We start from the raw sequence: 55,956 nt of genomic DNA, 5'->3' as shown, positions 1-55,956 counted from the left end.
CACCCGTTTCAGGACAAAGCCTTGTTACTTATACTGCCAGCGGCGATTGAAACTGGTTTGCGAACTGTCTGGGTGGGCTGCCCACGACCCGTTTGAACGCAGTATTGAAAGCATTTTCAGATTGATACCCGACGCGCTCGGCAACCTCCGCAATCGTATCGCGTGAAGTCTTGAGCTGATCGCTCGCTTTCGCCATGCGCAAGTTTGTCAGGTAGTCCATTGGAGTCTCACCCACTACGTCATGGAAGCGCCGTGCAAATACGGACCGGGACATACCAGCGTGTTCCGCTAGAGCCGTGAGCGTCCACCTACGTCCGATGTCTGCGTGGATCGCGGCCAATGCCAGAGAGAGCTGTGCATCCACCAGAGCGGCCAGCCAGCCTAAGCCACCATCCTTTGCAACGTGTTGGTGCCGCAGCGTCTGCACCAAAAGGACATGGGACAGATGCTGCGCTATCAACAACCCTCCAGGACGCGCCGCGGCGATTTCGTCCAGAATGCGTTCGACCAGGTATTGCAATTGCGCTGCGGCAGCCTGTTCGGCGGGGATCACGATGATCGGGGGCAGCATTGAGACGAAATGCGCCGGTTGGACCTGTGACACTGTAAAACGACAGCTTGCGATCGCTGCATGACCCCCACCATTCACGACAGCAGGTTGCTCGGACAGAGGCATCGAAAAGAGACGCTCTAGCGGTTCGGGCACACATGAAGGGTCCGTAGAAATCGAAAACGGTCGACCACTTGGAAGAACAAAGAAGTCGCCTTGCTCAACCAGAACCGGCGTGTCGCTTCCCTCAACCGCCACCCAACACTGCCCCGCTAGCATCGTATTGCATTTCAGCGCACCGGCCTGATCCGGAAAGGCGACTGCGGACGGGTGGCCTAGGTCGATCAGGCCTGCGAGGTGGCTCTGCGGCTTCAGGATCGAAAGAATGTCAGACAGGGGGTCCATTTGGTTTGCTCAGTTGTTCAGCTTTGATTGAGAATACCAAACCGATTGTCGCAAAGCTACAAATTGGGACGATGGCGAAGATTCTAGTGACTACCACACATTCAACGTATCAGAAACGCTCATATATTTAGTCTCATGAGATTTGGGTTGGACGACCGACCCAAGTGCAACAAAGGAGATAGCTATGCGTGTATTCGTAACCGGAGCAACAGGTTATGTCGGCCGTGCCGTCGTTCGCGAGTTGCTGGACAACACCCATTCGGTCATTGGGCTTGCACGGTCCGAAGCCTCTGTTGAAGCCCTTAAAAAGGCTGGCGCTGAACCACACCTGGGATCCCTCGAAGACTTGGCCAGTCTGCGCGTTGGGGCCGCCAAGGCCGACGCGGTAATTCACCTTGGCTTCAATCACGACTTCTCAAATTTCGCCGAAAACTGCGCCCATGATGCCGAGGTGGTGCGTGCGATAGGCGCGGAACTGGCTGGATCGGACCGGCTTTTTCTTGCGACATCCGGCACCGCAATCTTGTCACCTGGGGCGTTCTCGACCGAGACAGACCTCGCCCCCTCAGGTGAGATGGCACACCCTCGCGTGGCGACAGAACATGCAGGCGCAGAAATGGCGCGGAAAGGCGTCAAGATTGCCGCCGTGCGACTGGCACCTTCTGTTCACGGTGCCGGGGACCACGGCTTTGTGCGCATGCTGGCCGACATCGCGCTGCAGAATGGCGAGGCCGCCTATGTCGATGAAGGGCAAAACCGCTGGTGTGCCGTGCACCAGCAGGACGCCGCGCGACTATATCGCCTGGCTTTGGAGCGTAACGAGGGCGGCGTCCACTACCATGCCGTGTCCGAAGAAGCCGTGCCGTTCAAGGACATCGCCGAGGCGCTCGGCCAAAGCCTTGGTTTGTTGGTATCGCCCAAATCCGGCGAAGAGGCGCAGACCTACTTTAATTGGTTCCACTTCATGGCCGCTTCCGACACCCCGGCGTCCAGCGCATGGACCCGCAAGGTCTTGGGGTGGATCCCATCCGAGCCGTCTTTGATCGCTGACATCAAAGCAGGACTGTACCGTCCAATCGAGGCTTGAGAAGGAATGGCGTGAAACAAGAATACCTCGATTGTCCAAATCGCGGACGTTTCGCCAGATGATAGAGCACTGTTGGTATAGGAAGTCGGCTCCGTTATGCACCTCAACAAACGGCTGCTAACAAAGTCATCCGGACATTTGATCAAACAAACCAAATGTCCGGATTGTCCGCACACCCAACCCAAAGCCGGTCCAACACAAGCCCGTGGGCTTGTGTTGGACCGGCGCCTTCGGCTTGTTCCGGTCCCGTCAGCGCGTCGAAAATACGAGCGGTTGGTCGGGCGAAAGCCCCTTCACCCCGCCTGCACAGATCCCTTCGCCGCCTCTTCCGGGTTCAACCGCCATACACCCCAATTCAGTGATGCGGCAATCGTCACCCAAACCAGATACGGCACAAACAGCAACCCCGCGAGCGTATCGACCTGCCACAGGGCCAGCATCGCACTCAGCACCGTCACCCACAGCACCCCGATAATCGCCATGCCCAACCGGATATTGCGCAACCCAAAAAACACCGGCGTCCATAGTCCGTTGAACGCGATCTGCATCGCCCAGAACGCCATGGCGATCCCGTTGCCCTCAGCCATTGCCGCGCGCGCACCTGCTACGGCCATGCAGACATAAAGCACCATCCACGTCACCGGAAACACCCAGTCGGGCGGTGTCCAGCTGGGCTTCGACAGCGACCGATACCATGGGCCCGGCGGGAACAACCCACCGGTTACGCCCGCGCCAAGGCAGGCGGCGAAGAAGATGCAGAATAAAAGCCAGAACATGAGGGTCACGTAACCCGTGCGCGGGTCCCGATCAAGCTTGCCCGATCCGCCTGTCGCTTGGCTTCCAGCGCGGCCAGCGCTTCGAACAGACTGTCACTGCGGCTGGGCCGTGCCCCGGTGGCTGCGGCATCAACCAGAAACTGCACTTCGGGCAGCGGCTTGGCGTAAAGGACAGCCGATTGCGGCATGACCATGCTCGTCCCGCTCAGCGCCACCGATTGCGCCAGCCACCCCAGCTTCTGCGCCTTGCTGGTTCGTGCCCGGGCCGAGATGCTGTCATACCCCATGCCCGTCAGCCGCCCGCCGATGCCCGCATAGATGAACCGCGCCGCATAAATCCCCGGACGGCACCCGCGCGGCAGCGCGGCAATCCCCGCTTCTGACCTGTAATAGAGCCTGTTCGCCTCCATCACCAACCGCTTGACCATCGCCCGCACCGCCTTGGTCGGGCGCGGGTCGGCAAAGAAGCCCTCGGGCGTCATTCCCGCCTCCTCCAGCCACTCTGTCGGCAGGTACAAACGGCGCTCCAGCGCGTCTTCGCCCACGTCGCGGGCAATATTCGTCAGCTGCATTGCCACGCCCAGATCACAGGCCCGCGCCAGCGCATCCGCATCGCGCGCACCCATCAGCACGCACATCATCGCGCCCACCGCAGACGCCACCCGCGCCGAATAGTCTTTCACGCCGGACAGCGACGCGTAGGTCCGCGCATCCGCATCCCATGCCAAACCCTCCAAGAGGGCGTCAGGCAAGGCACGCGGCATCTCGAACTGCTCCACAACAGCGGCAAAGGCCCGGTCCGGCGCCGCGTTTTTCGGTCTTCCGGCATAAACCAGATCCAGCCGATCCCGCAGGCGCAGCACGGCCTCCACCTTCTCGGCCTTCAGGTCCACCTCGTCATCCGCCAACCGGCAGAACGCATAAAGCGCCAACGCCGGGTCGCGCACCCGCTTGGGCAACAGCTTCGATGCGGCATGAAACGACAACGACCCATGGCGGATCGCCTCGGTACAGGCCTCAAGATCACGCGGATCAATCATGTCACCGCATCCGGCACCAATTGCGCCAGAACCTCCGCCGTTGAAATCACCCCCGGCACGCCCGCACCGGGATGGGTCCCCGCCCCCACCAGATACAACCCCTCAGCCTCTTCACTCACATTGTGAGGTCGAAACCAGGCCGACTGCAGAATCCGCGGCTCAATGGAAAAACCGGACCCGTGCGGCGACAGATACCGATCACGGAAGGTCTCGGGCGTGAACACCTGTTCGGTGCTGATTTTCGACCCTAACCCAGGCAAAAGATGATCTTCCAACACGGCCAACACCTTGGCCTTATACGCCTCCGCCTCCGTCGCCCAATCCACACCGCCATGACCCAGATGCGGCACAGGGCTGAGAACGTAAAACGTATCATCCTCTTCGGGTGCAACAGATGGATCGGTAACGGACGGACGATGCACATAAAGGCTCATGTCATCCGCCAGCTTGCCCTTGATGAAAATGTCCTTCAGCAAGCCAGTATAGCGCGGCCCGTTCAGGATGGTGTGATGCCCCACATCGCCCCACTGCCCCCGCGTGCCCTTCGTCCCGAAATACCAGACAAACAGGCTCATCGAATAGCGCGTGCGCTTCAGCTTGGCGGGCGTCCACCGCTTCTTCGGCACCTGCCGCATCAACCGATCATAGGTGTGCCCGGCATCGGCATTGGACACAACCACATCGGCGCCCAATTCCAGCCCCGACTCCAACCGCACGCCCCGCACACGCCCGTCATCGACGACAATCTCGTCAACCACAGTGTCCATCAGCAGCGTACCGCCCTGATCCTCGATCACATCGGCCATCTTCCGGGCCATCCCGGCCAACCCACCCATGGCGTAATGCACGCCAAATTCCTTCTCGAGATAGCTCACCAGAATATACATGCTGGTCACATGGGTCGGGTCACCCCCGATAAAAAGCGGGTGAAAGGAAAACGCCATGCGCAGCTTTTCATTGCGGAACCGGCGCGCCGCATGGGCATAGACAGAGCGATCAGCCCGCAGCATCCCGAAGGTGGGCAACACCTTCACCAACTCCCACAGCTGGTGCATTGACCGCCGGCCCAGATCCTCGAAGCCAAACCAGTACCGCTTGGCACTGTCGCGCAGGAATGCATCAAAGCCCGCCACGTCGCGCGGCTCGATCTTCGCCACCTCTTCCCGCATGGCATCGGTGTCATGCTGGGCCACGAACTTGGTGCCATCCGGCCAGCGGATCTCATAGAATGGGTCCAAAGACCGCAGCTCCACATCATCATCAAACCGCCGACCACACGCAGCCCACAACTCGCGATAAAGCTGCGGCACGGTCACAATGGTGGGGCCCAGATCAAAGCGATGCCCGTCTTGCCAAATCGCCGATCCACGGCCCCCCGGCACATCCAGCTTGTCAACGACAGTGACGGCATAGCCCTTGGCCCCAAGGCGCATGGCCGCTGCCAACCCACCCAGACCCGCACCAATGACGATGGCGCGGTTGCCCGCACGGGTCTTCGATTCGATGGGATCAAGGCGTGTCATCTCTCCAAAACAATACGAGTGTCTAGTTTAGTTGACAATTTCTTTTCCACCGATAGGCTAAATCATGTGCCAATGGGCACGCTGCCAGTGCGAATTGATGGACCAGACAACAACCATATCCTTCTTCCGTTTTCCGCGGTGGCGCGACCGGGCATGGGCGCTGACCATGATGGGCGGCGCCCGTCTGGCCATGTCGCGCGTCCCCGATCTCGGGTTCTGGAAACTCTGCGGCTCCGGCACGGGCGAAGGGTTCACGCCTGTGCCCAACACCGCCGTCTATGCCATCCTCTGCACCTGGCCGGACGAAGACACGGCGCGACAACGCGTGGCACATACCCGCATTTTCCAACGCTACCGCGCCCGTGCCTCCGAAGATTGGACCGTCTTTCTGGCCCCCACCTCTGCCCGCGGCGCATGGAGCGGTCGAATGCCGTTTTCCCCTGTATCAGAGCCTGAAACAGGCCCACTGGCCGCCCTCACACGCGCCACGATCAAACCCGGTATCCTCACCAAATTCTGGGGCCGCGTCCCTGACATCTCGGCCATGATCGGCAGTGACCCCAACGTGGTGTTCAAGATCGGGATTGGCGAAGTCCCCATGCTCCACCAGGTCACGTTCTCCATCTGGCCCGGGCCGCAGGAAATGGCCCAATTCGCCCGCACAAACGGCCCCCACGCCGAAGCAATCCGGGCCGTCCGCGATGGCGCCTGGTTTCGCGAAGAGCTTTACGCCCGTTTCGCCATCCTTGGCGACAGCGGCACATGGGGTGGCACCAGCCCGCTCGCCCAACTGGATCTGACCGCAGCATGACGAAAACGCCCTTCCCCTTCTCCGCTATTGTCGGCCAGGACGACATGAAACGGGCCATGATCCTCACGGCCATCGACCCCGGCATTGGCGGCGTTTTGGTGTTTGGGGATCGGGGCACGGGCAAATCCACCGCTGTGCGGGCCCTCGCCGCCCTCTTGCCCCCGATCACCGCGGTGCAGGGCTGCCCGATCAACGCTGAAACGCACGCAGACTGCCCCGATTGGGCCAATGTAGAGACAAAAAGAACCCGTAAGGTCCCTACTCCGGTCATCGACCTGCCCCTCGGCGCAACCGAGGACCGCGTGGTAGGCGCACTCGACATCGAACGTGCCCTCACACGGGGCGAAAAAGCCTTTGAACCCGGCCTGCTGGCCCGTGCCAACCGCGGTTACCTCTACATTGACGAGGTCAACCTGCTCGAAGACCACATCGTTGACCTCCTGCTCGACGTCGCCCAGTCCGGCGAAAACGTGGTCGAGCGTGAGGGGCTCAGCATCCGCCACCCTGCCCGCTTTGTGCTGGTGGGTTCCGGCAACCCTGAGGAAGGCGAATTGCGGCCCCAACTGCTCGACCGTTTCGGTCTGTCGGTCGAAGTGCGCAGCCCCAATGATGTGGCCCAAAGGATCGAAGTCATCAAACGCCGCGACGCCTTTGAGTCGGACTTCGATGCTTTCATGGAGACCTACACCAAGGAAGACGCCAAGATCCGACGCAAGATCCTCGGCGCCCGCAAGCTCCTGCCGCAGATCGAAACGCCTGACGCCATCCTACACGATTGCGCAGAACTGTGCATCGCACTCGGCAGCGACGGGTTGCGCGGCGAGTTGACGCTCCTGCGCGCCGCCCGCGCCCTGGCAGCCTTCGACAAGAAAAAGGTGCTCACCCGTGACCACCTCAAGCGCATTGCGCCCGTCGCCCTGTCCCACCGGTTGCGCCGCGATCCGCTGGACGAAGCCGGCAGCACCACCCGCGTCACCCGCACGGTCGACGCTGTGCTGGCATGACGGGCGCGGCGGACGGCACGTCCGCCTTACGATTGCGCACTGCCCTTGCATCATCCCGTAGGGCGGGGTTCACCCCGCCAAACCACTTATCCCACAGCGTGCACCGCTTAACCGCATCACCCCCCACGTGTAAGGCGGACGTGTCGTCCGCCAAAGGCAGCACGCAATGACAGCGGAAAGCTGGCATAACGCGGCCCTCGCCCTGCGCCTCCTGGCCCTCGACCCCGCAGGCCTTGGCGGCGCGGTCATACGCATGCGCGCCAGCCCCGACCGCGACGCGCTACTCGCAGGCTTCACCCCTTCCCTGCCCATCCGCAAACTGCCCGTCACCATCTCAGACGAACAACTCTTTGGCGGTATCGACCTAAGCGCCACGCTATCATTTTCTCAAGTCATTGAAAATAAATCATTTTTTAGCGCGCCTTGCATAGCTCAACTCCCTATGGCCGAACGCTGCCCGCCAGCCCTCGCAGCCAAACTCTCTCAACTCACCGATCAGTCTCTAACACAGGGCTTTTTGCTCCTGGACGAAGGGATCGAACCCGACGAACGCACCCCCGATCCGCTCGCCGATCGTTGCGCCTTCCATCTCTCGCCCGAGGGGCGAAAACCAGCTGTCCCCGCGGGGACACCCCAATCTGTCCCCGCGGGGACAGCGGTAAAAACGGCAGACGCGATCTTGCAGCTCACCCTGCTCGCCACTCGCTTCGGCATCGCATCCCTCAGGGCTCCCACCCTCGCCCTGCGCACCGCGCGCGCCCACGCGCAATACATGGGCCGAGCGCACCTTACAGACGCCGACGTCGAGGTTGCCGCAACTCTCGTTTATCCGCACCGCGCAACCACGATCCCAGAGGACATGGAGGACCAGGAAAGCTCCCCTCCCCCACCTTCAAGTGATGACTGTCCCCGCGGGGACAACCAGGAAAACGACGCATTCCCGGACACAGATATGCTGGTCGAAACCATCAAATCCCTGCTCCCAGCAGACCTCCTGAACGGACTTGTCCCCGCGGGGACAAACCGCACATCCGGCGGTGCTGGCGCCGGTCAAAAACGCAGCAGCAACCGCCGCGGCCGCCCCCTACCCTCGCGCCCCGGACGGCTCGACGGCACCTCCCGCATCGACCTGGTTGCCACGCTGCGCGCCGCCGCCCCGTGGCAGCCCCTGCGCCGCCAACAGCAGCCCAACCGCTCGGGCCTCCTCATCCGCCCCTCCGACATCCGCCTAAAACGCTACGCCGAACAATCCGACCGCCTCCTGATCTTCGCGGTGGACGCGTCCGGCTCAGCCGCCGTGTCCAGACTGGGCGAGGCCAAAGGTGCCATCGAACTCCTGCTCGCCGACGCCTATGCCAGCCGCGACCACGTCGCGCTCATCTCATTCAGGGGTACCGAGGCTGAAACCCTGCTGCCCCCCACCCGTTCCCTGGTCCAGACCAAACGGCGGCTCTCTGCCCTTCCCGGCGGAGGCGGCACCCCCCTTGCCTCCGGCCTGCAACACGCCCTCCTGCTCGCGCAGCAAAGCGGTGCCAGAGGACTGACACCGACCGTCATTTTGATCACTGACGGACGCGCAAATATCGCGCTCGACGGCCAAGCAAACCGGGCGCAGGCCGCGCAAGACGCGACCACGATGGCGAGGGCCTTGCGCGGCTCGGGAACGGCTGCTTTGGTGATCGACATGTCCAACCGCCCTCAACCCGCTCTGAAGGATCTGAGCCGCACTTTGGACGCTCCCTACGTTGCCCTCCCGCGCGCTGACGCGCAGCGGCTAAGCGGCGCGGTGCAAGCGGCTTTGGACAGCTAAAACATGGACTGGGCGCAAATTCACACATGGCCCAATTCCGAACTGTCCCGGCGGGAACAAGGACCCGTGCATCGTTGGCATATCCAGGAAACAGGTGCGGGCAAAACACTGCTGATGCTGCACGGTGCCGGGGGATCGACCCACTCCTATGCCGACCTCATACCCATACTCGCACAGAGTCATCACATCGTCGCTCTGGACCTGCCAGGACAGGGATTCACCCAGCTTGGTGCACGACATCGCAGCGGACTTGAGCAGATGGCTGAAGACATTGCCAAACTGTGCGACCAAGAAGGCTGGATCCCCGATGTCATCATTGGCCATTCCGCGGGCGCAGCCGTTGCTTTGAGGCTCGCCGAAAGCGATCTGTCCCCGCGGGGACAAGCGCCCTTGGTCATTGGGATTAATGCCGCATTGGCACAGTTCACTGGTCTTGCTGGGCTTGTCTTTCCCATGATGGCCAAGGTGCTAGCAGCAGTGCCATTCACAGCATCCCTGTTTTCGGGCGCGTCCAATCGACCGGACCGGATCAAAGCGCTTATCAGTTCAACTGGTTCTCAACTGGACGCTGATGGCCTCGAGCTATATCGCCAATTGGTCGCCGACCGGAACCATGTGGATGGGACACTGTTGATGATGGCGCAATGGGCCTTGGATCCGTGTCTAGCCAGATTGCCAAACCACCCGTCGGCTGTGCACTTCATTGTCGGCGACAAGGACGCCACTGTGCCGCCCGAGGTGTCCGAAAAGGTGACATCCCGGATGCGCAACGCCACCCTGCATCGCTTTACCGAATTGGGTCATCTTGCTCATGAGGAAGATCCCGAAGGTTTTGCCCGGTTGATCAACGAAATCATCGAAAAAGAGTTGGGTTAATCGGATCTGTCCCCGCGGGGACAGTTGGCCGGCACCAACAAAAAAGCCCGCCGAATTGGCGGGCTTTCTGTTTTGTCCCCGCGGGGACAGGTGGGTTAACGCAGCGTACGCATCGTTGGGAAAACGGTTCCCTTTGTGTGTTTGTCCCCGCGGGGACAGATTACAGATCGAGCTGGTCGAGAAGGGCGCGCACTGCGGCTTCAAGCTTGCGGGGGTCGACCGATCCGAAGTCGCGGTTCATCTGCAATTCGATCTTGCCCTTGGCGCCGATGACCTTCACCGCACCCGCCTTGCGGTTCAGTTTGATCGTGGTCTTGGAGGAGGTCGAAGGTGCTGTTTGTTCGCTGACGGGCTTGGGGGCCACAACCTTGTTCAGAACGGCCAGTTCAGCAATCGCATCAGTGGGTTTCTGGTGTTCTAGTAGGACGTTCAGTTGTTGGACCGCGCGCGGTTGTTCTTCCAGCGCCTTGATCAGCTTCAGACCGAGGGCGCGGGGGATCGCTTCGGGGAACTGCAGGCGGGGTCCCAGTTTGTCCATCAAGAGACTGAAACTGCCTATGTAGTGACGTTTTTGCCGTCCCGCAGATGCAAAAAGAACGGCGATAGCATCGTTCAATTCAAGGTCCATTTGCCGGGCATAGCTGGCGGCAAGCTGGCCCATCTCGGCGAACGAAATATCTCGCCGCACCATGTTTTCGTCGACCATGCGGCGGTAGAGTTTTTCGAGTGCCTCGCCCTTGGCCACGAGGACGGCGGGGATGGAGGCGTATTTGTCGTCACCCGTTTCCTCGTAGAGAGATTTGTAGGCGCTAAGGCGGCGGAAGCCTTGGATCAGTTCGTAGCCGTCGCCGGTGTCTTCGACCTGGATCGGATTCGAGAGGCCGAGGTCGCGGATCGAGGTCTTTAACTCTTCAAGGTCTGGGTCGCGGTTTGTACTGCGGTCGCGGGTCAGTTTTTTCATCGCCACGTCCCCGAGGGGAACGCGGGCCACGATGGCTCCGTCCCTTTTTAGAGACATATATTCGTGTGCAAGGCGATCATTCTCGGCCCGGATTTCAGCCTCCGCCGTATGGCGTTCACTGAGCGCTGTAGCGTTTTCCGAGATCGCAGCGGCCATAGGGCCACGCCGCGTTTGCTCAGCGGCCGGGGCAGGGGTGTCTGGTGCAGTTTCGGGCCCGGGACCCGCGTCGGGTTCGAAGTCGATGTCGAATACGCGGCGTTTGCTCATGCCTCATCCTCCAATTGGTCCCAGGCTGTTCCCAGGTTGGTTTTGAATTCTTCATAGGCCCGGTCGAACGAGGCGCGGGCGCGGCGCCAGGTTTCGCGGGTCATATCGCGGTAGTCCATTTCGTAGATACTGCTGAGGAACCGCCCGGATTGTTCGACAGCGCGGGTCATTTCGATCGGGTGTTCGCAGACGCGATCGCCGAAGACTTTCTGGAACGCGCCCTGCATGGCACGATGGAGTTCATTGCCCGGTTCGTAGCGGGTGAGCAGGAAGCGAAGGTCAAGGAAGGTCTTGGGCAGGGTCATTGTCCCCGCGGGGACAAGGCCGTTGAAGCGGCTGAGATCTTCGAGCGCTTCGGAGAGCTGGCCGATGAAAGACGTGGTTGAGTCGTATTCCCAGTAGCCAGGGCCGGAGGGGATGTAGAGCACGTCAGCGGCAAAGACCGCGTTCATCGACTGGTAGCCGATGGCGGGCGGGCAATCGAAGAGGATGAGGTCGTAGGTGTCAGGCGCGATCTGGTCGAGGAAGCGCGAGACGGCGGCGAAGAAGGACCATTCGGGGTTGATGTGCCTGTACTGGGCGGAGGCAAATTCGACAAAGGCCGCGTTGGCGCAGCTGGGCACGATGTCGATGGTGGGCCAGTTCGTGGGCTTTATGAAATCGCTGGCGCGCAGGTCGTTGAGCCCCATGTCGGTAATGGCGGCGGGCAGTTTGCGCTGGGGCAGGGCGGTGCCTGATTCCGCGCCGCGCAGGGCGGAGTTCATACGGTCGGTCTCGTGCCCCAGATCGCGGGCCATGATGCCCCAGACGGTGTATTCCTCGGCAACGTCGCTGAGGCCCATGGAGTGGCTGAGCGTGGCTTGTGGGTCGAAGTCAACACACAGCACTCGGTAGCCGTCGAGAGCGGCGGCGTGAGCGAAGTGGAGGGCTGTTGTGGACTTGCCCGCGCCCCCTTTGAAATTGGCGATGGCGGCGCGGATCGCGCGCTTGTTCGCCGGGCGGTGGGGCATGAGCGATTTGCGGTTCACCTTGATGCGGCGGCGCAACTCGTTGATTTCTTCGAGCGTGTACCAGCGTTGGCGGCCGTCTTCTTCGACGATGCCCTGGGGCAGAGAGGGGTCAGCGCCGAGGCGACCGCGCAGGGTGGATTGGTTGGCCTTGAAGATGAGTTCCGCCACCTCCCAGCTTGAGAAGCGGCGAAGCGTTTTTTCGCTTTCGGGAGAGTAGGTTTGCTGGCGGATGAAGCCCTGCATTTTGAGGGATTGCGCCTGGAGTTGGGCGAGGTCTGTGTGCGTGAACATGCGCTGCCTGTACGTTTGTCCCCGCGGGGACAGGTGGTTTTTGGTCCCGTTGGGGACGCTAATTCTGCTCATTTCCAGATTTACGCTGATTTTGCGGAAAAAGCAAAAGGGGAATATGGTTGTCCCCGCGGGGACAGATCGGGCGTTGCGTCATGGATGCAGGGGCAATGGTTGTGATTCTGTGATGGACGCGACCGCTGTGTTGACCGACCAGATTTGGGGGGACAGTTTTTTGCTTTCCACCATCTATTGGGTGACAAAAGGGTTGGAATAGGGGACAAACAGGATGTCCCCCAATACCGTTTAAACCTGTTTTTCTTTTGAAATGGGTTTGGGTCTGACAGGTTATCCACATCTGCCCTTGACAGAATCGCAGCTTCGGACGCAAATCAGGAGCAGAGACGGAAAAGCGGCCAGAACCGCGGGGAAACCCACCGTTGGCAGGTGTTGTTCGGGGCAGTCCGGACCATTCAAAGAAAATGAGGGCAGTGATGCAAACGCTGAGGCCGGTGGGCCGGGGCGCGTCTGCGCGCAAATACGATATTCTGACAGCCTTGGGTGCCTTTGCTTTGGCGCAGGGCAAGCATGAGCAGCGGCGGGTGCTGCGCCTGATGACGCTCATCACGGCGCGCTACAATTGGGCTCGTGACGAGCTGGCCGTGGGGCAGCGCGAGATTGCGCGGCTGTGGTCTGTGGACGAGCGCACGGTGAAGCGCGAGATGGCGTTGTTGCGTGCGCGGGGCTGGTTGGTCGTGAAGCGGCAGGGTGCGCGGGGCCGTGTGTCTGAGCATGGCTTGGATCTGGAGCGCATGTTGCTGGATACGGAGGCGTATTGGGCGGCCGTGGGGCCGGATTTCGAGTTGCGTATGGGGGCTGCGGAGGAGGAGGCGCCGAAGGTGGTGTCTTTGCCGGTGAAAGGGGCCGTGGCTGCGCCGGATGTGTCGAAGGGGACGGAGTGGGCGCTGGCGCAGGCGGTGCTGCATGCGGAGGATGCCGGCGTGTACGCGTCGTGGATTGCCGGGCTGGAGCGGGTTGAGCGGGCAGGGGGGCGGTTGACCCTGCGGGCGCCGTCGCGCTTTCACGGGGCTTATGTCCAGACGCATCTGGAGCGGCGGGTTTTGGCGGCGTGTCGCGAAGTGGATGGCGATGTGAGCGAGGTGCGGATCGTTGTCTGAGTTTGTAGAGCATCTGCGTCTGATGGCGCGGTACAACGCCTGGCAGAACGGATCGCTTGTTGCGGCGGCAGATACGTTGAGTGATGTCGAACGGTGGCTGGATCGGGGGGCATTTTTCGGCTCTATTGCAGCCACTTTCAATCATGTGCTGTGGGATGATGCGCTGTGGTTGGCCCGCATTACAGGGGAGACGCGGCCGGAGTTGAGCGTGCCTGTGTCTTTGGAGGCGCCGCGGGATTGGGCGGCGTTCAAAGTGTTGCGAACCGAGCGGGATGCGGAGGTGACGGCGTGGGCCGAAGGTCTCGCATCATCCGATCTGGAGGGTGTGATTGCGTGGTATCCCGGGGGAGGGGACGTGCGCGTTGAGAAACCGGCGGCGGTGTGTTTTGCGCATCTGTTCAATCACCAGACCCATCATCGTGGGCAGATTCATGGAATGTTGACGGCGGCCGGCGCGCGTCCTGAGCCGACCGACTTGCCGATGTTGGGGTAGGGGGCGCATCAGGATGCGCCTTACGGTTAGGGGCTCTGCCCCCGGCGCTGCGCGCCTCCCCCGTCGTATTTCTGGTCAGAAGAAACTGAGTTGGGTCGGTTGCGCAAGCGGTCATTGAACCAACGATTCTCAAAAATCGTTTGACAAGGTGCTCTGAATCGCAGAGTGACTCTGCTTTACAGAGTAATTGAACCTGTGAGGTTGCGATGAAAACCCTGAACATCACGAATGGCGATGGTGCCGCGAACACCATCAAGCAAAGCATTGTGACCGGCGACGTTTTGCCGTGGCGTGATCCCATGCATCATGGTCCGTTTCCGGCAAAGCTGTCCCTCTCCGAACTGGGGAATCTCCGCGCAGAATACCTCGCTGGTCCTGATGCTGACGCAACAGATGTCAAACGCGATTTTCAACTCAGGGACCGACATCTGAACGCCGCGCCAAGCTACGACAAGGTGACGTTATGGTTCGAGCATGACCTGCTCGACCAACTTCAAATTCTGCAAATCCTCGATTGGTTCTCGCGCGCGCCTATGGACGACATCAGGCTGGACATGATCTGCATCGATCGGTTTGCCGAAAAGCCGGATTTCAAGGGGATTGGACAGCTGAATGCGGACCAGATGGCATCGCTTGTCCCGTTGCAGCAACCGGTGACCGAGACAATGCTCAAACTGGCAGCCGCGGGTTGGGCGGCATTTCGGTCCAGTGATCCAAATGACCTATTGGCGTTTCTGGACAATGATCTGCGCGAACTGTCCTTTTTAGCGGCCGCACTCCAGCGTCATTTTGAAGAATTCCCGAACGCGGTAACCGGATTGACCCGGACAGAGACGCAAGTGCTGAGTTTGATGGGCCAAAATGTCAGCAACCCAAAGAGACTGTTCTTGCAGAACATGGACATGGAAACCGCACTCTTCATCGGGGATTGGCCAACGTACCAAATCATAGGCTCCCTATGTGCGGCTGGCCTTGCGGCGTGTGAACCATCCCCGTTTCGCTTTCCTTCGTTCACATCAGAAGCGCCACCAACATTTGACGACCAGCGCGTGAGCCTCACGGAGGTGGGGCGTAGGGTTTTGAACGGAGAGGAAGATGCATTTGGTCTGATGAGGCGTGACGGCTGGCTGGGTGGCGTTGAAGTCACATCGTCTGATACAGTCTGGACCTGGAACAAGGGCGCCGCGCAATTCGCGCGCCGGACAGTCTGATGCAGTCGGTTCCACCGGCCCCCGATGCGATCTTCCATCAACCGGTCAGAACGCGGCTATGCTTACTTCTGTACGTAGGGGAACCAAGCTTTTCTCAGTTGAAGGTGTCGCTTTCCATCACGGATGGGAATCTTGATGCCCACCTGAAAAAACTTGGCGGTGCCGGGTACTTGCACAGCCGAATGGTGCTCGAGGGGCGGCCGCATACGGTCTATCGCCTCTCGGAAAGCGGAGCGGCGGCGTTTCGTAAGTACATCGATGTCATGAGGGAGATCTGCAAGTCTGCGACGCCACAGAGCTGAGCTGATGGATTTGCCGATGTTGGGCTCTGCCATCAGTTTCCGTCCAGAACACGTCCGTTGAAAGGTGGGGTGCTCACGATTCAGGTTTGCGGAGAAGCACCTGAACCGCATGCGTCTTGCCATTGAAGTTTTTGCGGTTTTTTGGGTGGTGGTCGCGCTCTTCTCAACGGTTACATCGTTCAGCGCCTGACCGCTCTTTTGAGCCCCTTATTGGATCAGGATCAATCGGACGGATGCCCCTGCCTGACGGAATGCGTTGTTCGCCTTGTTGGCTGCAATAAAGGCGATGCGGTCGGGCGTCTCACTTCGCCAAGCCTGAATTGCACGAGACGACAGCCCCTGACCAGCTTCGGCATTTGTGATCGCGTCGTACCGCTGCACCCACGGCTGAGCCAGTGCAAAGCCTTGCTCGGGTGTCATGCCGATCACCGAGATCAGGCAAACATGTTCTTTGCGACCGCCGTTTACGGGCCGCTCGCCCACTTGTACGCGCACCTGACGGCTTGGGTCGTCCAGCTCGTTGCCGTTTTCGAAGCGCTCTGCGGTTTCTGAAAATCCTGCCCGTTGCAGCGCGTCAGCTGCTCCGGTCACATTCGGGAAAGTGCGGCCACAAATGTCGACCGCCTGTGCGGCGATAGAGAGGGTGGTCTGAGCGACGGCGGTGTCACTAATCTTGCCTGCGGGTGGTGGTGTCACACAGGCCGCGAGACCTATGGCTGCTATCGCAATGATACAAAGATTTTTGCGCACGTCATTTCCTTTCGATTTCAACCAGATGGCCAGTTTCCTGAGCGCTGGATTGTCGGCGGCAAATTGTGAGCTTTTGAACCTTAGTTCAACTCTACTTAAGCGATTACCGCCCTTCTTTTTGACGTGTGCGATGTCTGCCACGCTTTCAGAACCTGTTCTGTTTCCAAGCGCGGATGACAACCGGCCCTGCGGGGGCGGTTTGTTTGGCGAAATGAAGGGGGATTAGGAGAATGCCATTTTGCCGTACTCGGGATCGCAAATGGTGCGCGGGCGCACCTTAGGTGGGTGCGACCTCCCGCAGCCATTGGAAGACCCATGTTTCCGAGAGCCGTTGTGTGTCATCGGCGACGTGGGCGGTGAGTTCGATCAGGTCGTGATCCTGCCCGTCGATGTCGATGAACAGGCGCCAGGTTGGGACCGCCGCACCTGTGACCTTGTGCAGGACCATGCCGTCGATCTCTCCGGCGGAGTGAGTGATGATCGGGGACACGTCAGCGTCTTCGGGCATGGACCCGAGCGCGCCGCCCTGAAAATCCACCACGAATTTTCGCAGGTTGGGGTTGTCCAGCGGAACGCCCGACGGGCCGCCGATGCCGGCGAGCGTGCCTTGCACCCAGGCTAGATCGCCTGAGGGGGGCAGGTCGCCCCAGTGCATGCGGTAGCTGTAGGTGCGGCTTTCCCCGGCTTGCGGTGCGGTCTTGGGCACCCAGAAGGCGACGATGTTGTCGTCGATCTCAAGCTCTGCCGGGATTTCAACGAGGCGCACGGTGCCCGGTCCCCAATCGTTCAGGGGTTCGATCATCACGGAGGGGCGGTCGTGGTAACGCGCGCCTGCGTCCTGGTAGTCCTCATAGGTGCGGTCGCGCTGGATCAGGCCGAACTGGGCCATGTTCGGTTCGTTGAAATAGGAGCTGGACACGCGGGGCGGGTTGTTGAGCGGGCGCATGATCACGTTGCCGTCCTTGCGGATGATCTTGAGCGCTTCGCTGTCGTGGACCTGGCGGCGGAAGTCGTCGAAATCCCGTTCGGAGTGTTCGGCGAAATAGAACATCGAGGTGAGGGGGCCGAGGCCGAGTTGCGGGACCGCTTCGCGGAAGAACAGCGTTGCTTCGACGTCCATGGTGGTGTCGTCGCCGGGTGTGATCGTGAACTTGTAGGCCCCGGTGACCGAGGCGCTGTCGAGGGCTGCGTAGACTGTCAGCGACGTGTCCGCTGTCTTGGGCTTTTCCAGCCAGAATTCGGAGAAGCGGGGGAACTCCTCGGGACCGTTCAGCCATGTGTTGATGGCGAGGCCGCGGGCCGAGAGGCCATAGCTGTTGCCGCGGCCCAGGGCGCGGAAATAACTGGCACCGAGAAAGGTCACCACCTCGTCAAACTTGTCGGCTGTGTTCAGCGGGTGGGTCAGCTTAAGGCCGGCGATGCCTGACAGTTCCGCGTGGTCTGGCACGCGCGTGCCCACATCGTTGCGATATTCGAAATCGTCGGTCGAGAAAATGAGCGGGCGGGCGGTGCCATCCGTGACTTCGTGGATTTGCACCGGTTCTTTGAACAGCCAGCCGGGATGGAAGGATGAGACATGGAAGGGCAGGGGGGTGTCGGACCACCGCGCGGCTTCCGGCCGGAAATAGATGTTGCGGTAATCGTCATAGGTCAGGTTCTGGAGGAAATTGTCCAACGGCGGGGGCGGCGTGTCAGGTTCTTGCGCCCGCGCCTGCATCCGGTTCTTGAGCCATTCGAAGGAAAACGCTTGCCCTGTGGCTTGACCGAGCACTGTTCGTGGCAGGGCGACGCCTGCCAGAAGCGTGGCAAGGGCGCTGCGGCGCGTCATGGGGGCTGTGAGGGCCATTGTTGTCCTCTGGTTCGGTGTTCAATGCGCAGACAGATGCAAAGTCCGTGCGGTGGCGTCCAGTCCCTTGTCGTCACTTTTGGCCAGCGGGCATTCACATCACCGCCATTGCCCAGCCCAATCGGCGGGAATGCGCCACATGTACAAAAGGCCGCCGGGGGTCCGACGGCCTTTTTTGACTGTATCAGGGTTCGGCTTAGCTGCCGCCGTCAGCCTGCAGAGAGGCGAGGTAGGCGTAGAGGTTCACGGCGTCCTCTTCCTTGCGAACCTTGTAGGTCATCTTGCTGCGACCCTTGTCGCCGGTGACCTCACGCAAGTAGGCCGTAGGGTCCTGGGCATAGGCCACGAACACTTCCTCGGTGATCACGAGGCCTTCCATCTCGGCTGCGAGCTGGTTGATGTCAGAGTAGCGGAAGCCTTCGACCATGCCGAACTGGCCGCCTGCGATCCCGTAGAGGTTCGGGCCGGTCTTGGCGTTGCGGCCTGCGAGTGTATCGCCTGCTTCGTTCTGGACGACGTGGCACGAGATGCATTGGCGGAATGCCTTTTCCCCTTCGGCGACGTCGCCGGAGGCTGCGTGGCCGTCAGCAAATGCGGGCACGGCCAGCGTGGCAGTTGTGGCTGCGATGGCAAGTGTGCGGAACATGTGAATCTCCTTCCAAAGTTCTTCGCAAGAACGTAGCGGCTTCGTGATCAAGTCAACAGTAACTTTGACTTGATCCACGGATCGGCGGGAAATGTAGGCGGGTTTTCCCCTGTCAGGCGACGGCGTGGGCAATAGCGCACTGTTTCCATAGGTCTTTTAGCGCCATGACGAGGTGTTCGATGTCCTCGGTGCTGTGCAGGGGAGAGGGGGTGAACCGCAGCCGTTCGGTGCCCTTGGGCACGGTGGGGTAATTGATCGGCTGTACGTAGATCCCGTAGCGCTGCATCAGGTAGTCCGACAGCATCCGGCATTTGACCGGGTCCTTGATCATCACCGGGATGATGTGGCTGGGGTTGTCCATATGGGGGATCCCCTCCTGGTCCAGCCGTTTGCGCAGGTAGGCGACGCGTTTGCGTTGTTCGATGCGTTCCTGGTCCGATTGCTTGAGGTGGCGGATGGACGTACGCGCCGCTGATGCGACGGCAGGCGGCAGGGCGGTTGTGAAGATGAAGCCGCTTGAGAACGAGCGGATGAAGTCGCACATCGCATCTGAGCCGGTGATGTAGCCGCCCACCACGCCGTAGGCCTTGCCAAGTGTGCCCTCGATCAGGGTGATGCGGTTGGCCAGCCCTTCCTGTTCCGAGATGCCGCCGCCGCGCGGGCCGTAGAGGCCCACGGCGTGCACTTCGTCCAGATACGTCATGGCGCCGTGCTTTTCGGCCACTTCGACGATTTCCTGCATGGGGCAGATGTCGCCGTCCATGGAGTAGACGGATTCGAAGGCGACGATCTTGGGGGCGTTGGCGGGCAGGGACGCCAGCTTGCGGTCGAGGTCTTCGGGATCGTTGTGTTTCCAGATCACCTTGTTGGCCCGTGAGTGGCGGATGCCTTCGATCATGGAGGCGTGGTTCAGTTCGTCCGACAGGATCACTGCGTCGGGCAGGCGACTGCCCAGTGTCGAGAGGGCAGCCCAATTCGACACGTAGCCCGAGGTGAACAGGAGCGCGCTTTCCTTGCCGTGCAGGTCAGCCAGTTCCGCTTCGAGCAGCTTGTGCGCGTGGTTCGTGCCCGAGATGTTGCGCGTGCCCCCTGCGCCTGCGCCGTAGAGGTCCACCGCGTCTTTCATCGCCTTGGTGACGCTTTCGTGCTGGCCCATGCCGAGGTAGTCGTTTGAACACCACACCGTCACTTCATCGGGGGCTTCAGGGTCGTGGCACTTGGCCTTGGGAAAGGCTCCGGCCTTCCGTTCCAGTTCCGCGAAAATGCGATAGTTCCCCTCGTCCTTCAGCGCGTCGATTTGGCTTTGGAACAATACATCAAAGTCCATGATGTCCCCCTTGTGGTGTCGAGTTCTTGGTTGGTTTGGGCGCAGGCAGCATCCAGCGCCAGAGCCGTTCGTCGGGGATGGGTAGGACCATCACCCAGTGTTCGAGGGCCGCGAGGGCCGTGAGTGCTGTCAGCAGGGCAAAGCCCGTGACTGCACCAGTCGTTTCGGCGGCGTAGAGCCGTTCGAGCCAGCAGGCGGCAGCGAATGTCAGGGCCGTGACCGAGATCGGGAAGAGCCAGTTCATGCCTGCCGTGCGGAAGTGGCTGGGCAGGTGGGCGAGTGCTTCGGGCAGAAAATCCACGTGGATGCGGGGCACGCCGAGAAAGAGATTCAGCTTGGCTGAGACGCGGGCGAAGAAGAGCACGGCGAAGGTGTAGAAGGCGAACGGATTGGGGGCGTGCCAGAGTACGAGGCCCATGCCGACCAGCGCCGCGGTCAACAGCATCTCGTGATAGGCGACGGTACCCCAGGCACGGATGAACCGTTCCCATTCCGCCTTGTGCGGGGGCAGTGGCATGCGGTTGGGGCCGGTGATGACGCCCGTCAGGAAGGCCAGTTCGATCCAGCCCCAGAGGGCGAGGGCCGACAGGAACGCCACATAGGTGCCCAGAATGTCCGTTTGCGTCATGGACCAGTAGGTTCCGTAAGCACCAAGGGCCACGAGGGGCAGGGCGGCGATAGTCGTGGCGCGCCGTGCCCTTTCGCCGGAACGGTCGGCGTATTTGACCGCCATCAGGATGGTGCCGGTGGAGAACCACCAGATGAACAGGGCGATGAGGGCGGCGATCCAGGGGGTCATTCACGTGCCCCCAATGTGATGAGGGCGGCGCCCGAGCCTGGGTGGGCGCACCCGGCAATAATGCGGTGTGAGGCGTCGGATTTCCGTAGAACCTGGGTTCGGTGCATGACATTGCCCATGCGCCCTCCCGGGGGGAGGGTCGGGCGCGGCCCGGCTTGAAGCCGGGCGCAACAGTTCCACCGGAACGCCGTCTTATGTCGACCGACGTGGTTCAATACGCTGGCTCCAAGCGGGTTGACGCAGGCACAACGTGCTTTTTCGCCGGGATCGTGTAGAGCGCCACGAAGGCCGCTGCGGCCCGCAGCTGTGCGCCGATCTTTTTCAGCCCCTTCGCCTCTGCCATGTCGACATTGGCCTTTTGCAGCTTCTCAAGCTGGCGCTGCCAGCGGGGGTGGTCGATGTCGAGCGTGATGGGGAAGATCTGTTCCGACAGTTTCGAGGTCTTGGTGAACACCTCGTGCGCGTACCAGTCAGGCTCGACCCCAAGGGCCTTGTGGAAGGCGGGGCGCTGGTGGTCGCGCACGTACATGGTGGCATAGACCGCTGTCAGGAAGAACTTGATCCAGTAGACATTCAGGCCGCGTGTCAGTTTCGGGTCCGTCTTCATCAGCAGGGCAAAGGCCTCGCCATGCGAAAACTCGTCATTGCACCACTCTTCGAACCACTTGAAGATCGGGTGGAAGCGGTGTTCCGGGTTGGCCTGCAGGTGCCGGAAGATCGTGATGTAACGGGCATAGCCGATCTTTTCCGACAGGTAGGTGGCGTAGTAGATGAACTTGGGCCGGAAGTAGGTGTATTTCTTCTTCTGTGTGAGGAACCCGAGGTTCACGCGCAAGCCAGCCTCACGCAGGGCATCATTGATGAAGCCCGCGTGCCGCGCCTCGTCCCGTGCCATGAGTTGGAACAGCTGGGTGATGTCCTCGTTGTTGCCGCGCCGCTTCATCTCTTTGTAGAGCACGCAGCCCGAAAACTCGGCTGTGCAGGAGCTGATCAAGAAGTCGATGAATTCCTTTTTCAGCTCCGGTTCCATCCCGTCCCAATCGACGGTGTCCCAGTCTTCGTTTTTCTTGAAGTGGCCCTTGTTCGGGTCGGATTCCATTTGCGCAATCAGCTTGTCCCAATCTTCGCGCACCGGGGACACGTCGATTGCGTCCATTTCGTCAAAGTCGGTGGTGTAGAAGCGCGGTGTCAGCAGGGTGTTCTGCATGGCCGTTTCGGTGGCGAATTCGGACGTGAATTGTTCGTCCTGCGCTTGGGCGATGGCCAGACCTTCCTCGACCGAAGTGGCGTCGGCGGTGTGTTTGCTGTGTCGAACATTCATAGCGTCACCTCTTCGGAGAAGGAGAATTCGCAGAGTTCCATGACTTCGAGATCGCCCGTCAGGCGGGTCCAGAGCCGTTCGAGGGCGGAGGCGCGGACAATCACGGCCTCGCGGTCTTCGGTGACGATTTCACCGAAAGGGGCCATGATTTCGGGGCCCTGCACTTGCACCTCGTCGCCGGGATAGATCACGGCACCGTTGTTGAACCGCACATGCGCGTGCAGGCTTTCGAATTTGTGGCTGATTTCGACTGTGCACGGGGCACGTTCAATGTCCTTTGTCAGTAGTCCCATGAGGTGGCTTCCTTTCTGGGTCAGGGTTTGCTCAGCAACCTGGCGAAGGTGCGGAGATTGTCGGCGCCAAAGCCCATCAGCTCGGCGCTCCAGTTGGTTTCGGGGTCGTAGAGGGACAGGCGGTTGCCGTCGCGCAGGCGCAGCAGCACCGGGGCGGCGGGGTCTGCACCGATCTTGCCCCGTTCGCGCGCGATCACGCGTTCGATGCCGGCGACAAAGCCGCCCTTGTCCGATGGGAAATCCGCCAGAACCGTGCCGTGTGCATCAAGCACGCGGGCGGCCCCCGACGCGTCGCCGGATAGGAAGATCGCGCGTTCCGCGATGATTTCTGTTTGCGGCGGTGTGCTTTCGAGAGGTCGGTCCGTGAGGGTGGCAATTGTGACCAGTGAAAGGACAATGAGCAGCAGGGCGAGGACCGCGCGGATCAGGATGCGCGGGACAAGTTCGTCCTCCTTGGCGTGGATGCGGGGGCTGTCGGCGTGTGACATGGCGCTTACTCCGCCGCGACGGCGCCGCCGGGGGCAACGCGCGTGACTTGGGGTGTTGTGATCCGTGCTTCGGCCGCGTCGGCGAGGATGCGGGCGACATTTTCGGCATCGGGGATGCAGCGCAGGGCGGGCTGCGTGCTGCCGAACCGCCAAGGCCGCGCATGGGGCCAGAGGACGAGGTAGCTGATTTTGGTCTGACCTGTGGTGTCGAGCGCGATGGTGCCCGTGCCGTTCTTGCGCAGATCAAGGGCGGCATTGCCCAGTTCGCGGTAGGGCAGGTTGATCGTGAGTGTCAGGGCCGCCCCGATCCGCATCGCGATCCGCGACGTGGTGATCGTATACATGGTCGCCCGCGCCTGGATCAGCGCGATGGCATAGAGCAGGCCGCAAACCACCAGCCCGAGGATCGCGACAGGCAGGGTCGCCCCGATCGCTTGTCCGATCGGCAACAGGTCGACGACCGATATGAACCGCCATGCGGCGAGGATGGCGAAGTAGCCGATGATCCAGTTCAGGTTCAGCGCCTCGCGGGCGAGCGCGAGGGTGTTGGGCCTGCCTTGCCACAGGATCTGTTCGCCCTCGGGCGGGCGTTCGGGGAGCCCTTCGATAGGCTCGACGGCGAAATCATCATGGGACATGGCGCACGTTCCCTTTCTTGGTTTCGGGGGTCTTGCATTTGAACTGGTATGCCCGGGGTTCAGCCCCGGGCCGCGCCCGACCCTCCCCCCGGGAGGGCGCATGGGTTATGTCACGCATCGAACTCGCGAACGCCTTGCAGCAGTCAGAGTGTCTAGAAATCATGTCGAGAGCGCCCACCCAGGGTCGGGCGCGTCCCTTGTCGCTTGATTGCAATCGCGCACGCGCCAGCCGCCGGGGTGCCCCGGGGCCTTGCCAGGATATGGCGCGCGCCTGTTGCATCAGAGCTTGGGCTCTTGCCGACTGCTGTCGGCATAGAGGACACCGCCGCCGTAGTAGCCGCAGATCTTTTCCTCTTCGAGCATGGTCACCTGCGTGGCGCTTGTGTGCTGTGGCACGGTGGCAAAGTGCTTGCCATAGAGCGTGCGCACGACAACCCGGTCGGATTTGATCCGCGCCAGTGTCAGCGGAACCAGACGATTGCCCGTGCCCCATTTGGCGTCCAGCGTGTATTCGAGATAGCGCACAAGCTGCTCGGGCTCGTCGATCCACATGTCGACCACCTTGCCCACAACCTCGCCGTCCCCGGACATCAGCGGCAGCCCGCGCGGGTCGCGGCCCGTGGCGAAGCGGAAGCTGTCATTGGCCGACATCGGGATGATCTTGGGGTGGCCATGGCCATCAAGCTCGGGCACGTCGCGGCGCGGGGCCCAGCTGGCCGGACCAACGCCATCGAGCATCGGATCGCCCGTGGGCTCAAGCGGGTAACCATTGCCTGGGCCGGTGCGCTTCATGGGAATGTCGGCGCGTTCGGGCGTTTGGCCCGACGGAACGGTCACGGTGCCACGCCCGTGAGGCAGTTCAAAGCTCTTGTCCTCAGGCAGGGGGAATAGGCCGGAATTGGACGAGGCGTTGCCTTCGTCGTCTTCCAGTGGATAACCCTCGCGCATGTTCTCGCGTTGGATCCAGATGATCAGCCCGGCAAAGAAGATGTAGAACAACCAGAGCGCCAGCGACGCGAGGTCGAATTCGCCAAAGAATGTTGCGGTCATGACAGATGTCCTTTCCTGGAGAAGGTCATGTGGGGAAATCCGCGAGGCCCAGGCGGCCCGCGTCCTTCCGTTCGGTGAGGGGACCCGAAGTGCGCACAAGCGGTCCCAGGATGACGAGAGTGACGAAGAGAAGGCCAATCTCTAGGTGATAGACGAAAGAGTATCCGGTGGTGGGTGTGGCGAGGCCTTCGCCCCAGGCCCCGGACATTGCGATGGCGCCGATCCAGTCGCGCAGCGTGCCGCCAAGTGCGATGGCAACGCCTGCCGCAGTAGCTTGGGCTGCGCCCCATGCGCCGAGGGCCAGGCCGCGCCCAGCGACCCCCTTGGCGGGCATGGCCATGGCGGCTGTGAGGGTTGAGACGGCAAAGAGCCCGCCACCGAAGCCGATCAGCGTGGCGCCTGCGTAAAACAGGAGGTTCGCTTGCATGGGGGCGGCGAAGATCACGAGGCTGAAGGCCCAGATGCCCGCGAGGATGCCTGCCCCGGCCAAACGGTAGGAGTTTGACCCTTTTGCAAGCCGACGACCCGCCCAGATGAAGCCCGTCAGCGCGCCTGCCGCCCAGAGCGCCGTCAGGATTGTCGTGGCCGACACCGACAGCCCGAGGATTTCGCCGCCATAGGGTTCGAGCAGCACGTCCTGCATGTTGAAAGCCATGGTGCCGACAAAGACGCAGGCCAGAAGTCGCCCGGCTTTGCCGCCGGCGGCGTAATCTGTCCACGCCTCGCGGAACAGCGGGCGTGGTGCTTCGCGCTGTGCCCGGGTCATCGGGTTCACGCTTTCCTGTTTCCAGAGAGCGATGAAGGTGAGGACGGCGCCGACGACGGCGGAGCCCTGCACCACGCGGATCAGTGTCAAGCTGCTGTAATTGTTTAGCAAACCACCGATGATCAGGGCGGAGATGCCCATGCCCACAAGGAACATGACATAAAGCATCGCCACGACACGGGGGCGGGTTTCGTCTGTCGCCCGGTCGCTGGCGAGGGCCAGTCCGGCGGTCTGGGTCATGTGGATACCAAGGCCCGTCATCAGGAAGGCGAGGCCCGCCAGCACTTCGCCCGCGAAGGGGATGTCGTGCACCGTGTCGCCCGACAGGACAAGCAGGGCAAAGGGCATGATGGCGAGGCCGCCGAACTGCCAGAGCGCGCCGAACCAGATATAGGGGATGCGTTTCCACCCGATGGCGGAGCGGTACGTGTCGGAGCGGAAGCCCAGCAGCGCCCGGAAGGGGGCCGAGAGCACGGGCAGCGCGATCATGACCGCCACGATCATGGCGGGCACCGACAATTCCACGATCATCACGCGGTTGAGTGTACCGAGCAGCATGACCGAGGCCATGCCGACCGACACCTGGAACAGCGAAAGGCGCAGAAGCTGGCCCATCGGCAGGTCATCTGACGCCGCATCGGCAAAAGGCAGTGCCTTGAGCGAGAGATGCTTGAGCGCACTCATGGCCGCAGCTCCATCGCTTCGGAGATGTAGAAGCCGCTGGTGATCCGGTCGACCGGGCGCAGCATACGGCGGACTCCCGCGGATTTGGCAGCGCTCATGAGTTTCGGATGCGCGTGCGGGATCATCAAGGGCGAGCGGTCTGAGCGAGGGAAGGCCTTGCCCGCGTACCACATCGCCATCAACGCAGGTGTGCGAGGCGCGACCGTAAAGACGATGGGCCCGCTCACGCGCGGCTCAAGTGCTGCAAGTGCCGCGCCAATGTCGGAGGCCGTGTAGTAAATCAGGCTGTCCATCGCGATGACGGCATCAAACTGGCCCAATTTCGGGTCCAGCATATCGCCGGTATGGAAGGTCACTTGGTTTTGCAGATCATGGGGCAGGCGCAGTTGGGCGATATCGATCAGTTGGGGCGAGATATCGGCGGCGACCACGGTGGCCCCGCGTTCCGCCAGTGCGATGGTTGCCACGCCGGGGCCGCATCCGGCATCCAGAATACGTGCCCCACGCAGGTCATCGGGCAGGCGGCTCAATATCAGATCCCGCATCCGATCCCGACCCGCGCGCACGGTTTCCCGAATGCGCGACACAGGCGCGTCCGAGGTCAGACGCTCCCATGTCTTGGTCGCCGTGCGGTCGAAATAGTCTTCGACCCGGGCGCGGGTTGAGCCGTAGTCCATCAATCGAATCCGAGCAGTTCAAAGATATCGCGGTCTTCCATGGGAGCGGGGGCCAGCCCCTCGGTCCCGTTCCAGAGGGTTTCGGCGAGGCGGATGTATTCGGCGCGGCAGCGCACGATGTCTTCCTCGTCGTCCATCTCGAACAGGGTCTTTTTCTTCAGGCGGCTGCGCCGAATGGCATCCACATCGGGCATATGCGCGATGCGGTTGAAGCCGACGGTGTCGCAGTAGCGGTCCACCTCGTTTGTCTCGCGCGAGCGGTTGGCGATGCAGCCTGCTAGCCGCACCTTGTAGTTTTTCGACTTCGCCTGCACCGCCGCGATGATGCGGTTCATGGCGTAGATGCTGTCGAAATCGTTGGCGGTCACGATCAGCGCCCGGTCGGCATGTTGGAGCGGGGCGGCAAAGCCACCGCAGACCACGTCACCCAGCACGTCAAAGATCACGACGTCGGTTTCTTCGAGCAGATGGTGCTGCTTCAGCAGTTTCACGGTCTGGCCGACCACATAACCGCCGCACCCGGTGCCCGCAGGCGGCCCGCCGGCCTCGACGCATTTCACGCCATTGTAGCCTTCGGTCACAAAGTCCTCGGGGCGCAGTTCTTCGGGGTGGAAGTCGACCTCTTTGAGGATGTCGATCACAGTTGGTTGCAGGTGTCCGGTCAGGGTAAAGGTGCTGTCATGCTTGGGGTCACACCCGATCTGCAGCACGCGCTTGCCCAGATTGGAAAAGGCGGCCGACAGGTTGGACGATGTGGTCGATTTGCCGATCCCGCCCTTGCCGTAGACGGAGAAGACCTTGGCTCCGGTGATCTGTGCATCGGCGTCCTGGTGCACCTGCACCGATCCTTCGCCGTCTTGGCCACGCAGGACGGGTGGGTTTCTGTCGAGTGGGCTCATGCGCCCCTCCTTTCGAATGGGGAAAGATCCCCTGCTTCATCTTGCGAAATAAACTTCCGCCGGAGGCTCCCGCGGTATGTGTCCGTGTAAAGAGTCATTCGGCTGCGATCCCTTCGAGCTTGTCCTCAAGCGCATCGGCGGCATCCTGGAGCGCGGCCAGCGTTTCGGCATCGGGTGCCCAATAATCGCGGTCGGATGCTTCCAGCAGGCGGTTTGCCATGCGGGACGAGGCGGTGGGGTTCAGATCGGCCATGCGCTGCCGCATCTCTTCGTCCAGAACGAAGGTTTCCGAGATGCGCTGGTACACCCAGTCGTCCACTTGTCCGGTGGTGGCGGACCAGCCGACGGTGTTTGTGATATGCGCCTCGATCTGCCGCACACCTTCGGCGCCGTGTTTCAGCAGCCCTTCGAAAAACTTGGGGTTCAGTGCGCGGCTGCGGGTTTCGAGCGCCACTTGATCCTTGAGCGTGCGCACGGTCGCGTTGCCGCGAGTCTGGTCGCCGATATAGACCGATGCCTCGGACCCCCGCGCGCGTTTCACCGCGCGGGCGATGCCGCCCAGAGTGTCGAAATAGTGGTCGACCGTGGTGACACCCAATTCGACGGATTCGAGGTTTTGGTAGGCGACTTCCACATCCGCGAGCGCCTTTTGCAGGAGCGCGGGGTTGGCGGCGGATTTGCCATCGACGCCGTAAGCAAAGCTTTTGCGCGTCTCATAGGCGTCGGCCAACTCGTCCTCGTCCCCGAAAGCCGAGCTGTCGACCAGTTGGTTCACGTTCGAGCCATAGGCCCCTTCGGCATTCGAGAAGACGCGCAGGGCCGCGGTGGCGAGATCCACGCCCTGCGCCTCTGCATAGGCCAGCGCGTGGGCGCGGATGTAGTTTTGCTCCAGCGGCTCGTCGGCTTTGGCGCATTTCAATGCCGCTTCGGCCAGCATGCGGGTTTGCAGGGGCAACAGGTCGCGGAAAATGCCCGACAGTGTCATGATCACGTCGATGCGGGGACGGCCGAGGTCCGTGAGTGGGATCAGGTCGGCCCCGGCAAGACGGCCAAAGCTGTCGAAGCGCGGGGTGCAGCCCATGAGGGCGAGGGCCTGCGCGATGGGGCCGCCGTCGGATTTGATGTTGTCGGACCCCCACAGCACCAGTGCGATCGAGCGGGGCAGGGTCGGGTGCGTGTCCAAGAGCAGTTGCGCCTGTTTCATCCCGTCGCGGCAGGCGAAAGCCGTGGGCATGCGGAACGGATCAAAGGCGTGGATATTGCGGCCCGTGGGCAGAATGTCGGTCGAGCGGATGAGGTCACCGCCGGGCACTGGTTTGATGTAACGCGCATCAAGCGCAGCCATCAGGGCGCTGAGTTCAGTTTCGTTCTGCAGCAGGGCGTCCACACGTGCGCGGGCATCTTCATCCGCGTGGGGCATGAGGTTGAGGTATTCCTCGCGCGCGGTATCGCTGAGCGGCTGGCCGACCACGTGCAGACCTTCGGGGATCAGCGCGTCTTCGGTTTCGAGCAGTTTCAGCCAGAGCGCTTCCGCGGGCGTGCCGCCCATGTCCACGGCCTCGGCCTGTTCAGCGATCAGCTCTTCCAACTCGGGTCGCGCGGGGTCGTCGCCTTCCATCTCGCGCCAGCGGCAGAGGCTGTCTTTCAGTTCAGCCAGCCCTTTGTAGAGACCGGATTGCGCAAGTGGTGGCGTCAAGTGCGTGATCGTCACCGCGTTGGACCGGCGTTTGGCCAGTGACGCCTCCGACGGGTTGTTGGCCGCATAGAGGTAGATGTTCGGCATCTCGCCGATCAGCCGGTCGGGCCAGTCACGTGCGCCCATGCCCGCTTGTTTGCCGGGCATGAATTCCAGCGCGCCATGCATGCCGAAATGCAGCACCGCATCGGCTTGATAGGTGTTGCGCAGCCAGAGATAGAAGGTGGTGAAGGCATGGGTCGGAGCAAAGCCTTCTTCGAACAGCAACCGCATCGGGTCGCCCTCGTAGCCAAAGGCGGGTTGGACCCCGACAAAGACGTTGCCCATCTCCTTACCCAGGACGAACACACCGCGCCCGTCGGATTGGATGCGGCCCGGGGCAGGTCCCCAGACGGCTTCTATGGCGTGAAGCGGCGGCGTGGTGCGAACGATGGTGTCGGCATCCACATGGGCGGCGACATTCGCCTCCTGACCGTACTGCGCGGCGTTGCCTTGCAAGACTTGGGCGCGCAAGGCGTCCACGCTTTTTGGCAGATCGACCGTGTAGCCGCGCGCTTGCATGGCTTTCAACGTGTTGAAAAGGCTTTCGAAAACAGAAAGATACGCAGCTGTTCCCACGGCACCCGCATTGGGTGGGAAACCAAAGAGGACGACGGCGACCTTCTTCTCGGCATTCTTTTTTCGACGCAGGCGACCGAGGCGCAGGGTTTTTTCGGCCAGGCTGTCGATGCGTTCGACGCAAGGCACCATCGCCTTCGGTTCGCCTGCCTGACAGGTATGGGTGCAGCCATTGCACCCTTCGGGGCCAAGCCGCCCGCCAAAGACGGTGGGGCAAGTGGCCCCGTCCAACTCGGGGAGAGCCACGAGCATTGTTGTTTCGATGGGGCCGAGACCGCCCGTGCTGCCTGCCCACTGGCCGAGCGTCTGAAATTCCAACGCGTGGGCGGCAAGGTATGGGACATCCAATTCGGACAACACGTCGATGGCTGCCTCATTGTCGTTGTAGGCGGGGCCGCCCACCAGCGAAAAACCGGTCAGGGAGACAAGCGCGTCCACCTGACCTTTGAAATAGACGTCGATGGCAGAGCGGGCGTCCAGCCCTCCGGCAAAGGCGGGCAGAACGCGCATGCCTCGGGCCTCAAACGCGCGAATGACGCCGTCGTAATGTGCCGTGTCGCCCGCCAGTACGTAGGAGCGGAGCATGACGATGCCCACGGTCATCTCCGCCCCTTTGGGACCGGGGATATCAGCGGCATCAGTGGTGATGCGCTGCGGCAGATCGGGGTGATAGAGGCCTGTGTCGGGGTAGTCGATGGGCAGGGCCGCTTCGGGCCCGTTCGCCCAATCGGCAGAGGTCGCGTAGCGGTTCAGCAGGAACTGGATCATCGCCCGCACATTGTCGTCGGAGCCACCGAGCCAGTACTGCATGACCAAGAACCAGGCGCGCAGGTCCTGCGCCTTGCCGGGGATGAATTTGAGGATCTTGGGCAGGCGGCGCAGCATCTGCATCTTCTTCGCGCCGTCCTCGGTCGAGGGTTTGGAGGAGCCACGCAACCGCTTCATCAACTTGCCCATGGTCGAGGGCGGGGCCTGCATGTCGAGCGTGCCCATGCGGGTCAACTTGACCACTTCGGCATCGGCTATGACCCCGACCATCGCGTCACAGGTGTCTCGGCGCGCTTTCAGCGCAGGCAGGATTCGGGCCACATGTTCTTCGAGGAACAGGAGGTTCGAGATGATGATGTCGCCATTCATCACGGCCTCTTCGGCGGCTTCGAAGGCCTCGGGAGATTCGCCCCATTCGGCGGCGGCATGTATTTGCAGATCAAGGCCCGGGTAGTCCGACACCAGTGCATCCATGGCCCTTCGGGCCGGGCCGGCGGCATGGCTGTCCAACGTGATGATCACCACGCGGTAGCCGGGCATGCGCCCGTTTATGTGCGTATCATCGCGCATAATGGGCCTTTGCTTCATAGAGTGTGTCGACGGAGATTTCAGCGACACCACGTTCGTTGGCGAATATCTCGGTGTTGCGGCGGGCCTTGCCGCGTACGAAGAACGGAATCTTCTTCAACTCTTTCTCGGCATCAGCCAGCCAGATCACGGATCCTTCATTCATCTTGCCAGATAAACTTCGGGGGGAAGCCGCAGGCTGGGGGGCTGGCCCCCCTGCATCGGTTGGGCTTGGCGCATGGCCGCCATGATGCGAGGGACCGGCGGCATCGTGGAATTCAAAATCCTCACGGAACATGTGCAAAAGGTGCTCCTCCAGCCCCATGACCAGCGGGTGGACCCAGGTGTCGAAGATGACGTTCGCGCCTTCGATCCCCATCTGGGGGGAGTAGCGGGCGGGAAAGTCCTGCACATGGACCGGGGCAGAGATCACGGCACAGGGGATGCCAAGCCGCTTGCCGATGTGGCGTTCCATCTGGGTGCCGAGGATCATTTCGGGTTGTAGCGCTTCGATCACGCGCTCGACTTCCAGGTAGTCGTCGGTGATGGTCGCTTCGATCCCCATTTCGCGGGCCTTGGCGCGGACAGAACGGGCCATTTCGCGGTTGTAGCAGCCCATGCCTACGACCTCGAACCCCATCTCGTCCTGCGCGATACGGGCGGCGGCGAGCACGTGGGTGCCGTCGCCAAACAGGAAGACACGCTTGCCGGTCAGATACGTGCTGTCGACGGATTTTGAGTACCAGGGCAGGCGCAAGCGCGAGGTGTCGAGATAGGCATCCTTGCCCGTGATCGTGGCGACTTCTTCGATGAAGTCGCGGGTTGCGCCAACACCGATAGGCACCGCTTTGGTGTAGGGCTGACCGAGTTCGCGTTCCATCCAGCGGGCAGCGCTTTCGGCCGTTTCGGGATACATCAGGACGTTAAAATGTGCCGCACCCATGCGGGCGATATCGGCGGGTGAGGACGTCATTGGGGCCACGACATTCACGCTGATCCCCATGTCCGAGAGAAGTGCAGTCACCTCTTGAATGTCATCGCGATGGCGGAAGCCGAGGGCTGTGGGGCCGATCAGGTTGGCAGTGACCTGTTTGGTCCGCTCCATGGGTTTCGCCAGCGTTTTTACGATCTGGAAGAACGTCTCGTCCGCGCCGAAGTTTTCCTTGCGCTGGTAGCTGGGCAAATCGAGCGGGATGGTCGGGACGGGCAGGCCCATGGTTTCTGCCATGCCGCCGGGGTCGTCCTGAATCAATTCGGCGGTGCAGGAGGCGCCCACGATGATGGCCTGCGGCTTGAACCGGTCATAGGCGTCTTGGGCCGCTTGCTTGAACAGGTTGGCCGTGTCGGCGCCAAGATCGCGGGCCTGGAATGTCGTGTACGTGACGGGCGGGCGGTGGTCGCGCCGTTCGATCATCGTAAAGAGGAGGTCGGCATAGGTGTCGCCCTGTGGCGCGTGCAGGACGTAGTGCAAGTCGCGCATACCGGTGGCAACGCGCATGGCGCCGACATGGGGCGGGCCCTCATATGTCCAGACGGTGAGCTTCATTGTGGTTGTGCGTGGGGGCCAGCCCCCACACCCCCGCGGTTTTCTTGGCGAAATGAAGAGGGATCGTTTTCCAGTTTTAGGAGGTCTGCGCGGCGGATCGGGCGGGAGAAGAGGCCCGCGAGGTCGCCTGCCTGTTCGTAGAAGTGGACAGGTGTGAAGACGAGTTCGATGGCCCATTTGGTGGCGAGACCTTCGGCCTCTAGCGGGTTGGCGAGGCCGAGGCCGCAGACCGTGAGGTCGGGTTTGGCCGCCTTGGCGCGGTCGAGCTGCAGGTCGACGTCTTGGCCTTCGGAGAGTGTTGGCCCTTCGGCCAGCAGGTCGAGGTCTGGGCCAACGATGCCTTTGTGGATGAAGGGTGCGCCGACTTCGATGGCGTCCATCCCGCATTCGCGGGTGAGGAAGCGGGCCAGCGGGATTTCGAGCTGGCTGTCGGGGAAGAAGAAGATGGATTTGCCGTTCAACGCCTCGGCCGCTTGCGCGATGGCCTTGCGAGCGCGGGCGCGGGGAGCTGCTGTGACCTGCTCGAACAGGTCGGGAGAGACGCCGAATTCCGTGGCGATGGCGGCGAGCCATTGGGTGGTACCCTCTTCGCCGAAGGGGAAGGGTGCGGGCAGGTGCCGCGCACCGCGGCGGGTGAGGGCGTCGTGCGTGTCGCCGAGGAATGGTTGTGCGAGGGCGTAGACCGTGTTTGCCCCGATCCCGAGGTCGCTGTCAGCGCGCGGGGCTGGCAGGACCTTGATCGGGCCGATGCCCATGGCTTCGAGAAGGCCGATGGCCTGTTCCTCAACCACGTCGGGCAGGGCGCCGACCAGCAGCAGTTGCCGCTCGTCTGTTTTGGGAAGGACGGGCACCATGGAAGCGAGGCAGGCATCCTCGCCTTGCGTGAACGTCGTTTCGATGCCCGAGCCGGAGAAGTTCAGCACCCGGACGGACGGGGCATGGCGTTGTGTCATGCGCTCCGCCGCTTTGGCGAGATCCAGCTTGATCACTTCGGAGGGGCAGGAGCCGACAAGGAAGAGTTGCTTGATGTCGGGGCGGCGGGTGAGCAGTTCATCCACGACTTTGTCGAGCTCATCCTGTGCATCGGCTAGACCGGCGAGGTCGGTTTCTTCGAGGATCGCGGTGCCGAAGCGCGGTTCGGCGAAGATCATGACGCCTGCTGCCGATTGCAGCAGGTGGGCGCAGGTGCGGCTGCCGATCACCAGAAAGAACGCGTCCTGCATTTTGCGGTGCAGCCAGATGATTCCCGTCAGACCGCAAAACACCTCGCGTTGACCGCGCTGTTTGAGAATCGGTGTCTCGCGGCAGCCACCTGCCGATGGGAGGCGGGGAAGCTCGGTCATGCCGGTGCCTCCTGCATTGCAGATGCCTGCAATCGGGCAGCGCGCAACTTGAGCACGAACTGGGCGGCGTTGATGACGTAGGCACCGTAGGCGGCGAGGGCGAGCCACATCAGCGGGACGGGTTCCAGGGTACCGGAGAACAGCGCCCAGAGATAGGCCGTATGCAAGGCGATCACGAGGAAGGAAAACACGTCTTCCCAGAAAAAGGCAGGGGCGAGAAGATATTGGCCGAAAACGACTTTTTCCCAGATCGCACCCGTGATCATGATCAGGTAAAGCACGCCCGTCTTGATGACGATGGACCATGTGGCGGCGGCGTATCCTTCCCCTGTAGACAGGTAGCGGATGACAAGCGTCAGGGAGATCAGGAACACCGCGAATTGGAGGGGTGCGAGAATGCCCTGAACCGGGGTCCAGATGGTGGCATCCCGACGCGCGCGTTCCTCGGCTGTATAGAGCCCGACCGGTGCTGCATGTGGGGGTGTCCGAATGGACATTGTGTTGCGCCTCTCCCTTTGCGTCACGGGTTCAGCGTATCGGGTGGGAGGGAAAAGTGTCAATTATAACTTACACTCTGACTGTCATCTTGGCGCACAGTTTTTAATCGCTGCAACCTGTATGGGTGTGAAAAAGCCCCGCTTTTCTGAATTAAGCTGCGCTGCTCAGAGGCGCGCATAGGTCTGTGACATCGTGCTGCTGTCAAATTGAGTTGACATTGTGTGTGTTCGGGCAGACACTTTTGTTGTTTCCACGGCTCTGACGCGCCAGAACCGTTCATTGCGTTCACACGGATCGAGGTAATCCATGACGCAGGACGACCCATTTGGCACTTCCCGTTATGTGTACGGGCACAGCTACGACCACGAGTCGTTGGCCGGTGAGGTTATTTCTATCCTGAAGGATCGTCAGGTCGTTGGACCCTCGGGCGCACGTCAGATTGCCATCGACTATCTGGTGCGGGCTGTTCTGTCTGATGGCAGTTTTGATGCAGCGCTGGTGCTGGAGGAGTTGAGCACCTACCGCCTGACCCATGATGCGCTGATTGACCTTTATATTCCCAAGGCTGCGGAATACCTGGGCGCGCAATGGATGACATCAGACCTGGATTTTGCCACGGTCACGGTGGGTTCGTTGCGTCTGCAGGCGCTTTTGGGCGTTGCGGCACATGGCCTTACGCGCGAGTCGGTGGACCAGAGCAATGTATTGCACGCATTGGTCATTGTTCCTGATGGCGAGCAGCATTTCCTGGGAGCCAGCGTTGTTGCGGCGCAGCTGCGTCGGCTGGGCTGTGATGTCAGCCTGTCGATCAACGAGGCAACACCTCAGATTCTTGCCAGGGTTGAATATGATCAGCCGGATATGATTCTGTTCTCATGTGCGCGGGCCGCGGGCCTTGAAACCGCATGTGGAACGGTTACAAAGATAAGAGAAGCAAGTGATATGAGTCCCGTGTTGGCCATAGGTGGCGCCTATTCTGGGATCACTAAACATATAACAGAACAAACAGGCGTCGATCTTGTGACGAATACGGCAAAAGATGTTGTTGGCTTCACGACGAAGCGCAAAAAGGCATTGGCCCGTAGATGACAACTGACGGAAGCAGTTTTTGGACAAGCGGCGCTGTCCCGCTCATTGAGCCTGAGTTTCTGAGCAGCATTATTGCGGCTGCCTCGGACATCGCTCTTGTTGTATCTGCCGAAGGTACGATCCTGTCGGTGCTGTTGAACGACCAGGATGACAGCTTTGGCAACCTGAGCCATTGGGAAGGTCGACCTGTTGTCGAGTTCCTGACGGAAGAGAGCATTGAAAAGTTTCAGCAAGCGCACGACGCGTATATGTCGGGGCATCCGCCGAAAAAGCCGCTTGAGCTGAACCACAGCGACAATGCCGTGTGGCAATATCCTGTGCGCTATACGTTTCACCGTTTTGGACAAGAAAATGGGGTCTTGTTGTTGGGTCGCGACCTGCGCCCTATTGCCGAAACGCAGCAGCAGTTGGTGCAGGCCCAGATTGCGCTTGAGCAAGGATACGAGGCCAGCCGCGAGTTTGATGCGCGTTATCGTGTGGTCATGTCCAATGTTGACGATGCGATTGTGTTCGTGTCGGTGCAGACCGGGCGGATCGAAGATGCGAATGGCCGGGCTGCAGCGTTGCTGGGCCTGAAGCCGGATGCGCTTGTGGGTGTCACCCTTGCCAGCCTGTTCAAGGATCGGTCCGGTGCGGAGCTGACCGAAAGCCTGATGAACGCCACCCTGACAGACGGTGGTGAAGCTGTACCGGTGCGTACGTCGCGGACACATCAAACCATCGACTTGTATCCGACCTTGTTCCGCGCTGCAGGGCAGCGTGTTCTGATGTGTCGTCTTGTGGGCAGCGAAGCGATTGCGTCAAACACGGATTCGGCCGCCAATCATGCGGTGTCGCTGTTCCGGGGAACCACGGATGCTATTGTCTTTATGGACCCGCGTGGCACCACGCTGTCCGTCAATGATGCCTTTTTGGATCTGATCGGGGCAACTCATCTGTCGGATGTGGTGGGTCAATCCCTGGCCGAATATCTGGCCCGCGGTCAGATTGATCTGGGTGTGCTGTTGGAGAATGCGGCCCGCACCGGGCAGATGCGTGTCTATGCCACCCGTCTTGTGAATGACCTCGGCGCCCGTGTGCCCGTTGAGGTGTCCGCCACCGCGCTTGAAGACGCGCAGAACCCTGCCGTGGCGCTGATCATGCGTGATGTCAGCCGTCTGGAAGGTGTCCGCAAGGTTGAAGGCAGCGGCGGGGCGAGCATGCCAGAGCCTGGCCGCAACGTGATGGACCTGATCGGCTCTGCGTCGCTGAAAGAGATCGTGGCCGAGACCACTGATGTGGTTGAGAAGATGTGCATTGAAACGGCCGTCAACCTGACCCGCAATAACCGTGTTGCCGCGGCCGAGATGTTGGGGCTGTCCCGTCAGTCGCTTTACGTCAAGCTGCGCAAATATGGGCTGCTGAGCAAGAACGGCTAGCCCGCTGCAACCCTTGCACCGACTCAAAGTGTCAGCCATAGTTGACACATGGATGTCAGCCACCCTTTACCTGCGCGCCGATTTCCCGAGCCTGCGGCGGCCCTGCGCCTGATCAAACCGATCACGTGGTTCCCGCCGATGTGGGCCTATCTGTGTGGTGTCATCTCATCCGGGGCGTCCCCGGCGGGGCAGTGGTCTTTGATCTTGCTGGGTGTGCTTTTGGCGGGCCCTATCGTGTGCGGGATGTCTCAGGCTGCAAATGACTGGTGCGACCGGCATGTGGACGCCATCAATGAACCCGACCGCCCGATCCCATCGGGTCGTATCCCGGGGCGATGGGGGCTGTGGATTGCGTTGGCAATGTCCGCTTTGTCCTTGTTTGTCGGTTGGCAATTGGGTCCGTGGGGCTTTGCCGCGACGATTGCGGGCGTGTTGGCCGCGTGGGCTTATTCGGCGGAACCTGTCCGCCTAAAGCGGTCGGGCTGGTGGGGTCCGGGCCTTGTCGGTCTGAGCTATGAGACTTTGCCCTGGATCACTGGCGCCGCCGTGCTGAGTGCAGGCGCACCGCGCGGCGAGGTGTTGCTGGTGGCGCTCCTCTATGGGCTGGGCGCGCATGGCATTATGACCCTGAATGATTTCAAAGCGCTGGAAGGCGACCGGCAGATGGGGGTCAATTCCCTGCCTGTCACGCTTGGTCCGCGTCGCGCGGCACAGGTGGCCTGTGCCGTGATGGCGGTGCCGCAGGCTGTGGTGATTGCGCTTTTGGCCCTGTGGGATCGGCCCGCCCATGCGGCGGGGGTTGCCTTGGTCCTGTTGCTGCAATTCTGGGCCATGACCATTATGTTCCGTGATCCCAAGGCGAAGGCGCCTTGGTACAATGGCACGGGTGTGCTGCTCTATGTCTCCGGCATGATGATTGCCGCCTTTGCACTGCGGGGGCTGGCATGATTGCTGGCTGGGGCATGTTGGTGCGTCTGTGTCTGGTGAATGCCGCCATCGGAGGGCTGGCCGCGCTGCCCGTGAACCTGTTCAATCGGCTGATGACGGTCGAGCTGGCCTTGCCCGCTTTGCTGCCCGGTCTGCTGGTCGCTCTGCATTATGGTGTGCAGTTGACCCGGCCTGTTTGGGGCCATCGGTCGGATGTGAAGGGTGGGCGAACGCCTTTTATTCTTGGTGGCATTGCTGTTGTTGCTCTGGGTGTGATTGGCGCGGCGTGGGGCATATTGCTTGCCGAGACTTCGGTGCCTTTGGCACTGGCCGTTTGGCTTCTGTCCTATGCCGCGATTGGACTTGGGATCGGAGCGGCGGGCACATCGTTCCTTGCGCTTCTGGCCTGCGTGACCGGGCCGCGCAAAGGGGCAGGGGCGACGTTGGCGTGGCTATTGCTGATTGCCGGCGCGATCTTTGCCTCTGTCGGGACCGGCATCGCGCTGGAGCCTTACAGCCCGGATCGTCTGGTATGGGTTGTCGCGGCGGTTTGTGCGGTGGCTTTCCTTCTGTCTGTGATCGCAACTATCGGTGTTGAGAGCCATGCCGCATTCGAGCATCAGGCGGATGATACGCCATTGATTGCAGCCCTGCGTCGCACATGGGCTGACCCCGCGGCGCGCCAGTTTACCGGGTTTGTCTTTCTGTCGATCCTCGCGTTTTACCTGTCCGAACTGATCTTCGAGCCTTTTGCCGGTCATGTGCATGGCCTGAGCCCCGAGGACAGCACCAAGCTGTCGGGCGGCAAGGATGGGGCCGCCCTGATGGGGATGATTGCGGCGGGGGTCCTGTCGCATCTGCGGATTGGCAGCCTGCGGTTTTGGGCTGTGACGGGCTGTGTGCTGTCGGCGCTTGGCCTGTTGGGTCTGGGGACCGGTCTGCCGCTGGTGCCGTCGACGGTTGTGCTGGGCTTGGGCAACGGGCTGTTTGTCGTTGGCGCGGTCGGTTCAATGATGCAGTTGGCCGCCGCCCATGCGCGCAACACCGGCACCCGCATGGGTGTCTTTGGTGCGGCGCAGGCCATTGCCGCGGGTCTGGCTGGGTTGGTCGCCACGGGCATGCTGGACCTGACCCGTTTGATCCTGCCCGACGCTGCTGCTTATGGCACGGTTTTCACATTCGAAGCGGCGCTGTTCCTGTGCGCCGCTCTGGTCGCCTCTCGCGTGATGCGGGCGGCAGAGACCTATGATGTAACCTTGGTTCCGGGGGAATGATCTGATGTATGATGTCGTTGTTGTGGGGGGTGGGCCGTCCGGGGCCACCGCAGCCGAGGATCTGGTGCGGTCAGGCCATTCCGTTGCCCTGCTGGACCGCGAGGGGCGGATCAAACCCTGTGGTGGTGCCATTCCGCCCCGGCTGATGCAGGATTTTCACATCGGGGAAGAGCAGTTGCTGACCAAAGTCACGACGGCCCGCATGATTTCCCCCACGGGTCGTCGCGTCGATATCCCGATCGAGAACGGGTATGTCGGGATGGTCGATCGGAAGGATTTCGATCCGTTCCTGCGCCAGCGCGCCGCCGATGCGGGGGCTGAGTATTTCACCGGTACGTTTGTGCGTATCGACCGACCCGATGGGCATCCAGTGGTGATCTACCGTGACAAGGAAACGCAGGAACACCGCGAACTGCCGTGCAAGCTGGTGATCGGAGCCGATGGCGCCAAGTCCCGCGTGGGGCAGGCCGAGGTCGAGGGCGCGGACAAGGTGCCGCTTGTCTTTGCCTATCACGAGATCATCAAGGCTCCGGAGGCAACCGACACCTACGATCCGATGCGCTGTGACGTGATCTATGACGGGTCCATATCGCCCGACTTCTATGGCTGGGTGTTTCCGCATGGTGGCACGACAAGCGTTGGGATGGGGTCCGAGCAATCGTCTGTGAACCTCAAGGAAGCGACGGCGGCGCTGCGCGTTGCATCCGGTCTGGACGAGTGCGAGACCTTGCGCAAGGAAGGCGCACCCATACCCCTGAAACCGATGGATCGTTGGGACAACGGCAAGGATGTTGTCTTGGCTGGGGATGCGGCTGGTGTCGTGGCCCCGTCCTCGGGCGAAGGCATCTACTATGCCATGGTTGGGGGCCGAGTGGCCGCGACGGCCTGTGCGGCTATGCTGGCGTCGGGCCGCGTCAAGGACCTGAAACTGGCGCGCAAGCTGTTCATGCGCGAGCACAAGACTGTGTTCCGGGTTCTGGCGTCGATGCAGAATGCCTATTATCGCAGTGACGACCGGCGCGAACGCTTTGTGTCACTTTGTCACGACATAGATGTGCAGCGTCTGACCTTCGAGGCGTATATGAACAAGAAGCTGGTCAAGGCGCGGCCCATGGCGCATCTGAAGATCGGTATCAAGAACATGGCCCACCTGACCGGGCTGGTGAAGGCGAACCACGTATGACGATCATGATCCCGGCCTGGGTCGACGGCGCGTTGACTCCGGTTGAAAAACTGGAGGCGCATCAGCGCGGTCTGAAGCACAAGGCCGTGTCGGTCTTTGTTGTGCGTGGCACCGAGGTGTTGTTGCAGCAGCGCGCGATGGGTAAGTATCACACGCCGGGCCTGTGGGCGAACACCTGTTGCACGCATCCCGAATGGGACGAAGCGCCTTCGGTATGCGCAGCCCGCCGCCTGAATGAAGAGTTGGGCGTGACTGGCGTGCCGCTCGAGCATCGCCACCATCTGGAGTACCGCGCCGATGTGGGTGATGGGTTGATTGAGCATGAGGTGGTCGAGGTCTATCTGGGCCACGCCCGGGGCGATCTGCGCGTTGCGCCGAACCCGGATGAGGTCATGGCATACAAATGGGTCGACTACCACGATCTGATGGCCACGGTGGCCCGTCATCCTGATCGTTTTACGCCATGGCTGCGCATCTACCTGGCGGACCATGCCGACACGATCTTTGGCGCTGACCTGGCGCAGGCCGCGCGGGTGTGAGTGTCGAGATCTATCTTTTGTACCTCGCGGCTGTTGCGGTGTTTTTTGCCACACCGCCGGATACCAGCCAGCTTTTGATCATTGCAAATGCGATGAAGCACGGGTTGCGCCGCTCTGTCTGGGTGATTGCCGGTGATTTGAGTGCGAACGTGATCCAGATGACGGCTGCCGCTTTTGGTCTTGCTGCGGTGATTGCCACGTCTGCGGCGGCCTTTGGTGTCATCAAGTGGTTGGGCGTGGCCTATCTGGTATGGATCGGGCTGCGGATGATGATGTCCCGAGGGGAGAGTGGGCGCGGGCGTGCGGATAGCGCTGCCCATCCGGTTCGGCTGTTTCGCCTTGGATTCATAACCTCGATGACCAACCCGTTTGCCGTTGTCTTCTTTGCGGCCCTGTTCCCGCAATTTATCACGGTCAATGCGCCAATCCTGCCGCAGCTGTTGATCCTTGGGGCCACGTATCTTGTCGTGGACGGTGCCACGCTGCTGTTGTGGGGCTGGGCCGGGGACCGGGTGGCCGCCCGTTTTGCACAGCGATCCATGACGGCCATCAACCGGGTGTGCGGTGGCCTTATGATCGGGGCGGCCGTTCTGTTGGGCCTCAAGGACATCACGCCGCAACGTTAACGCTAACGATTGATCACTGCCTACTATGGTTTTAAGAGGACTCCGTACCCATCCGGAGGACGCGGGCGTGTCGGACGACAAAATCTATGATCTGTTTGTGATTGGTGGCGGCATCAATGGCGCCGGGATTGCCCGTGACGCGTCGGGCCGTGGCCTGAGTGTTGCCTTGGCCGAGGCCGGTGATCTGGGGGGCGCAACCTCGTCTGCGTCGACCAAGCTGTTTCATGGTGGGCTGCGCTATCTTGAGTTCTTCGAATTCGGGCTGGTGAAATCCGCGCTGAAAGAGCGCGAGGTGCTGCTGAAGGCGATGCCGCATATCAGTTGGCCCATGCGCTTTGTCCTGCCCTACGCCCCCGACATGCGGTTTGACAGTGACACGCCGACCTCGCGTTTGTTGCGCGTTGTGATGCCGTGGATCGAGAAAGGGCGGCGGCCTGCATGGCTCGTCCGTTTGGGCCTGTTTCTGTATGACAATTTGGGTGGGCGGGAGATCCTGCCGGGGACCAAGACGCTGGACCTGACCACCGCGTCCGAGGGCAAGGGCCTCAAGTCACGCTTCAAGATGGCCTATGAATATAGTGACTGCTGGGTCGAGGATTCACGGCTGGTCATGCTGAATGCCCGCGATGCCGAGGCGCGCGGCGCGACCATCCTGACCCGCTGCGCGGTTCAGGAGGCCACGCGGGATGGTGATACTTGGCGGATCGAGACCGAGAAGGGAACCTATCGCGCCAAGGCCCTGGTCAACGCAGGTGGGCCATGGGTGGCCGACATTCTGACCGGTGTGATGCGGCAAAACTCGCAGCACAACATCCGGCTGGTGCGCGGCTCACACATCGTGACCAAGCGGCTTTATGACCACGACAAGGCGTATTTCTTCCAGGGCACTGATGGACGGATCATCTTTGCCATTCCGTATGAGCAGGACTTCACCCTGATTGGCACCACCGATGCCGAGCATACGGATGCGGACACCAAGCCAGCAATCACCGATGAGGAACGCGACTACCTGTGCGCTTTTGCGTCTGAGTATTTCGAGAAGCCGGTGACGCAAGAAGATGTCGTCTGGACCTATTCAGGCGTGCGTCCCCTTTATGATGATGGCGCGTCTTCGGCCACGGCTGCGACGCGGGATTATGTGCTGGCGCTGGATGAGAATGGACCGCCGGTTCTGAGCGTTTTTGGCGGCAAGATCACAACCTATCGCAAGCTGGCAGAGAAGGCCCTGGCCAAGATGGGGCTGGGCGATGCCTGGACCGCTGGTGTCGCGCTGCCCGGCGGGGATTTTAAGGTGGTCGAGGTCGGGTCGCTGACATCGAAGCTGGTCGCTGAGTACCCGTTTCTTGACCAGAAATGGGCCGCGCGCTTGATCCGGGCATACGGCACCGAAGCGTGGGACGTGCTGGGCGACGCTAAATCGGCAGAGGATCTGGGGCCCGCTTTCGGTGCCACATTGACCGGAGCCGAGCTCAAATGGATGATGACCCACGAATACGCGGTGGCGGGTGATGATGCATTGTGGCGGCGGACCAAACTTGGTTTGCGCCTGAGTGCAGAAGAACGCACCGCCGTGGACGACTGGATGAAGGAAAACGCTGCATGACCCATATTCTTGCCATCGATCAGGGCACCACGTCCTCGCGTGCGATTGTGTTTGACGGGAACATGCAGCCTGTCGCCTCGGCGCAGGAAGAATTCAAGCAGCATTTCCCGAACAGTGGCTGGGTGGAACACAAACCCGCCGATCTGTGGGCCACTGTGCAATCGACGTGCAAGGCGGCTATGGATAAGGCAGGTCTTGGGGCAGGGGACATTGCTGCCATCGGCATCACCAACCAGCGCGAAACAACCGTGATCTGGGATGCGGAAACAGGTGAGCCGTTGCACAACGCCATCGTCTGGCAGGACCGCCGCACGGCGCAGATGTGCGAAGGGTTGCGGGCCGAAGGGCATGGCGACCAGGTGACGGCGATCACCGGTTTGCTGCTAGACCCGTACTTCAGTGCAACCAAGGTGAAGTGGATCCTTGATCAGCATGAGGGATCGCGGGATCGGGCCAAGGCGGGCAAGCTGCTGTTCGGCACGGTCGACAGCTTCCTGATCTGGCACATGACGGGCCGCACGGCCCATGTCACCGATGCGACCAATGCCGCACGCACCATGCTTTACGACATCCACAAGGGCGCCTGGAGCCCCGAGATGTGCGCCATGCTCGACATTCCGATGGAGATGCTGCCCGAGGTCCGCGATTGCGCATCTGACTTTGGCGTGACGGATTTGCTGGGTGGCGAGACGCCGATTTATGGCGTGGCGGGCGACCAGCAGGCAGCGACCATCGGGCAGGCTTGTTTCGAGCCAGGCATGCTGAAATCGACCTATGGCACGGGCTGCTTTGCGCTCTTGAACACGGGCGATGCGCCGGTGACTTCGAACAACCGTTTGCTGACCACCGTGGCCTATCAGCTGGATGGCAAGCCGACCTATGCGCTGGAAGGATCGATCTTTATCGCCGGGGCCGTGGTGCAGTGGCTGCGTGACGGGTTGGGCATCATTGCCAGTGCAGCCGAAACGCAGGCGCTGGCCGAGAAGGGCAGTGGGAACGTGACTCTCGTTCCGGCTTTCACTGGTCTGGGTGCCCCGTATTGGAACCCGGATTGCCGTGGGGCCACCTTCGGTTTGACCAGGGATACGGGGCCTGCCGACATGGCGCGCGCGGCATTGGAAAGCGTTGGCTTCCAAACCCGCGATCTTTGGGAAGCGATGCGGGCGGATTGGCCCGATGCGGGCGATGCAGTGCTGCGCGTTGATGGCGGGCTCAGCGCCAATGACTGGGCCATGCAATTCCTGTCGGACATGCTGGGCGCGCCGGTAGATCGGCCTGCCGGGCTCGAGACAACGGCACTGGGGGCGGCATGGCTGGCCGGCATGCGTGCTGGCATCTACCCGGATACCGAAGGCTTCGCTGCCACATGGGCACGCGAAGCACGGTTTGATCCGCAGATGTCGGAAGATGCGCGTGAAGCGGGCTATGGCCGTTGGAAACGCGCCATCAATGCAACGCAGGCCGTTTGATGGCAAACGCAAGCAAGACACCGCGTGCTTTGATCGAGGGCCGTGCGGCTCTGATCGTGATCGACATTCAGGCCAGTACATTTATCGACGACAGCGAAGTGCGGTCGATCGACAATATGCCCGGCTACAAGGATCGTATGCTGGCTGCACGTACCGCGATTGACGCCGCGCGCGCCGCAGACGTGCCGGTGATTTTCATCCAAGAGGTCCACCATCCGTCCATGGTCGATTTTGGCCGCGAACTGGACGGGGACGAGGATGTGCACTGTCTTGAAAACAACCCGGCCACGGCGCTGGCGGTCAAGGAAATGGATGTGCGTCCGGATGATTACGTGATCCGCAAGCGGCGCTATTCGGCCTTTTTCGGGACGGATTTCGAGATCCTGCTGAAAGGTCTCAAGGTTGACACTTTGCTGCTGGTCGGCGGGCTGACCGATGTCTGTGTGCACTACACTTTTGTTGACGGGCACCAGCACGACTATTTCTGCCGCGTGATCGAGGATTGCGTCGCCGGATCAAGTCTGGAGGCGCACGAGGCGTCCTTGCGGGCCATGGAGTATCTGCAAACCGGCGCACGCCGCAGTTTGAAAGAGGTTTTGGCGGGACTTTAGCCTCGAGACCCGACAGTCACTTCGACCTCTCCGATCCCAGCGACGCCCCCGGTCATTACGTCTCCCGGGTCGACAGCGCCCACTCCGGCAGGGGTACCTGTCATGATCAGGTCGCCCGGGGCCAGCGTCACCGCTTGCGATAGGTAAGCCACGTGATCGCGGACGGGCCAGATCAGGTCCGAAATGTCTGCATCCTGCCGCATCTCTCCGTTCACGGCGAGCCAGATACGCCCAGCGGTCAGGCTGGGAACATCCACCAGCGGCACAAGCGGCGACATGGGGGCGGAAAAATCAAACGCTTTTGCCCAGTCCCATGGGCGGCCCATTTTCTTGGCTTCGGCCTGTAGATCGCGGCGCGTCATGTCGATGCCCACACCGGCGCCCCAGACGTGATCCATGACGGCATCGGCCGGGATGTTTGCGCCTCCGGTACCGATGGCGATGACCAACTCGATCTCGTGATGCAGGTCTGCCGTCAGCGGCGGATAAGGAATGGTGCAGGGGCTGTCGGCAACGGCGTCCGCGGGTTTGGTAAAGAAGAACGGTGGCTCACGGTCGGGATCCTTGCCCATCTCGCGCGCATGGGCGGCATAATTCCGTCCAACGCAAAAGATGCGGCGGACCGGGAAGCGGTCTTCTGACCCTGCAACAGCGACAGAGGCTTGCTGCGGAAGCGGTATGACAAAGCCCATGGCTGGCCCTTTCCTTGTTAACGGCACATGACCCGAACGAGGCTTGGGCGTCCACCCCGGCTGCATAATTTTACATAATCCACATTACGGGTCGCTTACTGGCCTTGCCGCCACAGAAAGCTGCTGGCACAGTTCCCATGTTCAAACGGAGGTGCCGATGGGCCTGAAGACAACTGCCGCGAAAATGGTCGCCGATGCGCGCGCCCGCATCAAAGAGGTTGAGACGGTGGATGCCATCAAGTCAGTGGATAATCCTGACGTCGTTATCGTCGATATCCGGGACATTCGCGAACGTCAGCGCAGTGGATACATCCCCGGATCGGTCCATGCGCCGCGCGGCATGATCGAGTTTTGGGTCGACCCCAACAGCCCCTACTTCAAGGACGTGTTCGGTCAGGCTGACAAAACATACCTGTTTCATTGTGCCTCGGGCTGGCGATCGGCGCTGACCGTCGCCACATTGAAGGACATGGGATTTGAGGCGGGGCATCTGCGCGAAGGTTTCTCGACCTGGGAAGCGCAAGGCGGCCCGGTGGAAAAGGAGGACAGGGCATGACACCCGATATGAATTGTCACCCGAAAGTCACCCCGTTCTTTGATGAGCGGTCGAATACGATTTCCTATGTCGTGCAGGAACCAAGCGGGCGGGCCTGTGCGGTCATCGATGCTGTGATGGACATAGACTATGCCGCGGGTGCTTTGAATTTCGATGGTGCCGATAAGATCATCGCCCACATACGCGCCAATGACCTCCGGCTCGACTGGATCATCGAAACCCATGTCCACGCCGATCACCTGTCGGGGGCACCCTACATCCAGCAGGCTTTGGGCGGGAAAATCGGCATCGGCGCCAAGATCACCGATGTGCAGGACACCTTTGGGAAAGTGTTCAACGAAGGGACCGAGTTCCAACGCGACGGGTCGCAATTCGATGCGCTGTTCGAAGACGGCGACAGCTACGAGGTTGGCGCCATGACCTGCTTTGCCATGCACACGCCCGGTCATACCCCCGCCTGCATGGTGCATGTCATTGGGGATGCTGCTTTTGTCGGCGATACGCTATTCATGCCGGATGGCGGTTCGGCGCGCGCGGATTTCCCGGGTGGGGATGCCGGGCAACTTTACGACAGTATCATGCGCGTTCTGGCCCTGCCCGATGCCATGCGCTTGTTCATCTGCCACGATTACGGCCCCGGCGGGCGCGCAATCGCGTGGGAGACGACAGTGGCGGAAGAGCGGGAAAAGAACATTCACGTGGGTGGCGGCAAAACGCGCGAGGATTTCATCAAGTTTCGCACGGAACGGGACAAACAGCTCGCGATGCCAAGCCTGATCATTCCCGCGCTACAGGTGAACATGCGCGCCGGTGAAATCCCGCGTGATGACGAGGGGGACATGGCGCTCAAGGTCCCATTGGGCAAACTCTGACACTTCCCTGTTTTAAAAAATCCTCCCCGAAGGGCCGGGTTGAGCTGGGACGTCCCTTGCCATTTGACGTCTGCGGCTCAACACTCGGGCCATGACCCTTTCCGCTCGCATCGACGGTCACCGCGACGCTTTGATCGCGTTGACACAGGATTTGATCCGCATTCCCACGCTGAACCCGCCGGGACGGCATTATCACGACATCTGCGCATTGGTCGGGGATCGGCTGAAGGGGCACGGGTTCGATGTGCAGATGATCCGGGCTCATGGCACACCGGGCGACAGCGACACCTATCCGCGCTGGAACGTGGTGGCGCGGCGCGAAGGGACACGTGCCGGGGAATGTGTGCATTTCAACAGCCACCACGATGTGGTCGAGGTGGGCCACGGATGGACCCGCGATCCGTTCGGGGCAGAGGTTGAGGGCGACAAGATCTATGGCCGGGGTGCGTGCGACATGAAAGGCGGGCTGGCCGCCTCGATCATCGCGGCAGAGGCATTTATCGAAGAACACCCCGACTATGCGGGTGCGATTGAAATCAGTGCAACAGCGGACGAGGAATCGGGCGGCTATGGCGGCGTGGCTTACCTTGCTGAAAGGGGTCTGTTCGCGCCCGAGCGGGTCCAGCATGTCATCATCCCCGAACCCCTGAACAAGGACCGCATTTGCCTGGGTCATCGCGGCGGCTGGTGGGCCGAGATTGAAACGAAGGGCGAGATTGCCCATGGCTCCATGCCATTTCTCGGTGATTGCGCGGTGCGGCACATGGGGGCCGTGTTGGACAAGTTCGAAAGTGACCTCTACCCGGCCATGGCCAGCAGACACACCGAAATGCCCGTGGTGCCGGATGGCGCGCGGCAGTCCACGATGAACATCAATTCGATACATGGCGGTCAACCGGAACAGGCCGAAGACTATGATGGCCTTCCCGCCCACTGTGTGCCGGACAGCTGCCGCATCGTGATCGACCGTCGCTTTCTGGTCGAAGAAAACGTTGAACAGGTGCGCGGTGAAGTGGTCGAGCTGCTTGAAGGGCTGAAAGCCTCACGAGACCGGTTTGAATACGAAATGCGCGAGCTGAACGTGGTTTTACCGTCGATGACGGACAAATCTGCACCCGTGGTGGAAACAGTCCATGCCGCCATTGAAAGCGTATTGGGGGTCGAACCCACCTATGTCGCCTCCCCCGGGTCTTATGATCAAAAACATATCGACCGGATCGGCAAGCTGCGCAATTGCATCGCCTATGGTCCGGGCGAGTTGGAACTGGCCCACAAGCCCGATGAATGGGTTGGGATCACCGATATGCTCGACAGTGCCAAAGTGATGGGTCACGCGCTCGAAACCCTGCTCTTGCCGTAAGCCAAACCGTGGCTGCGGATTACGTCCGGTTTAAGATCCCTTGATATGTTGTCGCCGGATGTGCATTTTCTGATGTGGAAGGACACTTGCAGATATGACCAAGACAAACAGCGCAACCGTTGCCCGCAGTGAAAACGCCGGAAAGTTCACCGTCCGCAAGGAAGGTGGGGACACGTCCGAGCATGCTTCGGGCAAAAAGACCCCCAAGGTTGTGCGCAGTTCAATCAGCAAGAACAGGGACGCCCTGCAGCGGCTCGCCAATCGGTAAGCGGCACTATCGCGTCAAGCTTGGCGACGTTCTTGAGGCCCATGAGCAATCACTTGAGGCGTTCGGCGGGTTGCCGGGTATCTGCAATCTCGACAGTATTCTGGGTGCGATTGGCCGTCCCTATCACGGCTATCACCTGCCTATTCACAAGAAAGCCGCGGCCCTGCTGCATGGCTTGGCGACGTCCCATGGCTTCAATGATGCCAACAAGCGCACAGCGTGGCTGACGACAGAAGTGCTGTGCCTCAACAGCGGCTACGATCTGGCCATCCATACTGGGGATCGGATCGATGACGTGGTGGTCGACGTGGTGACCGGGGCCATGTCGCAAACCGCGCTCGAAACCTGGTTTCGCGCGCGGCTGTCCAAGCTCGATGACTAGTTAGCGTTTGGCGATCACCGGCACGTCGATATTGTCGATCAAACGGACACCGGCCATCCAGGCTGCAGCAAACAGCCGCGCGGGTTGGCTGGCCTGCTCGATCATGGTGAGCGTGTCATTGGTGCGCATCTCAAGGTAGTCGATCTCACCAAACCCGGCCGCTGCCAGCCGCGCCTGCGCGTCCGGCAACAGGTCGGCAATCGACGTCCCCTGCCCTAACGCTTCGGCCATCTCTTCCATGACATCATTCAGCGCTGCCGCCCGGCCACGTGCCTGATCAGACAGCAGCAGGTTGCGCGAAGACATGGCCAGCCCGTCAATCTCGCGAATGGTCGGGCAACCCACCACCTCGACCCCCAGATCCAGATCGCGCGCCAACCGTCGCACCACCTGCAATTGCTGGAAGTCCTTTTCGCCAAAGAACGCCAGATCGGCCGATGTCTGGGTGAACAGCTTGGTCACCACCGTTGCGACCCCGTCAAAGTGCCCGGGCCGGTGCGCACCGCACAAAACGTTGGTCAGCCCGTCTACGCTGATGTTCGTCGCAAACCCGTCCGGGTACATTTGCGGCCCGTCAGGGACATAGATCGCGTCGACCGAGAACCGTTCCAGTTTGCGCGCGTCCTCGTGTTCGGTGCGCGGATAATTCTCAAGGTCTTCTGGGTTGTTGAACTGCTTGGGGTTCACAAAGATCGTCACGATCACCCGATCCGACATGTCCTTGGCCCGCGCCACGAGGCTCAGGTGGCCGTCATGCAGCGCGCCCATTGTCGGCACAACGCCGATGGTTTCGCCAGAGCGTTGCCAGCTCCGTGTCATCTCGCGCAGCTCGGCCAATGTACGCACGATTGGCGCCGTCATGTCTTGGCTCCGGGCACTGCGTCACCAAACACGTGTTCGGGTCCGGGGAAGCGGCGCGCGCGCACGTCCTCGGCATAGGCCGCGATGGCGGCTTCGCCGTCCACGCTCAGCTCGGCATAGCGTTTCACGAACTTGGCTTTGAAAGCAGTGAACAGGCCCAGCATGTCATCGACAACCAGGATTTGCCCGTCGCATCCGGCAGAGGCACCGATGCCGATGGTCGGGATGTCGATAGCCTGCGTGATCTGATTGGCGAGGGTTTCCGGCACCTTCTCAAGCACGACGGCAAATGCCCCCGCGTCTGCTACGGCCTTGGCATCGGCAATCAGGGTTGCAGCCGCATCGCCGCGGCCCTGTACCTTGTAGCCGCCCAGCGTGTTGATCGATTGGGGGGTCAGGCCGATATGGGCCATGACCGGAATGCCGCGTGCCACAAGGAACGCAATGGTATCCGCCATTGCCACGCCACCCTCAAGCTTGACGGCGCCTGCGTCCGTCTCGGCCATCAGCCGCGCGGCATTGCGGAATGCCTGTTCCGGCCCTTCTTCGTAGCTGCCAAAGGGCATGTCGATCACCATCATGGCGGATGTCAGACCGCGAGCTACCGCCTTGCCATGCATCACCATCATGTCCATCGTCACGCCAAGGGTCGAGGGCAGCCCATGCAGCACCATGCCTACGCTGTCACCCACAAGGACAAAGTCGCAATGGGTGTCCATCATCTGTGCCATGGGGGTGGTGTAGGCCGTGAGGCTGACAATCGGCGTGCCCCCTTTCATGGCCCGGATATCGTCAGGCAAGGGTGCGGTTTTGCGGGCTGTGGCGCTCATGTCCATGTCCTTCGCATTGGGTCTTTGCGCGCCCATAGCAGGCCCGGGGCCGCAATGTCACCACCCCGGGCCGTGACGTCACAGCATACGCACGGACATGCCGCCGTCCGCAATCAGCGGTGCGCCAGTGACAAAGGACGCGTCATCGGACAGCAGGAACAGGGCCGCGCGCGCAATTTCCTCGGGGTCCGCCAGCCGTTTCATCGGGTGTAATCCCGCTACGAAGTCGATGGTGTCAGGGTCGTCACCCGCCATGGCCGTGCGTGTGCCACCGGGCAAGACCGCATTCACCCTGATACCCCGCCCGGCCCAGTCGATGGCCAGTGATTGGACAAGGCCCACCAACCCGGCTTTGGACGCGGCATAGGCCGCCATACCGGGCATCCCGCCATTGCCGAGGCCGACAAATGATCCCGTGAACACCAAAGCGCCCCCGCCCCGCTTGACCAGCGCGGGGATCTGGGCGCGAGCGGACAGGAATGCGCCGGTCAGGTTGGTCTGGATGACATCAGCCCATGTCTGATCCGTCATGTCGGTGACCGGACCCATCTCACCCACCATACCGGCATTGTTGAATGCACCATCCAGACCGCCAAAGCGTGCCATGGCCGTATCGACAAGTGCGTTGGCAACAGATGGATCAGCCACATCTCCGGCAGCATAGGCAGCGTGCCCGCCTATGGCTTCAATCTCGGTCACGATCTCCTGCAACTTGTCGGCCCGTCGGGCACCCAGAACCACGTTTGCGCCTTCTTGCGCAAACAGCCGGACTGCGGCCGCGCCGATCCCGCTGCTTGCACCGGTGATTATGATCGTTTTGTCTTTCAGTCGCATGTTTTCTGCCTTTCGGAAATCTGTGTTCAGGCGCCCGCTCTACGCACCGCGCGACCCTGCGCCGACCCGTTTCCTGCGCAGGCGTCGGCGCTGCTGCGTAACCCGCAAGAAACGGATCAAAGGCACAGAAGGCTTGCACGGTGCCCGGTTTGCGGGAAAGCTGGGGGAAACGCACCGATGGGGAGACCGCCATGTTCAACCGACTGATGATGACCACCGCTGCCATCGCCCTTGCCGCGACGGGGGCCTGGGCAAAAACAGACATCACTGTGGCCATGCAATTGGAACCCCCGCACCTTGATCCCACCTCGGCCGCCGCGGGGGCCATCGACCAGGTGCTTTATTCCAACGTGTTCGAGGGGCTGACCCGCTTCATGGGCGATGGGTCGGTTGTGCCGGGTCTGGCGGAAAGCTGGGAAATCTCGGATGACGGGCTGACATATACCTTTGCGCTGCGCGAGGGTGTCACCTTTCACGACGGCACCGGCATGGACGCCGAAGATGTGAAATTCACCTTCGACCGCATCCTTGCCGAAGACAGTGCCAATGCGCAAAAGGCGCTTTATGCTGCCATCGCCTTGGTCGAGGTGGTCGACCCGCAAACCGTCCGCATGACGCTGAACGAGCCCAACGGCAACCTGCTGTTCAACCTCGCATGGGGTGATGCCGTGATCGTGGCACCGGAAAGCATCGAGAACATCAAGCAACAACCCATCGGCACCGGCCCCTTCAAGTTCGATAGCTGGACGCAGGGCGACAGCATCAGCATCAGCCAATACGACGGGTATTGGGGCGATGCACCTGCCCTGACCAAAGCCACTTTCAAGTTCATCTCGGACCCAACGGCCGCCTTTGCCGCCGTGATGGCCGAGGATGTGGACGTGTTCACGGGCTTCCCCGCGCCCGAAAACCTACCGCAATTCGAAGCCGACCCGCGCTTTCAGGTGCTTGTCGGTTCGACCGAAGGCGAGACGATCCTATCCACCAACAATGCACAGCCCCCCTTTGATGATCTGCGTGTCAGGCAGGCCGTGGCCCATGCCATCGACCGCCAAGCCATCATTGACGGGGCAATGTTCGGCTATGGCACCCCGATCGGGACGCACTTTGCGCCGCACAACCCGGCCTATGTCGATCTGACGGGTGGTTCTGCCTTTGATCCGGAAAAGGCCCGCGCCCTTCTGGCCGAGGCCGGGATGGAAGGCGGGTTTGAAACCACGTTGCACCTGCCACCCCCATCTTACGCGCGTCGCGGGGGGGAGATTATCGCCGCCCAACTGGCCGAGGTTGGGATCAAGGCCGAAATCATCAATGTCGAATGGGCGCAGTGGCTGGAAACCGTGTTTCGCGGCAAGAATTTCGGCCTGACCATCGTCAGTCACACAGAGCCGATGGATATCGGCATCTATGCCAATCCCGACTATTACTTCCAGTACGACAATCCGGCGTTTCAGGAGTTGATCAGTACGCTGAACAGCACCACGGACCCCGATAAGCGGACCAATCTGATGGCCAAGGCGCAAGAGATGATCGCGAATGATGCGGTCAACGGCTACCTGTTCCAACTGGCACAGCTGTCCGTCGCCAAGGCCGAGGTACAGGGTCTCTGGACCAACGCACCCACGCAGGCCACGGACCTCACGGGTGTGAGTTGGGCAGAATAATCCTGTACAGGGCAGGCAGCCGCCCAAGCCAGCGCGCGAACCCGGAGTACTTCACTGGTGAAGTGTGGCAGGATCCGATCATCTCGGCCGAAGCGCCGGCGCGGCTGCATGCGCTTACCGTACATTTCGCACCGGGAGCCCGGACGGCATGGCACACGCATCCGCTGGGCCAGACGCTTCATGTGACCCAAGGGGCCGGTTTGATCTGTATGCGGGGCGAGACACCGCAAGAAATCCGCCCGGGTGACACGGTTTGGATTCCTGCAGATGCCGAGCATTGGCATGGTGCAGCGCCGGACACCGCCATGACCCATATCGCCATGCAAGAGGCGCTGGACGGGTCAGCCGCCACATGGCTGGAACAGGTCAGCGACGCGGATTACGGCGGATAGGTCGAAGGGGGGCCAGCCCCCCGGCCTGCGGCCTCCCCCCGAAGTTTATCTGGCAAAGTGAATGGGGATCAGAGTTGCGCGAGACGGTGTCGCACCTCTTCCCGGATCGGGCCGTTGCGGGGGGTGTCTTGTAGTGACATAAACCAGTGCTCTGGTGGGTTTTTGCCGCGCCGGTTGCCATCAAAGCGTAATCCACGCAGCACGTCCTCGCCGTCGGGGGTGACGCGGTCGGGAATGTCGTACCCGTTCAACGTGGCCCAAACGCCAGTCCACAGACGTCCCACGGACCAAGGGTTGTAGCCACCGCCACCTAGCACCAACAGCCGCGGGGCGAGGTTCATCAGGGCGCGGACGATGGCCCAATGCGCCGTGTTGGAGAGGGACAAATGCGCTTGGGGGTCTTCTTCGACCCCGTCGGCGCCACACTGAATGACGATGGCGTCCGGTCGAAATGCCTCAACATGGGGCAAAATGACCTGATCCCGGATCAGGGCCATTTCGTCATCGTTGAGATGTCGTGGAACAGGTATGTTGACCAAGGTATCCATCGCTCCAAGCGCGCCTGTACGCGGCCACAACCCATCCTCATGCACCGAGATCATCAGCACATCCGGGTCATCGCCAAAGGCGACCTCGACCCCATCCGGGTGGTGCGCGTCAATATCCACATATGCGACACGCGCAGCCCCGTTCCGCTGCAGGGCAAGGATCGCAAGCACCGGATCATTGAGATAGCAGAACCCCCCGGCCCGATCCGGCATCGCGTGATGCGTGCCGCCCGCTGGGTGATAGACGATGCCTCCGTCACGAAGCAGTTCACCTGCCAACAGCGATCCCCCCGCTGCCGTGGCAGGACGGCGGTACATCTCGGGAAAGACCGGGTTGTTGGACGTACCCAAACCGTGCCGGATTCTTACGTCATCACTCACATGCTGCGCTGTTTCGGCCGCGTGCAAGGCCGACAGGTACGCCTGTGTGTGCCAGATGGTCAGTGCGTTTGGCTTGGCACGTGGGCTGGGAACATAGGCTTCGTTTGGCAACCACCCCATCGCGCGGCTCAGGTCGATGACGGTGGATACGCGCGGCACCCGCAAAGGGTGCCACGTTCCGTAGGACGATCCGCGGTAGATCTCGGAGCCAATGAACAAGGGGCGTTTCATGACCCATACATAACGGTCCTGTCCACTGCGGCGAGGGGTCAGGCCGCCGCAGCGCCCATTGCCTCGGCCCGCTTCAGCCAATTTGCGATCTTTTCGGGCTTGGCCAGTTTGACCGATCCCAGCATCACAACGTTGCGGGGCTTCACGCCAACGAACTTCATGACCTGGTTGCGCATCACGCGGCGGCCCGGACTGCGGTAGAGCAGCGTGTCGACCCATGGCGGTGTATCGGCCGTGATGATCGCGTCACCCGTCCGGCCCTCAAGCAGCTTGTCCCAGCCCAGACCGCGCCCGTGATACTTGTAAGCAAATCCAGATTGCAGCCCCGCATCCATCACCGCTTTGGCCTGCGCGGGCATCGCGCCCCACCAATAGGGATGCACGATCATTACGTGATCAGCCCAGCGGACATTGTCCTGCCACGTCTGCACGTCGGGCGATACGGGCGCATCTGCATCATAGCCGTGTTCTGTTTCCATGTCCGACAGGTGCATGATCCGCACCTCGGCCCCTTTGGCCCGGGCCCCTTGCGCA

Annotated in this window: 55 protein-coding genes; 26 read left to right on the top strand and 29 right to left on the bottom strand. The window is 61.3% G+C overall.

Annotated features, from left to right (window positions below):
- Positions 1-28 precede the first annotated feature (28 nt).
- Positions 29-955, bottom strand: a complete 927-nt coding sequence (locus Q1A51_RS23930; RefSeq protein WP_299606223.1) for an AraC family transcriptional regulator — start codon at positions 953-955, stop codon at positions 29-31.
- A 184-nt stretch (positions 956-1,139) separates the two neighbouring features.
- On the opposite strand from Q1A51_RS23930, the gene Q1A51_RS23925 reads away from it, so the two are divergent.
- A complete protein-coding gene (locus tag Q1A51_RS23925; protein WP_299606220.1) occupies positions 1,140-2,042 on the top strand; it encodes an SDR family oxidoreductase in 903 nt (300 codons plus the stop codon).
- A 293-nt stretch (positions 2,043-2,335) separates the two neighbouring features.
- Here Q1A51_RS23925 and Q1A51_RS23920 read toward each other — a convergent pair whose 3' ends face one another.
- Genes Q1A51_RS23920 through Q1A51_RS23910 form a run of 3 tightly spaced genes read right to left on the bottom strand, consistent with a single transcriptional unit; the run spans position 2,336 to position 5,381 of the window.
- The gene (locus tag Q1A51_RS23920; RefSeq protein WP_299606217.1) at positions 2,336-2,818 is read right to left on the bottom strand and encodes a TspO/MBR family protein; all 483 of its coding nucleotides are present in this window, start codon (positions 2,816-2,818) and stop codon (positions 2,336-2,338) included.
- Between the two features lie 5 nt (positions 2,819-2,823).
- Positions 2,824-3,858, bottom strand: a complete 1,035-nt coding sequence (gene crtB, locus Q1A51_RS23915) for a 15-cis-phytoene synthase (RefSeq protein WP_299606214.1) — start codon at positions 3,856-3,858, stop codon at positions 2,824-2,826.
- The gene (locus Q1A51_RS23910; protein WP_299606212.1) at positions 3,855-5,381 is read right to left on the bottom strand and encodes a phytoene desaturase; all 1,527 of its coding nucleotides are present in this window, start codon (positions 5,379-5,381) and stop codon (positions 3,855-3,857) included. Before Q1A51_RS23910 ends, crtB begins: the two co-directional genes overlap by 4 nt.
- A 97-nt stretch (positions 5,382-5,478) precedes the next feature.
- Between Q1A51_RS23910 and crtA the strand changes: the two genes are divergently transcribed.
- The 4 genes from crtA (at position 5,479) to bchO (ending at position 9,882) form a co-directional block, all read left to right on the top strand.
- On the top strand, positions 5,479-6,192 hold the full coding sequence (crtA, locus tag Q1A51_RS23905; RefSeq protein ID WP_299606210.1) for a spheroidene monooxygenase: 714 nt from the start codon (positions 5,479-5,481) through the stop codon (positions 6,190-6,192).
- Positions 6,189-7,196 (top strand): magnesium chelatase ATPase subunit I, encoded by a 1,008-nt coding sequence (bchI, locus tag Q1A51_RS23900; protein ID WP_299606208.1) that lies wholly within the window; start codon positions 6,189-6,191, stop codon positions 7,194-7,196. Before crtA ends, bchI begins: the two co-directional genes overlap by 4 nt.
- Positions 7,197-7,362: 166 nt before the next feature.
- Entirely contained in the window at positions 7,363-9,006 is a 1,644-nt protein-coding gene (locus Q1A51_RS23895; protein WP_299606393.1) for a magnesium chelatase subunit D, read from the top strand.
- A gap of 3 nt (positions 9,007-9,009) precedes the next feature.
- Positions 9,010-9,882, top strand: a complete 873-nt coding sequence (bchO, locus tag Q1A51_RS23890) for an alpha/beta fold hydrolase BchO (protein WP_299606391.1) — start codon at positions 9,010-9,012, stop codon at positions 9,880-9,882.
- Between the two features lie 160 nt (positions 9,883-10,042).
- Here bchO and Q1A51_RS23885 read toward each other — a convergent pair whose 3' ends face one another.
- Together Q1A51_RS23885 and Q1A51_RS23880 are read right to left on the bottom strand one after the other, a co-directional pair.
- Positions 10,043-11,110 carry a ParB/RepB/Spo0J family partition protein gene (locus Q1A51_RS23885; RefSeq protein ID WP_299606388.1) on the bottom strand — a complete coding sequence of 356 codons (1,068 nt, stop codon included), beginning with the start codon at positions 11,108-11,110 and terminating at the stop codon, positions 10,043-10,045.
- Positions 11,107-12,411 carry an AAA family ATPase gene (locus Q1A51_RS23880; RefSeq protein ID WP_299209906.1) on the bottom strand — a complete coding sequence of 435 codons (1,305 nt, stop codon included), beginning with the start codon at positions 12,409-12,411 and terminating at the stop codon, positions 11,107-11,109. Before Q1A51_RS23880 ends, Q1A51_RS23885 begins: the two co-directional genes overlap by 4 nt.
- Before the next feature lie 491 nt (positions 12,412-12,902).
- Between Q1A51_RS23880 and Q1A51_RS23875 the strand changes: the two genes are divergently transcribed.
- From Q1A51_RS23875 to Q1A51_RS24400, 4 genes are all read left to right on the top strand, one after another.
- Positions 12,903-13,586: a hypothetical protein gene (locus Q1A51_RS23875; protein WP_299606385.1), complete on the top strand. Its 684-nt coding sequence runs from the start codon at positions 12,903-12,905 to the stop codon at positions 13,584-13,586.
- A complete protein-coding gene (locus Q1A51_RS23870) occupies positions 13,579-14,079 on the top strand; it encodes a DinB family protein (protein WP_299606384.1) in 501 nt (166 codons plus the stop codon). Before Q1A51_RS23875 ends, Q1A51_RS23870 begins: the two co-directional genes overlap by 8 nt.
- A gap of 206 nt (positions 14,080-14,285) precedes the next feature.
- Positions 14,286-15,290, top strand: a complete 1,005-nt coding sequence (locus tag Q1A51_RS23865; RefSeq protein ID WP_299606382.1) for a hypothetical protein — start codon at positions 14,286-14,288, stop codon at positions 15,288-15,290.
- Positions 15,290-15,592, top strand: coding sequence for a transcriptional regulator (locus tag Q1A51_RS24400; RefSeq protein WP_366870367.1), 303 nt, complete (start codon positions 15,290-15,292; stop codon positions 15,590-15,592). The genes Q1A51_RS23865 and Q1A51_RS24400 overlap by 1 nt, the downstream gene beginning before the upstream one ends.
- Positions 15,593-15,799: 207 nt before the next feature.
- Here the strand turns inward: Q1A51_RS24400 and Q1A51_RS23860 are convergent, their stop codons facing one another.
- The 17 genes from Q1A51_RS23860 to bchF all read right to left on the bottom strand — a co-directional run bounded on the left by Q1A51_RS23860 (position 15,800) and on the right by bchF (position 34,811).
- Complete coding sequence (locus Q1A51_RS23860) at positions 15,800-16,342, bottom strand: hypothetical protein (protein WP_299606380.1); 543 nt, start codon at positions 16,340-16,342, stop codon at positions 15,800-15,802.
- A 277-nt stretch (positions 16,343-16,619) separates the two neighbouring features.
- Entirely contained in the window at positions 16,620-18,188 is a 1,569-nt protein-coding gene (locus Q1A51_RS23855) for a glucan biosynthesis protein G (protein ID WP_299606379.1), read from the bottom strand.
- Positions 18,189-18,384: 196 nt separating this feature from the next.
- Entirely contained in the window at positions 18,385-18,834 is a 450-nt protein-coding gene (locus Q1A51_RS23850) for a c-type cytochrome (RefSeq protein ID WP_299606378.1), read from the bottom strand.
- Positions 18,835-18,946: 112 nt separating this feature from the next.
- Positions 18,947-20,161 carry a 5-aminolevulinate synthase gene (gene hemA, locus Q1A51_RS23845; protein WP_299606376.1) on the bottom strand — a complete coding sequence of 405 codons (1,215 nt, stop codon included), beginning with the start codon at positions 20,159-20,161 and terminating at the stop codon, positions 18,947-18,949.
- Positions 20,151-20,960 carry a putative photosynthetic complex assembly protein PuhE gene (gene puhE / locus Q1A51_RS23840; protein WP_299606374.1) on the bottom strand — a complete coding sequence of 270 codons (810 nt, stop codon included), beginning with the start codon at positions 20,958-20,960 and terminating at the stop codon, positions 20,151-20,153. Before puhE ends, hemA begins: the two co-directional genes overlap by 11 nt.
- Positions 20,961-21,171: 211 nt before the next feature.
- Positions 21,172-22,281, bottom strand: coding sequence for a magnesium-protoporphyrin IX monomethyl ester (oxidative) cyclase (gene acsF / locus Q1A51_RS23835; protein WP_299606373.1), 1,110 nt, complete (start codon positions 22,279-22,281; stop codon positions 21,172-21,174).
- The gene (locus tag Q1A51_RS23830) at positions 22,278-22,574 is read right to left on the bottom strand and encodes a hypothetical protein (protein ID WP_299606370.1); all 297 of its coding nucleotides are present in this window, start codon (positions 22,572-22,574) and stop codon (positions 22,278-22,280) included. Before Q1A51_RS23830 ends, acsF begins: the two co-directional genes overlap by 4 nt.
- Before the next feature lie 20 nt (positions 22,575-22,594).
- Positions 22,595-23,062: a photosynthetic complex assembly protein PuhC gene (puhC, locus tag Q1A51_RS23825; RefSeq protein ID WP_299606367.1), complete on the bottom strand. Its 468-nt coding sequence runs from the start codon at positions 23,060-23,062 to the stop codon at positions 22,595-22,597.
- Positions 23,063-23,067: 5 nt separating this feature from the next.
- The gene (puhB, locus tag Q1A51_RS23820; RefSeq protein WP_299606364.1) at positions 23,068-23,700 is read right to left on the bottom strand and encodes a photosynthetic complex putative assembly protein PuhB; all 633 of its coding nucleotides are present in this window, start codon (positions 23,698-23,700) and stop codon (positions 23,068-23,070) included.
- A gap of 279 nt (positions 23,701-23,979) precedes the next feature.
- Positions 23,980-24,750, bottom strand: a complete 771-nt coding sequence (gene puhA, locus Q1A51_RS23815; protein WP_299606362.1) for a photosynthetic reaction center subunit H — start codon at positions 24,748-24,750, stop codon at positions 23,980-23,982.
- Positions 24,751-24,775: 25 nt separating this feature from the next.
- Positions 24,776-26,200, bottom strand: a complete 1,425-nt coding sequence (locus Q1A51_RS23810) for a PucC family protein (protein WP_299606360.1) — start codon at positions 26,198-26,200, stop codon at positions 24,776-24,778.
- On the bottom strand, positions 26,197-26,877 hold the full coding sequence (gene bchM, locus Q1A51_RS23805; protein ID WP_299606357.1) for a magnesium protoporphyrin IX methyltransferase: 681 nt from the start codon (positions 26,875-26,877) through the stop codon (positions 26,197-26,199). The genes Q1A51_RS23810 and bchM overlap by 4 nt, the downstream gene beginning before the upstream one ends.
- Positions 26,877-27,776 carry a ferredoxin:protochlorophyllide reductase (ATP-dependent) iron-sulfur ATP-binding protein gene (gene bchL, locus Q1A51_RS23800; RefSeq protein WP_299549648.1) on the bottom strand — a complete coding sequence of 300 codons (900 nt, stop codon included), beginning with the start codon at positions 27,774-27,776 and terminating at the stop codon, positions 26,877-26,879. The genes bchM and bchL overlap by 1 nt, the downstream gene beginning before the upstream one ends.
- Before the next feature lie 94 nt (positions 27,777-27,870).
- Positions 27,871-31,428 carry a magnesium chelatase subunit H gene (locus Q1A51_RS23795; RefSeq protein ID WP_299606355.1) on the bottom strand — a complete coding sequence of 1,186 codons (3,558 nt, stop codon included), beginning with the start codon at positions 31,426-31,428 and terminating at the stop codon, positions 27,871-27,873.
- A complete protein-coding gene (gene bchB / locus Q1A51_RS23790) occupies positions 31,418-32,971 on the bottom strand; it encodes a ferredoxin:protochlorophyllide reductase (ATP-dependent) subunit B (RefSeq protein ID WP_299606353.1) in 1,554 nt (517 codons plus the stop codon). The genes Q1A51_RS23795 and bchB overlap by 11 nt, the downstream gene beginning before the upstream one ends.
- Entirely contained in the window at positions 32,968-34,314 is a 1,347-nt protein-coding gene (locus Q1A51_RS23785) for a ferredoxin:protochlorophyllide reductase (ATP-dependent) subunit N (protein ID WP_299606350.1), read from the bottom strand. Before Q1A51_RS23785 ends, bchB begins: the two co-directional genes overlap by 4 nt.
- A complete protein-coding gene (gene bchF, locus Q1A51_RS23780; RefSeq protein WP_299606347.1) occupies positions 34,311-34,811 on the bottom strand; it encodes a 2-vinyl bacteriochlorophyllide hydratase in 501 nt (166 codons plus the stop codon). The genes Q1A51_RS23785 and bchF overlap by 4 nt, the downstream gene beginning before the upstream one ends.
- Positions 34,812-35,118: 307 nt before the next feature.
- Between bchF and Q1A51_RS23775 the strand changes: the two genes are divergently transcribed.
- The 10 genes from Q1A51_RS23775 to Q1A51_RS23730 are packed head-to-tail and all read left to right on the top strand — an operon-like array spanning position 35,119 to position 45,551.
- On the top strand, positions 35,119-35,901 hold the full coding sequence (locus Q1A51_RS23775; RefSeq protein WP_299209846.1) for a cobalamin-dependent protein: 783 nt from the start codon (positions 35,119-35,121) through the stop codon (positions 35,899-35,901).
- Positions 35,898-37,319 (top strand): transcriptional regulator PpsR, encoded by a 1,422-nt coding sequence (gene ppsR / locus Q1A51_RS23770; RefSeq protein WP_299606343.1) that lies wholly within the window; start codon positions 35,898-35,900, stop codon positions 37,317-37,319. The genes Q1A51_RS23775 and ppsR overlap by 4 nt, the downstream gene beginning before the upstream one ends.
- Positions 37,320-37,367: 48 nt before the next feature.
- Positions 37,368-38,267, top strand: a complete 900-nt coding sequence (chlG, locus tag Q1A51_RS23765) for a chlorophyll synthase ChlG (protein ID WP_299606341.1) — start codon at positions 37,368-37,370, stop codon at positions 38,265-38,267.
- The gene (locus tag Q1A51_RS23760) at positions 38,264-39,520 is read left to right on the top strand and encodes a PucC family protein (protein WP_299606339.1); all 1,257 of its coding nucleotides are present in this window, start codon (positions 38,264-38,266) and stop codon (positions 39,518-39,520) included. The genes chlG and Q1A51_RS23760 overlap by 4 nt, the downstream gene beginning before the upstream one ends.
- A 4-nt stretch (positions 39,521-39,524) precedes the next feature.
- Positions 39,525-40,703, top strand: a complete 1,179-nt coding sequence (locus Q1A51_RS23755; RefSeq protein WP_299606337.1) for a geranylgeranyl diphosphate reductase — start codon at positions 39,525-39,527, stop codon at positions 40,701-40,703.
- Positions 40,700-41,242, top strand: a complete 543-nt coding sequence (idi, locus tag Q1A51_RS23750; RefSeq protein WP_299606335.1) for an isopentenyl-diphosphate Delta-isomerase — start codon at positions 40,700-40,702, stop codon at positions 41,240-41,242. The genes Q1A51_RS23755 and idi overlap by 4 nt, the downstream gene beginning before the upstream one ends.
- Positions 41,239-41,868 carry a LysE family translocator gene (locus Q1A51_RS23745; RefSeq protein WP_299606332.1) on the top strand — a complete coding sequence of 210 codons (630 nt, stop codon included), beginning with the start codon at positions 41,239-41,241 and terminating at the stop codon, positions 41,866-41,868. The genes idi and Q1A51_RS23745 overlap by 4 nt, the downstream gene beginning before the upstream one ends.
- A gap of 25 nt (positions 41,869-41,893) precedes the next feature.
- Positions 41,894-43,471, top strand: coding sequence for a glycerol-3-phosphate dehydrogenase (gene glpD, locus Q1A51_RS23740; protein ID WP_299606330.1), 1,578 nt, complete (start codon positions 41,894-41,896; stop codon positions 43,469-43,471).
- Complete coding sequence (gene glpK / locus Q1A51_RS23735) at positions 43,468-44,940, top strand: glycerol kinase GlpK (RefSeq protein ID WP_299606328.1); 1,473 nt, start codon at positions 43,468-43,470, stop codon at positions 44,938-44,940. Before glpD ends, glpK begins: the two co-directional genes overlap by 4 nt.
- A complete protein-coding gene (locus tag Q1A51_RS23730; protein WP_299606325.1) occupies positions 44,940-45,551 on the top strand; it encodes a cysteine hydrolase in 612 nt (203 codons plus the stop codon). Before glpK ends, Q1A51_RS23730 begins: the two co-directional genes overlap by 1 nt.
- Here the strand turns inward: Q1A51_RS23730 and Q1A51_RS23725 are convergent.
- Positions 45,548-46,243, bottom strand: a complete 696-nt coding sequence (locus Q1A51_RS23725) for a fumarylacetoacetate hydrolase family protein (RefSeq protein ID WP_299606323.1) — start codon at positions 46,241-46,243, stop codon at positions 45,548-45,550. The genes Q1A51_RS23730 and Q1A51_RS23725 overlap by 4 nt on opposite strands.
- Positions 46,244-46,400: 157 nt before the next feature.
- Here Q1A51_RS23725 and Q1A51_RS23720 point away from each other — a divergent pair, with 157 nt between their 5' ends.
- The 5 genes from Q1A51_RS23720 (at position 46,401) to Q1A51_RS23700 (ending at position 49,681) form a co-directional block, all read left to right on the top strand.
- Positions 46,401-46,799, top strand: a complete 399-nt coding sequence (locus Q1A51_RS23720; RefSeq protein WP_299606320.1) for a rhodanese-like domain-containing protein — start codon at positions 46,401-46,403, stop codon at positions 46,797-46,799.
- Entirely contained in the window at positions 46,796-47,671 is an 876-nt protein-coding gene (locus tag Q1A51_RS23715) for an MBL fold metallo-hydrolase (RefSeq protein ID WP_299606318.1), read from the top strand. The genes Q1A51_RS23720 and Q1A51_RS23715 overlap by 4 nt, the downstream gene beginning before the upstream one ends.
- 91 nt (positions 47,672-47,762) lie before the next feature.
- The gene (locus Q1A51_RS23710; RefSeq protein WP_299606316.1) at positions 47,763-49,031 is read left to right on the top strand and encodes an acetylornithine deacetylase/succinyl-diaminopimelate desuccinylase family protein; all 1,269 of its coding nucleotides are present in this window, start codon (positions 47,763-47,765) and stop codon (positions 49,029-49,031) included.
- Positions 49,032-49,125: 94 nt separating this feature from the next.
- Entirely contained in the window at positions 49,126-49,299 is a 174-nt protein-coding gene (locus Q1A51_RS23705; protein WP_299606314.1) for a hypothetical protein, read from the top strand.
- A 70-nt stretch (positions 49,300-49,369) separates the two neighbouring features.
- Positions 49,370-49,681, top strand: a complete 312-nt coding sequence (locus Q1A51_RS23700; RefSeq protein WP_299606312.1) for a Fic family protein — start codon at positions 49,370-49,372, stop codon at positions 49,679-49,681.
- Here the strand turns inward: Q1A51_RS23700 and panC are convergent, their stop codons facing one another.
- The 3 genes from panC to Q1A51_RS23685 all read right to left on the bottom strand — a co-directional run bounded on the left by panC (position 49,682) and on the right by Q1A51_RS23685 (position 52,206).
- Positions 49,682-50,542: a pantoate--beta-alanine ligase gene (gene panC / locus Q1A51_RS23695; RefSeq protein ID WP_299606310.1), complete on the bottom strand. Its 861-nt coding sequence runs from the start codon at positions 50,540-50,542 to the stop codon at positions 49,682-49,684.
- Positions 50,539-51,372, bottom strand: coding sequence for a 3-methyl-2-oxobutanoate hydroxymethyltransferase (gene panB / locus Q1A51_RS23690; RefSeq protein ID WP_299606308.1), 834 nt, complete (start codon positions 51,370-51,372; stop codon positions 50,539-50,541). The genes panC and panB overlap by 4 nt, the downstream gene beginning before the upstream one ends.
- A 78-nt stretch (positions 51,373-51,450) precedes the next feature.
- Positions 51,451-52,206, bottom strand: coding sequence for an SDR family oxidoreductase (locus Q1A51_RS23685; RefSeq protein ID WP_299606306.1), 756 nt, complete (start codon positions 52,204-52,206; stop codon positions 51,451-51,453).
- Between the two features lie 191 nt (positions 52,207-52,397).
- Here Q1A51_RS23685 and Q1A51_RS23680 point away from each other — a divergent pair, with 191 nt between their 5' ends.
- Together Q1A51_RS23680 and Q1A51_RS23675 are read left to right on the top strand one after the other, a co-directional pair.
- Positions 52,398-53,870 (top strand): ABC transporter substrate-binding protein, encoded by a 1,473-nt coding sequence (locus Q1A51_RS23680; RefSeq protein WP_299606304.1) that lies wholly within the window; start codon positions 52,398-52,400, stop codon positions 53,868-53,870.
- On the top strand, positions 53,867-54,262 hold the full coding sequence (locus tag Q1A51_RS23675) for a cupin domain-containing protein (RefSeq protein WP_299606399.1): 396 nt from the start codon (positions 53,867-53,869) through the stop codon (positions 54,260-54,262). The genes Q1A51_RS23680 and Q1A51_RS23675 overlap by 4 nt, the downstream gene beginning before the upstream one ends.
- A gap of 68 nt (positions 54,263-54,330) precedes the next feature.
- Here the strand turns inward: Q1A51_RS23675 and Q1A51_RS23670 are convergent, their stop codons facing one another.
- A complete protein-coding gene (locus tag Q1A51_RS23670) occupies positions 54,331-55,422 on the bottom strand; it encodes an acetoin utilization protein AcuC (protein ID WP_299606301.1) in 1,092 nt (363 codons plus the stop codon).
- A 38-nt stretch (positions 55,423-55,460) separates the two neighbouring features.
- On the bottom strand, positions 55,461-55,956 hold a 496-nt coding region (locus Q1A51_RS23665; protein WP_299671589.1), incomplete at its 5' end, for an NAD(P)H-dependent oxidoreductase.

Origin of the sequence: uncultured Tateyamaria sp. (assembly GCF_947496075.1) — a bacterium.
In the GTDB taxonomy this organism is placed as follows: domain Bacteria; phylum Pseudomonadota; class Alphaproteobacteria; order Rhodobacterales; family Rhodobacteraceae; genus Tateyamaria.
Note: the sequence above shows the minus strand (reverse complement) of the source record. Positions and strands in the feature narration are given on the sequence as shown.

Excerpts from the sequence above, each read along its gene's own strand:
- Q1A51_RS23680 (WP_299606304.1), top strand. The coding sequence starts at position 52,398 with ATGTTCAACCGACTGATGATGACCACCGCTGCCATCGCCCTTGCCGCG.
- puhA (WP_299606362.1), bottom strand. The coding sequence starts at position 24,750 with ATGACCGCAACATTCTTTGGCGAATTCGACCTCGCGTCGCTGGCGCTC.
- chlG (WP_299606341.1), top strand. The coding sequence starts at position 37,368 with ATGGATGTCAGCCACCCTTTACCTGCGCGCCGATTTCCCGAGCCTGCG.
- Q1A51_RS23720 (WP_299606320.1), top strand. The coding sequence starts at position 46,401 with ATGGGCCTGAAGACAACTGCCGCGAAAATGGTCGCCGATGCGCGCGCC.
- Q1A51_RS23760 (WP_299606339.1), top strand. The coding sequence starts at position 38,264 with ATGATTGCTGGCTGGGGCATGTTGGTGCGTCTGTGTCTGGTGAATGCC.
- glpK (WP_299606328.1), top strand. The coding sequence starts at position 43,468 with ATGACCCATATTCTTGCCATCGATCAGGGCACCACGTCCTCGCGTGCG.
- idi (WP_299606335.1), top strand. The coding sequence starts at position 40,700 with ATGACGATCATGATCCCGGCCTGGGTCGACGGCGCGTTGACTCCGGTT.
- crtA (WP_299606210.1), top strand. The coding sequence starts at position 5,479 with ATGGACCAGACAACAACCATATCCTTCTTCCGTTTTCCGCGGTGGCGC.
- Q1A51_RS23685 (WP_299606306.1), bottom strand. The coding sequence starts at position 52,206 with ATGCGACTGAAAGACAAAACGATCATAATCACCGGTGCAAGCAGCGGG.
- Q1A51_RS23830 (WP_299606370.1), bottom strand. The coding sequence starts at position 22,574 with ATGGGACTACTGACAAAGGACATTGAACGTGCCCCGTGCACAGTCGAA.
- Q1A51_RS23880 (WP_299209906.1), bottom strand. The coding sequence starts at position 12,411 with ATGTTCACGCACACAGACCTCGCCCAACTCCAGGCGCAATCCCTCAAA.
- Q1A51_RS23810 (WP_299606360.1), bottom strand. The coding sequence starts at position 26,200 with ATGAGTGCGCTCAAGCATCTCTCGCTCAAGGCACTGCCTTTTGCCGAT.
- panC (WP_299606310.1), bottom strand. The coding sequence starts at position 50,542 with ATGACGGCGCCAATCGTGCGTACATTGGCCGAGCTGCGCGAGATGACA.
- Q1A51_RS23710 (WP_299606316.1), top strand. The coding sequence starts at position 47,763 with ATGACCCTTTCCGCTCGCATCGACGGTCACCGCGACGCTTTGATCGCG.
- Q1A51_RS23775 (WP_299209846.1), top strand. The coding sequence starts at position 35,119 with ATGACGCAGGACGACCCATTTGGCACTTCCCGTTATGTGTACGGGCAC.
- Q1A51_RS23795 (WP_299606355.1), bottom strand. The coding sequence starts at position 31,428 with ATGCGCGATGATACGCACATAAACGGGCGCATGCCCGGCTACCGCGTG.
- crtB (WP_299606214.1), bottom strand. The coding sequence starts at position 3,858 with ATGATTGATCCGCGTGATCTTGAGGCCTGTACCGAGGCGATCCGCCAT.
- Q1A51_RS23730 (WP_299606325.1), top strand. The coding sequence starts at position 44,940 with ATGGCAAACGCAAGCAAGACACCGCGTGCTTTGATCGAGGGCCGTGCG.
- Q1A51_RS23855 (WP_299606379.1), bottom strand. The coding sequence starts at position 18,188 with ATGGCCCTCACAGCCCCCATGACGCGCCGCAGCGCCCTTGCCACGCTT.
- Q1A51_RS23755 (WP_299606337.1), top strand. The coding sequence starts at position 39,525 with ATGTATGATGTCGTTGTTGTGGGGGGTGGGCCGTCCGGGGCCACCGCA.
- Q1A51_RS23865 (WP_299606382.1), top strand. The coding sequence starts at position 14,286 with ATGAAAACCCTGAACATCACGAATGGCGATGGTGCCGCGAACACCATC.
- bchM (WP_299606357.1), bottom strand. The coding sequence starts at position 26,877 with ATGGACTACGGCTCAACCCGCGCCCGGGTCGAAGACTATTTCGACCGC.
- glpD (WP_299606330.1), top strand. The coding sequence starts at position 41,894 with ATGGTTTTAAGAGGACTCCGTACCCATCCGGAGGACGCGGGCGTGTCG.
- Q1A51_RS23910 (WP_299606212.1), bottom strand. The coding sequence starts at position 5,381 with ATGACACGCCTTGATCCCATCGAATCGAAGACCCGTGCGGGCAACCGC.
- Q1A51_RS23895 (WP_299606393.1), top strand. The coding sequence starts at position 7,363 with ATGACAGCGGAAAGCTGGCATAACGCGGCCCTCGCCCTGCGCCTCCTG.
- Q1A51_RS24400 (WP_366870367.1), top strand. The coding sequence starts at position 15,290 with ATGCAGTCGGTTCCACCGGCCCCCGATGCGATCTTCCATCAACCGGTC.
- puhB (WP_299606364.1), bottom strand. The coding sequence starts at position 23,700 with ATGTCCCATGATGATTTCGCCGTCGAGCCTATCGAAGGGCTCCCCGAA.
- puhE (WP_299606374.1), bottom strand. The coding sequence starts at position 20,960 with ATGACCCCCTGGATCGCCGCCCTCATCGCCCTGTTCATCTGGTGGTTC.
- bchL (WP_299549648.1), bottom strand. The coding sequence starts at position 27,776 with ATGAGCCCACTCGACAGAAACCCACCCGTCCTGCGTGGCCAAGACGGC.
- puhC (WP_299606367.1), bottom strand. The coding sequence starts at position 23,062 with ATGTCACACGCCGACAGCCCCCGCATCCACGCCAAGGAGGACGAACTT.
- Q1A51_RS23725 (WP_299606323.1), bottom strand. The coding sequence starts at position 46,243 with ATGGGCTTTGTCATACCGCTTCCGCAGCAAGCCTCTGTCGCTGTTGCA.
- Q1A51_RS23850 (WP_299606378.1), bottom strand. The coding sequence starts at position 18,834 with ATGTTCCGCACACTTGCCATCGCAGCCACAACTGCCACGCTGGCCGTG.
- acsF (WP_299606373.1), bottom strand. The coding sequence starts at position 22,281 with ATGAATGTTCGACACAGCAAACACACCGCCGACGCCACTTCGGTCGAG.
- hemA (WP_299606376.1), bottom strand. The coding sequence starts at position 20,161 with ATGGACTTTGATGTATTGTTCCAAAGCCAAATCGACGCGCTGAAGGAC.
- Q1A51_RS23920 (WP_299606217.1), bottom strand. The coding sequence starts at position 2,818 with ATGTTCTGGCTTTTATTCTGCATCTTCTTCGCCGCCTGCCTTGGCGCG.
- Q1A51_RS23785 (WP_299606350.1), bottom strand. The coding sequence starts at position 34,314 with ATGACCGAGCTTCCCCGCCTCCCATCGGCAGGTGGCTGCCGCGAGACA.
- Q1A51_RS23885 (WP_299606388.1), bottom strand. The coding sequence starts at position 11,110 with ATGAGCAAACGCCGCGTATTCGACATCGACTTCGAACCCGACGCGGGT.
- Q1A51_RS23925 (WP_299606220.1), top strand. The coding sequence starts at position 1,140 with ATGCGTGTATTCGTAACCGGAGCAACAGGTTATGTCGGCCGTGCCGTC.
- Q1A51_RS23930 (WP_299606223.1), bottom strand. The coding sequence starts at position 955 with ATGGACCCCCTGTCTGACATTCTTTCGATCCTGAAGCCGCAGAGCCAC.
- Q1A51_RS23670 (WP_299606301.1), bottom strand. The coding sequence starts at position 55,422 with ATGAAACGCCCCTTGTTCATTGGCTCCGAGATCTACCGCGGATCGTCC.
- Q1A51_RS23705 (WP_299606314.1), top strand. The coding sequence starts at position 49,126 with ATGACCAAGACAAACAGCGCAACCGTTGCCCGCAGTGAAAACGCCGGA.
- bchB (WP_299606353.1), bottom strand. The coding sequence starts at position 32,971 with ATGAAGCTCACCGTCTGGACATATGAGGGCCCGCCCCATGTCGGCGCC.
- bchI (WP_299606208.1), top strand. The coding sequence starts at position 6,189 with ATGACGAAAACGCCCTTCCCCTTCTCCGCTATTGTCGGCCAGGACGAC.
- bchF (WP_299606347.1), bottom strand. The coding sequence starts at position 34,811 with ATGTCCATTCGGACACCCCCACATGCAGCACCGGTCGGGCTCTATACA.
- Q1A51_RS23875 (WP_299606385.1), top strand. The coding sequence starts at position 12,903 with ATGCAAACGCTGAGGCCGGTGGGCCGGGGCGCGTCTGCGCGCAAATAC.
- bchO (WP_299606391.1), top strand. The coding sequence starts at position 9,010 with ATGGACTGGGCGCAAATTCACACATGGCCCAATTCCGAACTGTCCCGG.
- ppsR (WP_299606343.1), top strand. The coding sequence starts at position 35,898 with ATGACAACTGACGGAAGCAGTTTTTGGACAAGCGGCGCTGTCCCGCTC.
- panB (WP_299606308.1), bottom strand. The coding sequence starts at position 51,372 with ATGAGCGCCACAGCCCGCAAAACCGCACCCTTGCCTGACGATATCCGG.
- Q1A51_RS23715 (WP_299606318.1), top strand. The coding sequence starts at position 46,796 with ATGACACCCGATATGAATTGTCACCCGAAAGTCACCCCGTTCTTTGAT.